Raw genomic sequence first — 57671 nt, 5'->3', positions numbered from 1 at the left:
ACAGCAATCCTAGAGGAAAACCGGGAAAAATCTCTAAAGAATGTTCTGAAGGCCTATCTGCCAGAACGCCTGGCGGAATTCTTTGCCCAGGATTTTCCGGAAAAGGTGAAGCAACTCTCTCCTAAAGAAATCGATGCCGTACTAGCGAAAGTAAAGGAACTCCCAATCCCTATAACTGGAAAGATGTCCTTGGCCAAATCTTTTGTAACCAAAGGTGGCGTCAGCCTCAAGGAAATCAATCCCAAGACCTTAGAAAGTAAGTTGGTCCCCGGTCTTCATTTTGCTGGGGAGGTCCTGGATATCAATGCCCATACAGGAGGCTTTAACATTACTTCTGCCCTCTGTACCGGTTGGGTGGCCGGAAGTCTCCACTATTGACAGCTTTTTCAAAAGATGTTAGGATTATTTTTAGAACAAATCCAGCAACAAACATAAGAGTCGTCTTCTTAGAGATGTCACTTTGCGTTTTTATGGCTATTTAGTTCGTACTAAATAGCCTTTTTCTTTTGTCTACGAAAGAGCCTTTGCTGGCCTTTGCTTTCTTCCTATATTTGAATTAGAAATGGAGAATCCATATGGAAAAATCTCAATGGGGTTCCAAAATTGGCTTTATCCTAGCCTCTGCAGGTTCTGCAATTGGTCTTGGGGCTGTTTGGAAGTTCCCTTATATGACCGCCGCTAATGGAGGCGGAAGTTTCCTTCTTGTTTTTTTGATAGCAACTCTACTTATCGGCTTCCCTCTCTTACTAGCTGAATTTACTCTAGGACGTGCAGCTGGTGTCTCTGCCATTAAGACCTTTGGAAAACTCAGTGGCCGTCGCCTTTATGATGGGATTGGTTGGATCGGTGCCTTTGCCCTGTTCATCCTCCTCTCCTTCTACAGTGTCATCGGTGGTTGGATCCTGATTTATTTGGGAGTCGCCTTGGGAGAGTTATTCCAACTTCTCTCAGTTAGTGACTATACCCAGCTCTTTGGAGAGATTATTTCAAATCCCTGGTTGGCTCTTGGGGCCCAGGCCATCTTCATCCTCCTCAATGTCTTGATTGTTTCCAAGGGGGTGGAACAAGGGATTGAAAAGGCCTCAAAATTCATGATGCCACTTCTCTTCATTATCTTCTTAGTCATGATTGGTCGTTCCTTGACCTTACCTGGCGCTTGGGAGGGAGTTAGCTATTTCCTCAAGCCAGACTTCTCCAAGATGACTAGCCAAGGTCTGCTCTACGCTTTGGGCCAATCATTTTTCGCCCTATCGCTAGGGGTGACAGCCATGTTGACCTATGCTTCCTATTTGGACAAGGACACTGACCTGGTCCAATCCGGGATTTCCGTCGTCTTCATGAATATCGCCGTTTCTATCATGGCGGGCTTGGCGATCTTCCCAGCCATGTCAGCCTTTCAAATCCCTTCTACTAGTGGACCGGGACTCCTCTTTGTAGTCCTGCCACAAGTCTTTGATAAGATGCCTTTTGGTACCCTCTTCTACCTGCTTTTCCTTCTTCTCTTTCTCTTTGCGACCATTACCTCATCCGTCGTCATGTTAGAGATTAATGTCGGAAATGTCACCAACCAAAACAATAAACAACGGGCTAAATGGAGCCAAATCATTGGTCTTCTGACCTTTGTCTTTGGGATCCCATCTGCCCTTTCCTATGGAGTACTCTCCAAGTGGACCCTCTTTGGAAAATCCTTCTTTGATTGCATGGACTTTTTGGTTTCCAACCTCCTCATGCCTTTTGGAGCTCTCTGCCTCTCCCTATTTACAGGCTATATCTTTGACAAAGTCCTAGCTCAAGAAGAACTCAAGGTGGGAGATGAAAAATCCAAACGCTTCCTTTTCAAGACCTGGATTTTCTTGCTTCGATTTGTGATCCCAATTGTCATCCTCATTGTCTTTATTACACAATTTCTCTAAAACAAAATCCACGAGTCCATAGGGATTCGTGGATTTTTCTTTATTTTGTAAGAGAAACACGGAAATCATTGTATTTGCTATAATCAAAGTCTTCATTAAGCCCTGTTACAAATACAATCGGTGTATAATGGCCCTCTTCCAAAATGAAACCGGCTTTTACCTTCATATTGGCTCCCCCAAGTCCAGCAATCCCTGGAAGAAGGGCATCAAAAGCGCCAGGTTCGTCTGTTTCCCAGTAATAGACATTACCAGAGGCTTGAACTGCCTTGGCTTTTGTCGTTGCAGTACGTACGGGATTCAAATCAGCTTGATAAAAGTTCGCTGTCGTAGTGACCGTTCCGTCCACAGCCACGGTCATTTGAACATCTTTGGCAATTTCAGTTGTTCCTGTCCAAGTCCCTACCAGCTCTTCTGGTACCATTTGAGACGAATCTGTGGCCTTGTTAGTGCTTACTGAACTAGATCCTGCATCGGTTTGACCTGAGTTTGTTGCATCTTGAGAAGCAGCTTGTGCCCCTTCTTGCGAATCCGTTTCAGTAGCTTTTGTCTCTTTCTTACCAGAAGCAGCCTTTGCTTTTTTCTGACTAGACTTCACCGTCGTTTGTGCTTCTTTGGTAGAAGATTTGTTCTCTTCTTTTTTTGAACCACAGGCTACGAGTAGGCTTGCAGAAGTCAATCCTAAAACTGCTAAACTTGTCCATTTTTTCATCATCATGATCCCTCACTTCATTTGATAAAAACTATTATATTACAATATTACGCAATGTCAAGTTTTTTGAAATATTTTTGTAATATTTGCAACAAACAGTAATCTATCTAAAAATTCAGGAGATTCAGGCAACAAGCAATCGTAAGATAGCAACCAAAACAATGCCAAATAGAACCGTTCCCATTAGGTTTTTGTAGCGAAAGGCTACCAGCATGGTCGGGACGGCTGCTAGCAGATCCAACCATCGAACCTGAGGGAGCTGGCCCACCTTCCCCTCAACTAGACTGGAAAGAATCAGGGCAAAAATGATGGCAATGGGAAGGTACTTTAGAAAACGCAGGACTGGATCTGGTAGGCCCCGGTATTTGACCAAAACAAAGGGCAGAATACGTGGAATCCAGGTGACCAATGCTGACATCAAAATAACCAAGAAAACCCAACTATTCACGCGCATCACACATCACCCCCACAAAACAACCTGTTAAAGTAGCTACTAAAACAGCCAAGGATTGGCTCAAAAAGAAGGTCAAGAGGAAAAAGCTAAAAGCTACAGCACCTAAAACAAGGAGCATGGTTGACATCTTTTCCGTCAAACGCATTCCTTGAAACTGACCAACAAAAATCCCAATAAACATGGCCACTAGTGCAAAGTCTAGGCCGAAGGCACTAGGATTAGGCAAAAGGGACCCCAACGCTGTCCCCAAAATAGTTGATGAGCCCCAGGCTAAATAACCGACCACGTTATTGCCATACATCCAGGGAACAGTGATCCGGTCATTTTTCAATTTTTCGCTTAAATAAACCCCATAACTTTCATCTGTCAACAAACTACCAATTCCAATATTATGGACCAGGCTAGCCCCCTTAAAATCAGGAGATGTATGCAGACTCATGAGCATATTGCGCAAATTGATGAAAAAGACGGTTAAGGCAATATTCAGAAGGGACGAATGAACGGCAATTAAAGAGATCATGGCAAACTGAGAAGCCCCTGCGTAAACTAAGAGACTCATCAAGCCCATTTCTAAAGGGGAGAGATAGGGAGACGCCACCACACCACAGGCTAAGCCAATACTGATATAACCCAAGGCCGTCGGAAGGGCATCCCTGACCCCCTGCTGAAAATTCTTTTCCACTCCTTCTTCCTTTCCTTTTTTGATGCTAACTATTATAACAAAAAAGAGACGGGAATCGAACTCCCGTCATTTATGTCTGTTCTTTAACTATTCTAGTTCTCTTCTATCGGAGCAAAAGCAAGGCTTGGCTTGGCATTTAAGTCTAAGTTAGCAAAGTTTCCCTTATTCCATTCACTGACACTGGCATAGGCAATCATCCCCGCATTGTCACCGCAGAGGCGCAGAGGCGGAATGATGACCTTAACATCCGTGATTTCAGAAGCCAAGCGTTCACGGAGGCCTTGGTTGGCCGCGACTCCTCCCGCCACCACCAGAGTCTTAACCGGGTATCTTTCCAGGGCTTTTTTGGTCTTGGCCATCAAGATATCCATCACCGCTGCTTGGAAGGAAGCCGATAGGTCTTCCTTGTACAGAATCTCGCCTTTTTGCTCGGCATTGTGGTGGAGATTGATAAAGGCTGATTTGAGCCCTGAGAATGAGAACTCCAGATTGTCATCCTTGATCATGGCACGTGGGAAATCGTAGGCATCCTGACCCTTATGTGCCAACTCGTCAATCTCACGACCTGCTGGATAGGTCAAGCCCATGACACGACCGATCTTATCATAGGCCTCACCCACCGCATCATCACGTGTTTCCCCAACGATCTTATAATCACCCGCCTCTGAGACATAGACCAACTCAGTATGTCCTCCGCTGACCAGCAAGGCTAAGAGCGGAAATTCTAAAGGCTCGACGCTTTGAGCGGCCATCAAGTGGCCAGCCATATGATTGACAGGAATCAAAGGAATCCCATGGGCCCATGCAAAAGCCTTGGCTGCAGCAAGGCCGACCAAAAGAGCTCCAACCAGACCGGGTCCATAGGTCACCGCAACCGCTGTGACTTCTTCTTCTGTAATGCCCGCTTCTTCTAGCGCTTCCTCAATACAGGCCGTAATGACTTCGACATGATGCCGACTGGCAACTTCTGGAACCACTCCCCCAAAGCGTTTATGGCTTTCAATTTGACTAGCAATGACATTGGACAATAGCTCTGTATCGTTCTTTAAGACGGCGACACTGGTCTCATCACAAGATGTTTCAAATGCCAAAATATATCTATCCTTCATCTGCTTCCCTTTTCATCATAATGGCGTCTTCGGAAGGGGCATGATAATACCCTTTCCGGCAACCAATTTCTTTAAATCCTTGTTTCTGATAGAGAGTCCGAGCCGGAGTGTTTCCTTCTCTCACCTCTAAAAAGACCTCTTTCTCCTGAGGAACAGTTTCTAGTAGCTGACGAGCAATCCCGCGCCCTTGCCACTCTTTTCGAACAGCAATTTGGACGACCTCTAGCTCATAGAGATTTTCTTGCATGGCCAAGAAGCCCACCAATGCTTCCCCACTGTAGGCCAAGGCATACCAATTTTGAGGTTGACCGAGATCCGCTAGGACTTGCTCCAAGGTCCAAGGACTTTGTCCATAGACATCGTCTAAGATTTCTACCAACTGAGGGGCTAAATCGAATCGCCCCGCCTCCTTCTCGATACGGATCATAGGCGTTTGATGTAGGACTGACCGGACTCTTGATGGTCCTTGAGCCAGTTTTCCTCAGCTTCTACCCGCTTGAGGTAGTTGGGCACAAAACCATGAACGGAGACAGCTTCTTTTGTAAGTCCTAGTCGACCGATCCGTACCGCATCCGGTAGGGTTTCTACCATCTGAGCACTCGGTAAGGCCTCTTGTATCTGCTCGCGAAAGGCTTCCACTTCCCCAAGGAAGGTCACCTTTTCAGCTCCCTTTACTCTTTCTAATACGGCTTCAAAAGAAAGGTGCCCCTCCGGGTAGACCAACTGATCCTCTTGGTAAAAGCCCGCATAGACATGGTTGCGCCGCGCATCCATGACTGGAATGGCCAGACCTTCTATCTCTTCTGGTACCAAGGCTAGTAAGCTCGACACCCCTACTAAGTCAATCTTTAGCGTTTGAGCTAGGGTTTTAGCCGTTGCTACCGCAATTCGTAAGCCAGTATAGGATCCAGGCCCTTCTGCTACTACGATACGGTCCAAATCCGTCGGTTTCCAATCAATGCTGGCCATCAAAAATTCAATGGTCGGCATCAAGGTAATGCTGTGGTTTTTCTTGATCGTCAGCGTTAACTCTGCTAATCGGTTTTCTTCCTCCAAAAGGGCAACGGATAGGGCCTTACTGGAGGTGTCAAATGCTAATACTTTCATGTTTTCTCCTCGTTGTCTGCTTCATATTATACTACAAATAGACGCCAAACGGTAGAGGAAGCACCCCCAGACTGTGAAATCACCTGCTCTCTATCCCTTCTAAAAAAGCGCTTCCTTCTGCTCTCAGAACCCGCTTGCATCTTTTCCTTAGAGCCTATTTATGGTATAATGGATAATAATTGTATCGAATCAGGACAAAAGAAAGCAAGAATAGGTGTCTCAGCTAGCTACTAGCTGTTTCTTTTCTGCTACAGTCCGAACAAGTGAAAGGAACCGAAACGAAATGATTTACAAAGTTTTCTACCAAGAAACAAAAGAACGCAACCCTCGTCGTGAAACGACTCATGCCCTCTATCTCGATATTGATGCGAAGAATGAGTTAGAAGGACGCATTGAAGCTCGTCGCCTTGTTGAAGAAAATACATCTTACAACATCGAATTTATCACTCTCTTGTCAGACCAACACCTAGAATATGAAAAAGAGTCTGGCGCATTTGAAATTACGGAGTTCTAATCCATGGCATATACCTTAAAACCTGAAGAAGTTGGTGTTTTCGCCATTGGAGGTCTCGGGGAAATCGGTAAAAATACCTATGGGATTGAATACCAAGACGAAATCATCATTGTGGATGCTGGGATCAAGTTCCCTGAAGATGATTTGTTAGGGATTGATTACGTGATTCCTGACTATTCCTATATCGTTGAAAATATCGACCGTGTCAAAGGGGTCTTGATTACTCACGGACACGAAGACCATATCGGAGGAATTCCCTTCCTCTTGAAACAAGCCAATGTGCCAATCTATGCTGGACCTTTGGCCCTAGCCCTAATTCGTGGAAAATTGGAAGAGCATGGTCTCCTTCGTGGTGCCAAACTCTATGAAATCAACCAAAATACAGAGTTGACCTTTAAGCATATTAAAGCGACCTTCTTCCGGACGACTCACTCTATTCCAGAACCTTTGGGGATTGTTCTTCATACGCCTCAAGGAAAAATCGTCTGCACGGGAGACTTTAAATTTGACTTTACACCTGTTGGTGAGCCGGCCGACCTTCACCGGATGGCTGCACTAGGAGAGGAAGGCGTCCTCTGTCTGCTTTCTGACTCAACCAACGCGGAAGTCCCAACCTTTACCAACTCTGAAAAAGTCGTTGGCCAATCCATTATGAAGATTATTGAAGGCATTCATGGACGCATCATCTTTGCTTCCTTTGCATCTAACATCTTCCGTCTCCAACAGGCTGCAGATGCCGCTGTCAAAACTGGCCGCAAGATTGTTGTCTTTGGACGCTCGATGGAAAAAGCCATTGTCAACGGAATTGAACTTGGCTATATCAAGGTACCGCCTGGCACCATTATTGAACCAAGTGAAATCAAAGACTACCCGGCAAATGAAATCCTCATTATGTGTACAGGTAGCCAAGGGGAGCCTATGGCGGCACTGTCTCGTATCGCTAACGGAACCCACCGCCAGGTGCAATTGCAACCGGGTGATACCGTTATCTTCTCATCTAGTCCAATTCCTGGGAATACAACTAGTGTGAATAAATTGATCAATATCATCTCGGAAGCAGGAGTCGATGTCATCCACGGTAAGATTAACAACATCCATACCTCTGGACACGGTGGCCAACAAGAACAAAAGCTCATGTTACGCTTGATCAAACCCAAATACTTCATGCCTGTCCACGGTGAGTACCGCATGCAGAAGATTCACGCTGGACTTGCGCGTGATTGTGGAGTAGAAAAAGATAACATCTTCATCATGAGCAACGGAGATGTTCTTGCCCTGACGGCTAACTCAGCTCGTATCGCAGGAAGCTTCAATGCTCAAGATATCTATGTCGACGGAAATCGCATCGGAGAAATCGGAGCGGCTGTCCTTCGTGACCGCAAAGATTTATCAGAAGATGGGGTTGTCCTAGCTGTTGCGACAGTTGACTTCAAGTCGAAAATGATTTTAGCTGGACCAGATATCCTCAGCCGTGGCTTCATCTATATGAGAGAGTCCGGTGACCTGATCCGTGAAAGTCAACGCATTCTCTTCAATGCTATTCGAATCGCTTTGAAGAACAAAGATGCCAATATTCAAACCGTACACGGTGCTATTGTCAACGCCCTTCGTCCTTTCCTTTACGAAAGCACGGAACGTGAACCTATCATCATCCCGATGATTTTGACACCAGATGAAGAAAATTAAGTAAAAAGAATGGATGAGACCTGTCGGTCCCATCCATTTTCTTTATATGAAAAATGAGCCAGGTCATCAAACCTAGCTCATTTTCGGATAAATTGGCTTAGTACAAGTCCAAGTAGTTATCAATTTCCCATTGTGAAACAAAGGTTGCGTAGCTTGCCCACTCGATGCGTTTGGCTTCCAAGAAGCTGGTATAGATATGTTCACCAAGAGCATCTTTAACAACTTCATCTTCAGTCAAGGCTTTCAAAGCATTGTGAAGGGTAGATGGGAGGTCAGTGATTCCAGCTTCTTTACGCTCTTCTGCAGTCATGATGTAGATGTTTTCTTCGATAGGAGCTGGTGCTTCGATTTTGTTTTCGATCCCGTGCAAACCAACTTCCAAAAGAACAGCCATAGCAATATAAGGGTTGGCCATTGGGTCTACTGAGCGCAACTCAAGGCGTGTTCCCATACCGCGTGAAGCTGGTACACGGACCAATGGTGAACGGTTGCGGCCAGCCCAAGCGATGTAAACAGGTGCTTCATAGCCTGGAACCAAACGTTTGTAGGAGTTAACGGTTGGGTTCATGATTGCTGTGTAGTTGTAGGCGTGCTTGATCAAACCGCCAAGGAAGTGATAAGCTGTTTCTGACAACTGCATTCCTTTTGGATCATTTGGATCAAAGAAGGCATTGTTTCCTTCCGCATCAAACAAGGACATATTGCAGTGCATACCAGAACCAGCGATCCCAAATTTCGGTTTAGCCATAAAGGTTGCATAGAGACCATGTTTACGGGCAATTGTTTTTACAACAAGTTTAAAGATTTGAATCTTATCACAAGCACGAAGAACTTCATCGTACTTAAAGTCAATTTCATGCTGACCTACGGCCACTTCGTGGTGACTGGCTTCTACTTCAAATCCCATTTGAGTCAAGACATTGACGATCTCACGGCGAGTGTTATCCGCAAGGTCTGTAGGCGCCAAGTCAAAATAGCCACCCTTGTCATTCACTTCAAGAGTTGGATCCCCATTTTCATCGAGCTTAAAGAGGAAGAACTCTGGCTCTGGTCCAAGGTTGAAAGATTTGAAGCCAACTTCTTCCATGTGACGAAGGGCACGTTTGAGGTTTCCACGTGGGTCTCCTGCAAAAGGTTCCCCTTCTGTTGTATAGACATCACAAATCAAGCCTGCGACACTACCGTTCTCATCTCCCCAAGGGAAAACCGTCCAAGAGTCCAAGTCTGGATAGAGATACATATCAGACTCATTAATCCGAACAAACCCCTCGATAGAAGATCCATCAAACATGGCCTTGTTTGAGAGAACCTTTTCCAACTGTTCATCTGTCGCTGGAATTTCAACATTTTTCATGGTCCCTAAGATATCTGAGAACATCAACCGAATAAAGGTTACATTTTTTTCTTTGACTTCGCGACGAATATCTTCAACAGTAATTGACATGTGTGTCTCCTTATGAGTATAGCATTAAGCAAAAAGAATGATCAGCGTAACTGACCATATGGCGATGAGGTCGTATGAAAGCGGCTTTGCTGGAGAATATCACGGTGAAGGGCCTTGCGGACATCCTTTTCACTGACAATCTTGGCAGCTTGACGTTGAGCTTCTTTCTCAGCAATCCGTTTTTTAATTCCTGCAATATTAAGGCCTTCAGACAAATAATCCTTAATCTCCAACAGGCGATCCATATCGTTGAGAGAAAACATCCGACGATTGCCCTCTGTACGAGCTGGAGTAATGAGTTGTTGATCTTCGTAGTAACGAATCTGACGAGCTGTTAAATCTGTCAATTTCATAACACTACCAATCGGAAAGACCGCTAATGTTCGTCTTAATTCCTTTTCTTTCATACAAGACCCCCTTTCTATTCTATTATAACGCAAAAAAAACCGATGTCAAGATTAAAATGTCATATAATCTCACATGGTTTTTTTTCTTTCATTTATAAAGTCCCGAATCCTATCCACATCTGAATTGACTAAAATCGCAACGAAGACTCCGATAAAGGTTTCAAAGATGCGGGCAAAAACATATAGGAACGTTTCTCCTGTCGGAATCGAGAGGGTGATGATGAGCATGGCTGAAACACCACCGATGATTCCAGCTTTGTTGTTCATAGCGACATTGGTCATAATGGTTAACATGGTCGCAATGGGCACAAAAATCAGGGTCACCCAAAAAGCATCGTGGAAGAGAATCTTGATCATAAAGAACAGCAGGGCATAAAAACCACCGATGCTGTTGCCCATCACGCGCGAAGCACCGAAGTGAACACTCTTATCAAAATCTTCTCTCAAACTAAAGACAGCTGTCAGCGCCCCAATCTGCAAGCCCCGCCAGCCAAAGATACCAAAAATCAATAGAACCAGAAAAACGGCTATCCCTGTTTTGAAGGTTCGCATTCCTAATCGAAATTTGGAACGGTCAAATTTATGTCGTTTAAAGTAATCCATTGTCCCCTATCTTTCTATCTCTTTTATTCTAACATATTTCTAGAAAGGTTCAAGCGGGGAAATGAAGATCGACTAGCTTCCTTCTACTCACATCCAATAGAAGAAGCACCTTTCGGTGCTTCTTCTATGGTTCATGAGAAACCGTCTTATTTTTCAGTTAATGCTGCAAGTCCTGGAAGAACTTTACCTTCAAGAAGTTCCATTGATGCTCCACCACCAGTAGAGATCCATGAGAACTTGTCTGCGCGACCAAGGTTGATAGCTGCAGCAGCTGAGTCACCACCACCGATGATTGATTTAACGCCTGGTTGTTTCACGATAGCGTCCATCACACCGATTGTACCAGCTTGGAAGTCAGGGTTTTCAAATACACCCATAGGTCCGTTCCATACAACTGTTTTCGCACCAGTCAAAGCTTCGTCAAATTTAGCGATAGATTTAGGACCGATATCTAAACCAAGGAATCCTGGGTCTACTGCTTCACCTTCAGTGTCTTTCACTTCAGTGTAGTCAGCAAATGCATTTGCTTCTTTTGAGTCAACTGGCAAGATCAATTTGCCGTTTGCTTTTTCAAGAAGAGATTTAGCAACATCCAATTTGTCTTCTTCTACAAGTGAGTTACCGATTTCGATACCTTGTGCTTTGTAGAATGTGTAAGTCATACCACCACCGATAAGAACTTTATCAGCTTTTTCAAGCAAGTTTTCGATAACACCAATCTTGTCTGAAACTTTTGAACCACCAAGGATAGCCACGAATGGACGTTCTGGAGCTTCAACAGCTTCTTGGATGTAGGCAATTTCGTTTTCAAGAAGGAATCCAGCAACTGCTTTTTCAACGTTTGCTGAGATACCAACGTTAGATGCGTGTGCACGGTGAGCTGTACCGAATGCATCGTTTACGAAGATACCATCTCCAAGTGATGCCCAGTATTTACCAAGTTCAGGATCGTTTTTAGATTCTTTCTTGCCGTCAACATCTTCGAAACGAGTGTTTTCAACCAAGAGAACTTGTCCATCTTCAAGAGCGTTAACAGCTGCTTCCAATTCAGCACCACGTGTAACACCTGGGATAAATTTCACTTCTTGACCCAATTTAGCAGCCAAGTCAGCCGCTACAGGAGCAAGTGATTTACCTTCTTTGTCTGCTTCTTCTTTCACACGTCCAAGGTGAGAGAAGAGGATTGCACGTCCACCTTGTTCAAGGATGTACTTGATTGTTGGAAGAGCAGCAGTGATACGGTTGTCGTTAGTGATCACGCCATCTTTTACAGGTACGTTGAAGTCAACACGAACGAGAACTTTTTTCCCTTTCAAGTCAACGTCTTTAACAGTCAATTTTGCCATTGGATATGACTCCTTCTATTTTTAATACATGATAATTATATCACAAAAGCTGTAAAAGAGGTAGAAAAATAGTGGATTTCTACCTCTTATTAGCAAGTCTGGAGTCCTGCTCCTCGATTAGAATCCGCATCATAAAACCTCCCTTGTTTTTTACAAAGGAGGTTTACGATTCATCATGACCTTTTCAGTCAGTATCAAAACGCTTAAAAAGTTACTCTTCTTTCTTCTTGCCAGCTAAGAGGAAGCCACCAAGCGCTGCTAGGAGAACAGCTTCTGCTGCAAACGTAGCCTCTAAACTTGCCGTTGTTGGCAATTCCTTGTCAGTATCTTTGTTAGCTTGATCTTGTTGAGAAGTTCCTTCTTTAGATGGTGTTAAATAGCGATTCAAAACTTGTTGAACTCGTTGATCCAGAAGGTCTGATCCGTTTTCCTTTTGATTCAATGGATCAGTTGGTTTCGTCGGATTCACTTGTTCTGGTGTCGGTTGATTGCCATCCGGTTGTTCTGGTTTTGTTGGATTCTCCGGCTGAATTGGTTGATCTGGTATCGCTGGTTGATCTGGTGTCGCTGGTTGATCCGGTTTAGTAGGCTCCTCTGGTTGAACAGGCTGATCAGGTTTAGCAGGTTCTTCTGGTTGGATCGGTTGATCTGGTCCTTCCGTTTTTGCTGACTTATAGACAATCGCATAGTGGGTAAAGTGAGGAGCTGTAAAGATAACGGTATCTCCTTCTCGCTCAAAGGCTAAGGATTGAGGTGCTTGACCTTCTGGGAAGAAGAGAACTTGCTCCACTTCTTTATCCTTATCCACAGGGATTTTCACAAGAGATGGATGCTGGGTATCGACATCCTGACCACTTGCATCGACTCCTTCGATATCAAAGATAGTCGCTCCTCGTCCCTTCAGCTCTTCTTTTTCTGCCTGATTGTCTTCAACTTTCGCGACTTTTAGTCCCTTAATAGCAGTAGGCTCCAAGTTAGAGAATTGAACTTCGACTCCAGTCACAGGGTCTACAAAGACCGCTGGCTTATCTTCTTTCAGGAGCGCAATCAAAGTTTCTAGACCTGTTTTTGCGGTTGCAAGCGCTTCAGGAGTGAGCTCTGAAGAGTCTAGGAGTTCTTTATTTTTCTCAACCAGTGCCTGTAAAGCGTCACCAGAAGGGTGGTTTGGCTTACTTGCTAATAGAGCGGTCGCTTCCTCTGTCAGAGCAGAAAGAGCTTCTTTCTCTTTGACTAGATTAGCTTGTCCATCCAAGGCTTTCAAGAGAGCGGTCAATTGGTTCAACTGCTCATTGACTTGATCTTGTGTACTGGTATCATGCTCTTTCAAGACTTTTTCAGAAGCAGCCATTCCAGCTAGCAAAGCTTCTTTGACTTCAGGACTGGCAAATGTAAAGTCTACTTTGGCTTTTGCAGCTTCAGCTTCAGCCAATTTTTGCTTGAGGTATTCATCGTTGAGAGCTGGTTTTGGATTGACGAGGACATCAAAGCTTGTGCTAGCTCCTTTGTAATGGATAGTGATGGTTTGACGGCCTTCCTTGCTCGCATCAAAGCCAGTTACTTCAACCCCTTCATCGGTCAAGGCGTGCGTTTCAGTTGTTTCATCATCAAAGACAACTGTAAAGCGTCCGCCTTCTTTTTCCAATGCTTCTCCGACGATATATTCTACTTTTGGTTTGTCGATCAATTCTAGACCAGCAACTGTTTTTTCACCTGCTTCCTCTGCACTGACCACAAAAACAGTGAGAGTCTTATCCAATTTCTGACCAAGGTAAGAAACTTCTAGGTGTTGTTCTCCAAGCTTGCTACTGTCAAATCCATGAATCTCTACACCTGAGTTGGTGAGGTTGACCAGTTGATCTGCTTGGCCATCTTTATAATGAACACGGAGTGTTGCTCCTTTCAAGGAAAGAGCATCCCCTTCCCGGTAAACCTTCTTGGTCAAACCTTCTTCAAATTGAAGTCCCGCAATTTCTTTATCATTTTTTGGAACTTCGATCGCTAGAACATTACTGATATCTTTGCCAGGTTCTTGCGCACGATAGTAGAGAAGAGATGGGGTTGATTCAAAAGCCAGTGGTTTAAAGATCAGATTTCCAGCTTGATTGGCTGTCATGGTCGCAATTGGGCTAGTCGCTTCTTTATCGGCATAAAGAGTCAGTGTGGTATTGGCCGGAACATCTTTGAAGCCGACTTGGACAAAATGATTGCCTAAGTTTTGCGCTGCAGCATGTTTCATCGGGATGTTGACCGTTTCCGTATCCAGACTTTCATACATCTTCCAGTTGTAAATCCGGATGGCTTGCCATGGAGTTCCGTTATCTGCTGTAATGACATGGAGACGCCATTCTTGAGCCTTGATTGGATGGTCGAGTGTAATGTCGGACACATGGGCTTTATTGCCACGAACTTCCTTAGCAAGCTTCCATTCACCCGCTTCATCCTTGTAGTAAAGGTCGAAGTCACGGGTATTCATCTTGCCATCGTCGACAGATTCTCCACCCGCACCGGCATGGTCCATGACCCATCGAACAATGGTCCGTGGTTGTGTCAAGCGAATATCGACGGTTCCACTCAATTGAGCAGAGGACCATTTATCTGACAGACTTGTAATGGTACCATTTAACATCCCCTCGATGCCTTCACTACCATCCGCGTCTGGGAAGCTCGAACCAATGACTTTGGCTCCGATGACCACGTTTGGTGCTAGGGCTTTTGGAAGACTGGTATCTGACACTGTCATACCCCAATCAAAGGCTACAGTTCCTGCATCTGAACGTTGGCCGTTCTTCCCAACTGCAACGACCTTGAGGTCCTGAGTCGTTCCTTCAGCACTTGCTGAACGGCTAACTTTTGGTAGATAGACGGTTGTCGCAGAAGACCCTGTTAAGAGACGCCAGTTATCGCCATCTTTTTCATAGACTTCATAATAATCTGCGTCCGCTACCCCTTTAAAATTGAGGACTACTTCTGCTTCTTGCGCATTTTGTAGGCGTTTGCCCTGCACAGTTACTTCAGAAGGAGCAGCTGGTTTTTCTTGGTTCGACGTAATCGACAATTGACCGAGGTTGAACTTGTAATCTTTGACATCTGTATCATGGTCAAAGAACATCTTAACAGCATAAATGGTCTTGCCAGCCAGGTCTCCCAAATCGAAGGTTTGAGTTGACCAATCTGCGCTTGGCGTCAATTCTTTCCATACATATTCGGAGTAGTCTTCTTTTGTAGCAACAGCTATCCAAGCAGCTGCACCGACCCCACCCTTGTGAGAGACGCTCAACTTGGTCGTTTCTGTCACGGGGATCTTGGTCGAATAGAGCATAACATTTTGACTGCTATTGGCTTTCAGATCGCCTTCAAAGGCTAGAGAGTTCCCTCCATTGTAGGCTTGATCAAAATCATAACGCCCTTTCAATGGCGTACTATCTTCACTATGTTCTACCCACCAACGCCATGTTGGAAGGTAGCCAGAGACGGATCGGTAATTCCACTCCCCTTCTTTAGAAATCTTGCCATCCACAAACCAATGTTTGCCGTGACCAGTATTGAAGGAAGTATTAAAATCAGCATTTGTGATTGGGGTTTTGTCCACAACCAAATTAGACATTCCATACCAAGATTGGTCTGCTGGTTTTCCTTTGGTTGGATCTCCTTGGAATCCAGTCCAGAATAAATCTTCATGGGTATGGTAACCTTCTCCCGTCTTTCCTAGACCTGTAATGGTATCAGGTGCATAGAGACCAAGAGATAGACGCAACTTGCCATGCTCATCTAAAATCGCATTCCAGTCTACATTGGTCTTATAAGAACCTCCTTTTTGAAGTTCCAGTCCTGCTAAAACATCATAAGGATTGCGGTTAATCCATTTGGCTGTACTAATCGAATAATCAACTTCTGATTTGCCCCAGTTAAAGTTGGCAAAGAAGGTATCAACTGGATTTTCGCCATTTTCAGGCTGCATGAAATTGTAGTTGTATTCACCCAGTGCATTTTCATGGTAGCGACCATATTCATAGGTCATGGCATCATACCAAGAGTACTTGATCGGATAGTTGACGCTCTTCGCATATTCCTTGGTATAAAGAAGGAAATCTCTTAATTTTGGCCCCAAAGGCTCTACTAAGTTCCCTGTTGTTTCTTGGTTGATAAAGTAGCCATCAAAACCATAGTACTTGGCTAGATCAACCAATTTCCGAGCAATCGGGAAGGTTTTTGAGCCTTCACTATCTTCTTTCAAGGTTTCTGCAAAGCGCTCTTGATCCTTAATGCTACTAGACCAGTTGTAGAAGAGAGTTCCGTAGATGGGAACCCCATTTCGGTGAGCCGCATCAATCACATCTGCTGAAGGGACAAGTCCTTCCCAAAAGACCATAGAATCCAAATATTGCCAGTAGTCAAAAGCATAGGCCTTAAACTCTTCCCCACCGACTGAAGCATGATCCTTAGCCTTTGAGTTCATGTTAGAAAGGGCTTGGATCTTTGCTTCTGGGTTGGCTTGCTCGTTGATTTGCTTCCCTTGAAAACGGCTAGCAAGGGGAACACTTGCTCGGTTCAAATCATCATCTACTCGTTTACCAGGTTCCCATTTCAACAAATCATCCCAAGTATCAAATTTGACCTCTTTTGGTCTTAATTGTTTTTCTTCATTGGTTGGTAAATCTTCCACTTTTTCTGCAGCTACTTTTGGTTGTTCCGTCGCTGAAACAGCTGGAGTATCTGTCGTCGTCGGACTAGCTTCTGGAGTTGCAGGACTAGCCTCTGTCGTAGCTGGAGTTGCCTCCTCAACTGGTTTTGCTGTTTCTCCAGTTGGCAAAGCAGCATCTGCAGTGTAGACTCCCGCTTCTCTGATCAAACGATTGACATCTTCCGTATTTGCTGTGGAAGCTTCTAAGGGTTGTTCTTTAGTCGCATGCGTCTCATCTGCTGAGACTGCCCCCGTTCCTAAAAATGCCAATCCAATCAATGCAGAACAAACTCCTACACTGAATTTTCGGATACTAAAACGTTGTTGTTTTTCAAATTGATGACCTTTCATCTTGACCTCCTCAAATGGATTTTTTCTTTTTCTTGAGCGATTTCCATTGGCTCCTTCCTCTACGACTTGTAATCGCTTTCATTTCTTTGTATTAGAAATCTCCAATCAAGAATAGGATACCGAATCCAGTTAACACTGTCAATCCATTTTGGCAAGTCCTATAATATGATGAGGAAGGTCTAAAAAAAGTACAAAAAAGAGGAGGTTACCCTCCTCTCATCATACAGATGAATTATTTAGCAATTTTTGCGAAGTATTCAAGAGTACGAACAAGTTGTGCAGTGTAAGACATTTCGTTGTCATACCATGAAACAACTTTAACCAATTGTTTACCGTCAACGTCAAGAACTTTAGTTTGAGTTGCGTCAAACAATGAACCGTAAGCCATACCTACGATATCTGAAGATACGATTGGATCTTCTGTGTAACCGTATGATTCGTTAGCTGCTGCTTTCATAGCTGCATTTACTTCATCAACAGTAACGTTCTTTTCAAGAACTGCAACCAATTCAGTAACTGATCCAGTTGGAGTTGGAACGCGTTGTGCAGATCCGTCCAATTTACCGTTCAATTCTGGGATTACAAGACCGATAGCTTTAGCAGCACCAGTTGAGTTAGGAACGATGTTAGCTGCACCAGCGCGAGCACGACGAAGGTCACCACCACGGTGTGGTCCGTCAAGGATCATTTGGTCACCAGTGTAAGCGTGGATAGTAGTCATCAATCCTTCTACAACACCGAAGTTATCTTGAAGAGCTTTAGCCATTGGAGCCAAGCAGTTTGTAGTACATGAAGCACCAGAGATAACTGTTTCAGTACCATCAAGAATGTCGTGGTTAGTGTTAAATACAACTGTTTTAACGTCATTTCCACCAGGAGCAGTGATAACAACTTTCTTAGCTCCACCTGGGTGCAAGTGTTTTTCAGCAGCTTCTTTCTTAGCAAAGAAACCAGTTGCTTCAAGAACGATTTCTACACCGTCGTTAGCCCAGTCGATTTGTTCTGGATCACGTTCAGCAGAAACTTTAACGAATTTACCGTTAACTTCGAATCCACCTTCTTTAACTTCCACAGTACCATCGAAACGACCTTGAGTTGTGTCATATTTCAACAAGTGTGCAAGCATAACTGGATCTGTAAGGTCGTTGATGCGAGTAACTTCAACACCTTCTACGTTTTGGATACGACGGAAAGCAAGACGACCGATACGACCGAAACCGTTAATACCAACTTTAACTACCATTCGTGATTTCCTCCTTATGAAAATCAAAAAATTTTTTATGTGAAAAGAGTAACTTGATAGGTTACAAATCATCTTTCAACAATATTATTATATACTTTCTTCCCCTAAAATGCAACTGATTTCATTAGGATTAGAAATATTACACAAACTTTCATATTCATTTTCACTATCTCTTATGAGGAAGAGGTCTAAAGCTCTTTTCGAATCAAAAAAGCTTTCCTCATAGGAGGAAAGCTTTTAGCTAGACGGTAAAATTATGCTTCACCTTTAGCTTTTTTAATGATTTCTTCTTGTACTGATCTCGGTACATCTTCGTAGTGGTCAAATACCATCATGAAAGTACCACGTCCTTGAGTTGCAGAACGAAGGACAGTAGCGTAACCGAACATTTCAGCAAGTGGTACATAAGCACGAACGATTTGGCTTGCACCGTGTGCTTCCATACCATCTACACGTCCACGACGAGCAGTTACGTGACCCATAACATCCCCAAGGTTTTCTTCAGGAACTGTGATAGTTACAAGCATCATTGGTTCAAGAATAGCTGGTTGTGCTGATTTAGCTGCTTCTTTAAGAGCAAGAGATGCAGCGATCTTGAAGGCAGTTTCAGATGAGTCGACATCATGGTATGATCCATCGTAAAGCTTCGCTTTTACGTCAACCATTGGGTAGCCAGCAAGTACACCGTTAGCCATAGATTCTTGAAGTCCTTTTTCTACTGCAGGGATGAATTCACGTGGAACCACACCACCGACGATCGCATTTTCGAACTCGAATCCTTTACCTTCTTCGTTTGGAGTAAATTCGATCCAAACATCACCAAACTGACCTTTACCACCAGATTGACGTTTGAAGAATCCACGTGCTTGTGTAGAAGCGCGGAATGTTTCACGGTAAGATACTTGAGGAGCACCAACGTTTGCTTCAACCTTGAATTCACGTTTCATACGGTCAACAAGGACATCCAAGTGCAACTCACCCATACCAGAGATAACTGTTTCACCAGTTTCAGGGTTTGTTTCAACGCGGAATGTTGGATCTTCTTCAGCCAATTTTTGAAGGGCAATACCCATCTTATCTTGGTCTGCTTTAGATTTTGGCTCAACCATCAATTGGATAACTGGTTCTGGAACTTCGATTGACTCAAGGATAACTTTTGCTTTCTCATCAGTCAATGAGTCACCAGTTGTTGTATCTTTCAAACCAACAGCAGCTGCGATATCTCCAGAGTAAACTGTTTCGATTTCCATACGAGTGTTGGCGTGCATTTGAAGGATACGTCCGATACGTTCACGTTTACCTTTAGATGTGTTCAATACGTAAGATCCAGAGTTCAAGACACCTGAGTACACACGGAAGAATGTCAAACGACCTACGAATGGGTCAGTCATGATCTTGAAGGCAAGCGCAGCAAATGGTGCTTCATCAGATGCTGGACGTTCTTCTTGTTCGTCTGTATCTGGGTTGATACCTTTAATCGCTGGGATATCAAGTGGGCTTGGAAGGTAGTCAAGGACTGCATCCAACATCAATTGAACCCCTTTGTTCTTGAAGGCAGAACCACACAATACTGGGAAGAATTCAACATTGATAGTTGCTTTACGGATAGCAGCTTTCAATTCTTCGTTAGTGATTTCTTCACCTTCAAGGTATTTCATCATCAAGTCTTCATCAGTTTCAGCAACTGCTTCAACCAATTTTTCACGGTATTCTTGAGCTTGGTCAAGGTATTCAGCTGGGATATCTTCTTCAAGAATGTCTGTACCAAGGTCGTTGGTGTAGATTTCAGCTTTCATCTTGATCAAGTCGATGATTCCACGGAAGTCATCTTCTGAACCGATTGGCAATTGAATTGGGTGTGCGTTTGCTTGAAGACGATCATGAAGCGTGCTTACTGAGTAAAGGAAGTCAGCACCGATTTTATCCATCTTGTTCGCAAATACGATACGAGGAACACGGTATTCAGTCGCTTGACGCCAAACTGTTTCTGTTTGAGGCTCAACACCTGATTGTGAGTCAAGAACCGTTACAGCACCGTCCAAAACGCGGAGTGAACGTTGTACTTCGATCGTGAAGTCCACGTGTCCTGGTGTGTCGATGATGTTAACACGAGTGTCTTTCCATTGAGCGGTTGTCGCAGCAGATGTGATGGTGATACCACGTTCTTGCTCTTGCTCCATCCAGTCCATTTGTGACGCACCTTCGTGAGTTTCACCGATTTTGTGAATCTTACCAGTGTAGTAAAGGATACGCTCAGTTGTAGTTGTTTTACCAGCATCGACGTGGGCCATGATACCGATATTACGAGTTTTTTCAAGTGAAAATTCGCGTGCCATGAGGTTTTGTTCTCCTATATTTTTTATTTCTATACTATTATAACATGATTTAACAAAAACGGATAGGCAGGACCTACCCGTTCTCATTGTTTATTCTGTTTGGTTTAGCTGATTTGAGCTCAATTGAACCCAGGCTAAAGTTAGTTAATTTGAGCCGGAACGGGATGCTGTATGAATAAGATAAACTTCCTTGTATTCATCGAATACTGCGTCAGTTTCCTATTTTCACTTTGCATCCTTTCCGTTCCTAGCATCATGATCTTACCAGCGGAAGTGTGCGAAGGCACGGTTAGCTTCAGCCATACGGTGAGTGTCTTCACGTTTCTTAACTGCTGCACCAGTGTTGTTTGCAGCATCCAAGATTTCTTTAGCAAGGCGGTCAACCATTGTGTGCTCACCACGTTGACGAGCGATGGTTACCAACCAACGAAGTCCAAGTGTTGTACGACGTTCTGGACGAACTTCAACTGGGACTTGGTAGTTAGATCCACCAACACGACGTGCACGTACTTCAAGTACAGGCATGATGTTTTCCATTGCTGTTTCAAATACTTCAAGCGCGTCATTTCCAGTAGCTTCTTTGATTTGCTCAAAAGCACCGTAAACGATTGAAGCTGCTGTACCACGTTTACCATCAAGCATAACGCGGTTGATAAGACGAGTAACTAGTTGTGAATTGTAAAGCGGATCTGGCAATACATCGCGCTTTGGAGCTCTATTTTTACGACTCATTTCTCTTTATCCCCTTTCCTTATGCTTTTGGACGTTTAGTACCGTATTTAGAACGGCCTTGTTTACGATCGTTAACACCTGCAGTATCAAGTGCACCACGGACGATATGGTAACGTACCCCTGGAAGGTCTTTTACACGTCCACCGCGAAGAAGCACCACGCTGTGCTCTTGCAAGTTGTGTCCGATACCTGGGATGTAGGCAGTAACTTCGATCAAGTTGCTCAAACGTACACGAGCGAATTTACGAAGGGCAGAGTTCGGTTTTTTAGGTGTCATTGTTCCAACACGAGTTGCAACACCACGTTTTTGTGGTGAAGAAACGTTTGTTTGAACTTTTTTATGACTGTTGTAACCAACGTTCAAAGCTGGTGATTTAGATTTTTCTACTTTTGATTTACGCGGTTTGCGAACCAATTGGTTAATTGTAGGCATCTACATTCTCCTGTATTTTTTTATTTTTGGTGATGATACACTTGGTGACAGCTACCATCTATGTGTACTTTTGCAACATTTGTCAGCACGTCCCTGTACACTCTTGAGAGACCAAAAGTAAAAAGTACCGTCTATTATTGTAACATAGCGGCACTTTCACTGTCAAGATTTTTTTCTCTTTTTTGCACGATTGCTTCTTCTTAAAATCGCGCTAGATTATTGTTCAGATTGTTGCGTTACAGCTGGTGTGTTAGCATTCGAAACCTGAGGAACCTCATTGGACTGATACTGAGGGACTTCTGCTGGAACGACTTGCTGAGGTTGACCTGTTTGGCTAGCTTGATTCGTATCAGTTGATTGAGTATTCTGGTTGGTTTGCATTCCGTAATAGTCTACAATGTACTGAATACGAGCTTGAAAGGCCTGTTTTTTGGTTTCGTCCTTCACTTTTTCTACGGCCCCTTTGGCAGCGGTTAAGGTTTCTTGAGTTGCAGTCGTTTCAAAATGAGCAACTGCTTTTTCAGCCGCTTCAGCGATTTTCGCTTCCTCTTCTTCTTTGGCTTTTTTAGGATCTTTCTTCTTAATAGGAAGAGAACCTGTTTTTTTGGTTTCTCGCTTCACTACTGTAACTTGGTCTGCAGAATTTTTACGAACCGTATAAAGCCCACCGACAAGAACTCCTGTCAAGATGAATATCGTTGCCAATCGAAGCCATAGGGGACTACGATCAAAACGGTCTAAAATTGTTTTCATTTTCCTTTCTCCCTCTCCAGCTTAGTCCTTATCAAAAATATTTCCGATTTCTACATCAATTTTATTTTCTGCTACATCAATATTGGTCACACGTAGAAGTGACTTGTGATCAAATAAATCTTTACTTCTAGCCGAAGCATTGTCCGCAAAAATAGCAACTCCTGCCAACTCTGAATCGAACTCAGCTAAGAGGCTAACCATCCCACTGATAGTTCCCCCTCCTTTAAGGAAGTCATCGACAATCAGAACACGGCTTCCAGCTTTCAAACTACGTTTAGATAGGAACATTTTCTCAATCCGATCGCCACTGGAACCAGATACGTAGTTGACACTGACCGTTGAGCCTTCTGTAATTTTCAAATCGCGTCGTACAATGACAAAAGGAACATTTAAGACATTCGCTACCGCGTTTGCTAATGGAACACCCTTAGTGGCCACCGTCATGACTGCATCGATTTTTTGATCTCGGAAGGCCTTGGCAATAATGCGTCCGATATTATTTAAGATTTTTGGATCACTTAGCAAATCCGAAAGGTAGATATACCCACCTGGTAAAATCCGGTTACTTTCTGACAATTGATTGCACAAATTTTGGACAATTTCTTTTGAATCTGCATCCGAAATCGATGGTGTAAAGATGACCCCTCCACCTGCACCAGTAAGAGTTTCAATGCTTCCAATTTCCATTTCTTCAAAGGCCCGTTTAATAATGACAATGTCCTCAGAAATAGATGATTTGGCAGATTCGTATTTTTCGGCAAATGTATTTAAACTCGTCAATTCGTAGGGATGATTAATCAAGTAATTCGAGATCACAACCATCCGCTCACTTCTTCTTAGCTTCATTTTCTCTCCACATAGTTTTTTTATTGTATTATACCATATTATACCAAAAAACGAACATTGTTAGTCTCACAACATTCGTTTTTGGTTTTTTTACTAACAAACTAAGAGCAGCTTATTTAAGGCCAGTTCATTAGGAATCTTTTAAATTTGGCTTATAGAAGGAGCGATTGTCCAAGGCAAAAATCTTATTGGTCATCTCACCAGGGCCTACTAAAGCTAAGGCAGAAGTCATCATCATCATTTCTGCATCTAGGTTATCAATCATATGGATGATCTCGGCTTCCATGATTTTTGGACGAACCGGGCTACCATATTCTAGTAGACCATGGTGACTCAAAATCACATGGCGCAACACAACCACATCTTCTTTTTGATCGTCAATCTTTAACTCTTGTAAGACCTTGGTAATTTCTTCATCGATCAGAGCGATGTGCCCGATGAGGTTTCCTCGAACGGTATACTCTGTATTTTCAGGCCCTGATAGCTCCAGTACCTTGGCAAGATCATGAAGCATGATACCGGCATAGAGGAGACTCTGGTTTAATTGAGGATACACCTGAGAGATGCTCTCAGCCAAACGAACCATAGTGGCTGTGTGATAAGCTAAGCCTGTCTCAAAAGCATGGTGGTTGGTTTTGGCCGCAGGATAAGAGTAGAACTCTTTGTCATACTTGCTGTATAGCGCCCGCACCACACGTTGCCAAACTGGATTTTCTATTTTGAAAATCATCCCCGATAGGTAGTCCTTCAAATCGACTGGGTTTACTGGAGGCTTTTCCTTAAAGTCTGCTGGATTTGATGGCTCCCCGCTTTGAGGCAACCGCAAGGTCAACTGATTGACCTGGGGCGTATTGTTGTAAATTTCCCGACGGCCGCTCATATGAACGACGCGACCAGCTTGGAACTGCTCTACATTATGTGGCTGAGCATCCCACAATTTTCCTTCAATCGTGCCTGTCTCATCTTGGAAGACAAAGGCAAGATAGTTCTTTCCAGCACGTGTCTGACGAAGATCTGCTGACTTAATGAGGTAGAAACCTTCAAACAATTCGTCTTTTTTCATTTGATTAATTTTGACCATCATCTTCTCCAACTTCTAAATTCAATAGGCTTTCTATATCTAGATTCTCTGACGTTTCAATGTTTCGGAGTGTACGCTCGATAGCATTTGTTCTTCGGTTTAAAAGGTCATCAATGTTGCCAGAGGCATGCTTCAACTGCCGTTGGGTCTTTTCTAAAACGCCTCCAAATTTTTGGAATTCCGTCTTGACGGATGCAAGGACCTTGCTAATATCATCCGCACTTCGTTGAATATTCAGGGTCTTAAATCCAACCGATAGGGAATTCAACAAAGCTGAAAGCGTACTTGGCCCCGCGACGACAATCTGCTCCTCTCTTCGGAGACGATCAAAGAAGGCTGGGTCGCGGACCACTTCTGAATAGAGCCCTTCCGTCGGTAAAAAGAGAATCCCAAAATTAGTAGTGGCAGGCGGATAGAGGTATTTTTGATGAATGTCCTTAGCAAATTGTTTGATACTAGCCAATAGGAGTTTGCGACACCGTTCAATCTCCTCTTTCTCCCCACTTTCATAGGCTTCTTCCAGTCGGTAATAACCGTCCAGAGGAAACTTAGAGTCGATTGGCAGATAGACGTATTCCCCTCTGACCTGACCAGGCATCTTGATGGCATACTCGACGCGTTCGCTGGAATGGGGAACTGTTACAAACTCTCTTTCATATTGGGCGGGAGTTAGGATATCTTCGATGATCTGGCCGAGTTGGAGTTCTCCCATAATCCCACGGGTTTTCGTGTTAGAAAGAACCTTATTGAGACTTCCCACATCTCTAGCGACCGTCTGCATTTCCCCAAGACCTTTATTGACCGACTCCAATTGTTTGGAGACCGTCTCAAAAGAGGTTTGAAGACGACTATGCAAGGTTTTTTCCAACTTTTCTTCGACCGTTTGACGCATCTGCTCCAAGCGCAAATCATTGGAAGCTTGAATCTGTTGCATCCGCTCGTCCGTTTTGTCTCGGTTTTTAGTAAAATTCTCAGCAAGTTCTGCTCGTAAAGCAGTCGTTTGCTGATGCATTTCTGTCCGTAATTCCATAAGACGGTCACTAATCGCCATCTCTATCTGCTGGCCAGTGATTTGCTGAGCTTGTCGCTCTCTCTCAAATCGGTAATCCAGCTGATCCGAAAGATGATCTTCTTGGTCCTCCAGTAAGTCACGGACCTGTTTGTTATCAGCTGTCCGTTGCTGGTAGAGCAAGAAGAGCAAGACAAGATTTCCCACTCCTAATACAAAAAGGATTATTTCCATCTTATTTCCCATCCTTGCTATAAATGATAAGGGCGTAGCCTCGATCAACGGTTAAGGTAATCGGCTGATTGATAAACTCGTTGGAACCATAAATAGCCTTTTTAAAATAATTGGTCTGATTTAAGGGATACTTGGCTCCTTCAATCTGGATGGAAGCTCCCTCAACTGGCATAAAAGCTACATAGGTATAGCCTACTATAGGCAGAATGGTATGGCGACCTGCTGGACGGTAGCAGAGATAATTTTGTTGGTCCATCAAGTAAAGTTGCGACATAAAGGGTGCAATCTCTGGATCGCTGGGCAAAAAAACGCTGGCCAAGTGGTGATCCAGGCGACCACCAAAGGCTCCAAAAATCTGAATTTCCGCTTGAGGCCAACCTTCTAACACTTCCTTAATCGCCAATTCTAGATCCGTATCATTTTTTTCTGCTACCGAAGTCCGTATTTCGTGAGCCGCAGATTGAATACTCTGGAATTCTTCTGGCTCGACAGAGTCAAAATCTCCAACTGCTAAAGATAGTTCCAATCCTTGCTTTAATAGGTAAAGGCAGCCTGCATCTACCCCGACATAAACATCCAAGTCTAGCGGAATGGTTTCCACTCGGCCTCCAGCTACAATCGCAACCTTAGTCTTGGATGGCTGCTCGAAGGGTTTGAACTCGTTCATTCACATCTCCATTAAACACATAAGAACCTGCTACAAAGACATTTGCCCCTGCTTCTTTCGCAGCGTGAATCGTCTTATCATCAATTCCCCCATCGACTTCAATATCGAAATCCAAGCCTTTTTCTTCACGCAATTGAACCAATTGACGAATCTTATCCATGGTTTCTGGCAGGAAGGCTTGCCCACCAAATCCTGGGTTGACAGTCATGACAAGTACTTGGTCTACCAAGTTCAAGATGTGTTGGATACTTTCAACAGGGGTTCCTGGATTGATGACCACACTTGGTTTCACCCCTGCCAAACGAATTTTTTGAAGGGCGCCATGGATGTGTGGCGTCGCTTCGACGTGAATGCTAATGATATCTGCTCCGGCACGCGCAAACTCTTCGATATGTTGCTCAGGATTGGTAACCATCAAGTGGCAGTCAAACACTAGCTTGCTGTGAGGACGCATACTAGCAACTACACCAGCACCAAAGCTGATATTAGGCACAAAGTGGCCGTCCATCACATCGATGTGGGCGTACTCCGCACCAGATGCTTCCAATTTCTTCAATTCACTTTCAAAATTTGCATAATCTGCACTCAAAATAGAAGGGGCTAATTTGTTTGTTTTCATATTCTTCAGGTCTCCTTATTTGGGTAATTTTTTCGATACTTTTTTATAGGTTTCTCGCCTATTTTCGATCTCGCTCAAGAACTGTAAGTAATTCTCATAGCGGAAGGAAGCTATGATCCCTTCCTCGACAGCAGGCTTGACGGCACAGGATGGTTCATGTGTGTGGGTACAAGTACGGAATTTGCAATCCTGGCTCACCTTGGCAATGTCTGGAAAAGCATGATTGAGATCTTCCGCATTATCGACTTCATAATCTAGAGAGGAGAAGCCAGGGGTATCCGCAATTTTGCCCCCATTGAGATCATAAAAACTGACAGCTCGCGTCGTATGGCGGCCGCGTCCAAGACTATCGGAGATTTCTCCTGTCTCTAGTTCCAACTCCGGAGCCAAGGTATTCAAGAGGGTGGATTTCCCCACTCCTGTTTGGCCCATAAAGACCGTCACCTGATCCTTCAAGAGAGGCAAGAGCTCTTCCTTGTCCGTGACAAAGTCATAGCCCATTTTGCGATAGACTTCCTGGAAAGGAAGCATCTGAGCTGGATCTTCTAGTAAGTCCATTTTTGAAATATAGACAATCGGATGAATCACTTTTTGTTCCAAGAGGACTAAAAAGCGGTCCAATAAATTAACATTAAAATCTGGCTCTTTGGCAGACATGATGACAACAGCCTGATCTATATTCACAATGGGTGGACGGACTAAGCTATTCTTTCTTGGGAATATTTTTAAAATATAGCCTTCCGAATTTTCTTCGGCTGAAAACTCTACCTTATCTCCAACATAGGGAGTTTGTCCCTTTTTTCGGAAATTTCCTCGGGCGCGTGTTTGGTAAATTTCTCCCTCGCACTCCACATAATAAAAACCGGCCAAGGCTTTAACAATCGTTCCTTGCAACTAGCACTCCTTTAAAGTTAATACTACTATTATATCAAAAAATATACGATAGCGCTTGCGGACCTTAAATTCTATATATATTAGAATTTTATATTACCTTAAGACTCAGTACAGAATCAGTACAGAATCACTATATAAATTCTGTTACTATTTTTTCTTGGCTTTTCTTTTAAAAAGAGTATAATAGAACTATGCGGAGGTGGTGGAACGGCAGACACGCATGCTTCAGGCGCATGTGCCTCTTCGGGCGTGAGGGTTCAAATCCCTTTCTCCGCATCTTGGAAAGGTGGCTCAGCTCGGTACGGCACCGGACTCGAAATCCAGCAAATGGATTTTCTTCATGCGCGGGTTCAAATCCCGTCCTTTCCTTACGATGCAAACAAGCCATAGGTCATGACCTATGGCTTATTACTTATAAAACTTCTTTGAGACTTTCCTTAGGTGAGTACGGACGTTAGCGAACTTCTCCGAAGTTCCATAACTAATTTTTGAGCCTTAAGTCTCAAAAATTCCGAGAGCCTAAACTACCTTTTATTTAGGCTCTTTTCTCACAGCGGAAAGTCTCGTTTTATAACCGATATCATTCGAAAACACATAAAAAACACCGTACTTCATAGCGTATTTATAATTAAGAAAGAAGATTACGAACCCATGTCTTTTCTATTATTTGATCCCGGCTTCTAGAAGACCGTCTGCCAAGCGGGCGAAGTCTTCTAGGCTAAGGGCTTCTCCTCGTACAGAAGGTTGCAGGCCTGCAACTTGGATTCCTGCTTCCAGTATGGCTTTGATTTCTTCGGTCTTGCCAAAGCGACTGGTCAAGTTGTTCCAAAGCGTCTTGCGACGGTGGACAAAGCTAGCCTTGCTGACAGAGAATAAGAAATCTTCATCCTTGACTGCCACTGCTGGTTCTGGGCGACGCACCATCTTGAGGATGGCAGAATCGACGTTTGGCGCTGGCACAAAGACGGTACGAGGCACGATAAAGGCTACCTTAGCGGTCATATAGTATTGGACTGCAATGGACAAAGACCCGTAAGCCTTGGTATTAGGTTCGGCTGAAATACGGTCTGCCACCTCTTTTTGCGTCATAACCACAAATTCTTGGAAAGGAATCTTGGATTCGATCAAGTGCATGAGGATGGGAGTTGTGATGTAGTAAGGAAGGTTGGCCACCACCTTGATCGGAAGGTCTGGGTTTTTAAACTCTGCGATGTACTGGTTGAGGTCTACCTTGAGGATGTCTTGGTTGACAACCGTGACATTGTCAAAATCCCGTAAGGTATCCGCCAAAATAGGAACCAAGCGGTCATCGATCTCAAAGGCCATGACTTCTGCCGCATTTTCCGCCAAGAACTCAGTCAAAGCTCCAATTCCAGGACCGATTTCGATGACATTGACCTGCTTATCAATCTCTGCCGTATCCACAATTTTTTGAAGGATGTTGGTATCGGTCAAGAAGTTCTGACCGAAGGATTTTTTAAAGGTAAAACCGTGACGCTCCAGCACTGCCTTGGTCACGCTATAATCTGCAATTCTCATTTTTTCTCTTTTCTAATCATTTTAGAGTGAGACATACTCTCTCTTTTTTCTCCGTAGGCTAGTCTAACAGTCTTCCACAAAGGCATTCTGCTCCGCTTGATAAACATAAGCTTCCCCGTTCTTATCTAAGACGGTTTCCAACAAGGGCTCTATTTCCAAGGCCTCTTCAAGACTGATAATGGTAATCTTAGATGGATCGTCCAAATCTTCCTGAGACTCAAAGCCTGTAAAGAATTGCCAACCACTATCTTGTGGATTGTGAGGTACATCGTGAATCGCCCAATTAATCTCACGTCGTAGGAAGCAATCCTTGGTAATCATGGCCCCTTTTTGCGTATCAAGATTCAGCGGAGGAACCATCAGGCTTGCGATATGTTCCTGCGCAAAATCCAGCTCATCTCCAAGCTGGATGGAGGTAATATAAGCGGGTTGATTGGTTAAACGTCCTTTAAATTTTCCATCACGAATCTCAGTCAGTTCAACCCACATACGCTCTGCTCGACACCCATTCTCCAAGACTGTATCCAACACAAAGATGAGTCGAACCTGATCTCCAAGCTTCAATTGGTTGATTTCATCTTGACTTGGAATCAAAAAATGCCGTGGATTCTTTTGATGTTCTGCGTGAACATTCTCCAAAGAAAAGCCTATCACTTTTTTCTTATCTGTAAACAGGTCGAACAATCCCATCTTCCACCTCTATCTCTTTTTTAATAACTGGCCATCGTTTCTTCGACTTGCGCTAAACAAATTCCAAACAACTCCAAGCGTTTGAGCAGTTGTTTGCCATTGCAGTAGCCGATGCGCAAGGCTTCTCCTAGATATTCCCGTCGTTTGCGACTTTCACTGCCCATCAGCAGACCGAGTCGCATCAGATCTGATTTGGTAATATCAAAGAAATGCTCATCTTTATAGGAGCCCACCAGTCCAGCAAGGGCTTTTTCCAAGTCTTCAAAGCTGGCATGCTCGACTCCCAAGGAACGGCCCTTGGTTTTTGATTTGGGTACTGCTTCGCCACGATTTAAAAAGGCATGCTTGGCCTGCGGAATTTCTTGCATGATGATCTTACGAATGCGCTCCCCATTGTAATCCGGATCCGTAAAAACTATGACTCCACGCAACTCCTGCAAGGTGGCAATTCGTTCTAGGTCATCTTGATTAATGGCGGATCCACGTGTCTCATAGGTATCCACCTCATAATAGCGTTTCAGATTGGCCGTATCATCCTTGCCTTCAACAACAATCACTTCTGGTATTTTTCTTTTCTCAGTCAAGGCCAAATACCTTTCTCGCATTGTCATAGGTGGCTTGAGCTATTTCTTCTGTTGTCAAGCCACGTAGTGTTGCAATATGATCCACTACATAGCGGGTGTAGGCTGTTTTATTTTCCCGGCCCCGCTTAGGAACTGGTGCCAGATAAGGGGCATCTGTCTCAACCAAGATCTTATCGAGCGGAAGGCCAGCTGCCGCTTCTTGGACATCTGTTGCTTTCTTAAACGTGACCACTCCAGAAAAAGAGATCATCATTCCCAGATCCATGAAGCGCTTAGCTTCCTCTAAGCTTCCTGAGAAAGAATGCATGATCCCACCGCGCGGACCCACTCCTTCACTCTTGATAATGGCATAAGTGTCTTCGAGAGCATCACGCGTATGCACTACAAAAGGCAAGTCCAAGTCCTTGGACAGTTGGATCTGACGACGAAAAACCTTTTCTTGAACGTCTTTTGGTGCCGTCATCCAGTGGTAATCGAGACCGATTTCTCCTAAGGCGACGACTTTAGGATGTTTCAACTGTTCCAGTAGGTAAGCCTCTACCTCAGGACTATAGTCGCCCGCCTCAGTGGGATGCCACCCAAGTGTGAGATAAACTTCTGGGTACTGGTCGGCCAAGGCTATTGCTCGTTCGATGGTTGGTTTGTCAAAGCCAACAACATTGTGGGCAAAGACTCCCAGCTCTTTAGCTAGTTCTAATTCCTCTTTTTCTCTCCCTGCAAACTCTTCAACGTTGAGGTGAGTATGGGTATCAAAAATTTGCATATGGATCCTTTTCTACGATTTTTCTCACTCTATTATAACAGAAAGCCTAGCTGAATACACTTTTGGCAAAACAAAAACCAGTAGTCTCGAGTTTCTACTGGTTTTTAGTTTTTTATCTGAATTACGCAGCCAAAACTTTGCGTCCTTTACGACGACGAGCTGCCAATACGCGACGACCGTTTTTGGTTGCCATACGGTGACGGAAACCATGTTTGCGCGCACGACGAAGTTTACTTGGTTGATAAGTACGTTTCACGATGAATACCTCCTCATAGATTTTGTATTCGTTTAGCCGGCTATAATGTGATCAGTTACTAAACATACTTTACTATTCTATCTGATTCACGTCTGTTTGTCAATAGCTATGAAAAATTTGTTGGGGCAGGTTCAATGATACCGCTTTTATTGGGCATCTCCTTCTATCCTTTGACGAGTCGCTTCATAGTAGGGAAGCAAGCTAGCCATTCCTTTTTTTAATTCCTCAAGAATGGCATCTTGACTCGTCGCTTGCGATAGATTGACATCGACTTTTACCAAGACCTTTCGGACCTGGCCAGTTTCCACACCTTTGAGAAGTCTCTGGCGATTGGCTTCTGTCCCTTGGAATCGTTGACTGACACCTTCTATTTGGGCGAAGTAATAGACTGGCGAAAAAACCGGAAGAGTTAAAACGCGGTTCTGCTTTTGTAGACTCTCCTCATCCTTCTTGCGTTCGATAAAACTTACTTCCAGGGACACACCAAAGTCCTTCGCATCACCATAAAGTCGCAAGGCAAACATCGGATCCTGGATCTCTCCCTCTCCTTGGAGATAAGCCCAAAAATGAGGGCGAAGAATTTGAGCTTGATTCATCCACTGACTGGTCCGATCTTGTTTTAAATGCGGAAAGAGCTTCTGAAAATCGCTGACCAAGTGGGTGAATTCCTGCCGAGCTTCTTGCCCTAACTCGCGATACTCTACCATTCGCTCTGCATCCTCACCAGCTTTAGCAGGGGCTAGGTACTTGATTCCCTGACAATTCAAAAAGTCTCTTATCTTACTATACATGCTAGTTTTCCTTTCTCAGACAGAAAAGGAGAGAGCAAGCTTACACCCCTCTCTCCCTTTAGCATCTTCCTTTTTAGACGGCAGATTAACCTTCAATATCAACGACAACGTAACGATTTGGTTCTTCTCCTTCAGAATAGCTGGTGACTCCATCCATTTTCGATACGATGCGGTGGATGATCTTGCGTTCGCTATTAGACATTGGATCTGTATGTTGCGCTCGACCTTCTTCTAGGGCACGACTTGCCAATTTTTGCGCATAGCTTTGAAGGACTTCTGCACGGTGTTCAACATAATCATTAACGTTGATCGCAATGTAGAAATTCTTAGAATACTGATTGTAAAGGTAGTTCTGTGCCAACAATTGAAGGGCCTTGAGAACTTTCCCGTGGTAGCCAATGACACGACCTGGCTCATTGGTATCAATTTGCATATTGATGGTGCGACGGTTGTAGCTGCTTGAGATGCTAGCTTCGACATCCATTTCATCAATAACGGTTTGAACATAGGCAGTGACATCAGAGACAACCTTTTCAATGTCATAGCTTTCTTCTACTTCAATGCCTAAGCCAGCAAAATCAGACGTTTGGCGGGTCTCGGCTTCGTTAAGACTTGAATCGAGAATCTCTCCATGACCCTGTTCTTCAAGAATGGTTTCAGGAGCCTTCTCATGTTTGAGAATCTCAGCCTTCACTTCTTCCGAAACTTCTTGGCCTTCTTCTTCAACTTTTTTAATCGCTGCTACCACGCGCCCCAAATCAACAGTCTCTTCACTGACACTCTTGACAGGTTCGTTTTGAGCATTAATTTCCTCAGGAACTCCCTTAACAGCTTGTTGATTGGCTTTTGTCACTGTAGTTTCTGCAATTGGTTCGATGTCTACCACGGCTGGCTTCTTACCAAAGAGACCGAGGAAACCTTTCTTTTCACGAGAAACGACAGTAATATGTGCTTTCATGCGCGGAATATCTAATTCTTTCAAACCATTTTGAATGGCTTCTTCAACATTGACTCCTTTATATTGGACCATCTGTCAAACTCCTTCTTAGTTTTTCTTTTTCTGTGCTTTGTTAAATGCACGTCGTTTTTGTTTTTCTAGATCTTTGATTGCCTGTTGCTCTGCTTCACGCGCCGCAATAATCTTAAATGGATTGTTCAATAGGTAAGTTTGCCCAACTTGGTAAGCATTGGAAACTACCCAGTAGAGAGCCACCCCGCTGGCTGAGTACATAGCGAAGAAGAAAATCATCACGGGCATTGCATACATCATGGCTGTCATTCCACCATTTTTTTCTGGCATAGCTTTGTTGCTCAACCAGGTACTAAAGAAGGTGAAGACGGCTGCCAAAACTGGCAAAATAAAGGTTGGGTCTGTTGCGCTCAAATCCAACCAAAGAAAATGACCGACTTTTAGGAATTCTACCCGACTCAATGCTTGGAACAAAGCCATCAAGACTGGCATTTGAACAAGCAATGGCAAGAAGGCAGAGGAAGTCTTGACACCTTTTTCTTTGTAGAGGGCCCGCATTTCTTCTGACATGCGAGTGCGGCTTTCCAAATCCTTCCCAGGATACTTGGCCTGGATTTCTTTTACAAGTGGCTGAATCTCCTGCATTTTGCGCGAGGAGGTCATTTGGTATTGGAAAACTGGCAAGAGAATGGTCCGAATCAAGAGAGTGAAGAGGATAATCCCGACTCCGATGTTTCCTCCGATAGAAAGGAAACGAATTACTTCTGCAAAGAAGTAAACGAATTTTTCCCAAACTCCTGATGATTGGGAAGTCACTTCAGACGTTCCACAGGCTGTTAATAATAGGAGGGCCCCTCCGAGTAAGCTAGCTACTTTTAGTTTCTTTTTCACGTAATTACCTTTCCTGACGATAGACTTGCGCTAATTTTAATACATGGACTAGATTTTTTTCGACCTGATCAAAATCCAGTTCTTCAACTCCCTTTCGAGCAATCACAACAAAATCATCTGCTACAAGATGATCCTGGTGCATCATTAAAACATGACGAATCAAGCGCTTGATTCGGTTGCGTGTCACAGCATTTCCTAGTTTTTTACTCACGGATAAGCCGACACGGAAATGGGGCTGCTCTTGTGGCAAACGGTAGATGACAAATTTTCTATTTGCACAATTCTTGCCGCTTTTAAAAATGGCATTGAAATCTTTTTCTCGCTTGACACGATAGCTTTTTCTCAAACTCCCACTCCCTCTTTTAAATTTATTCTATTATACCATAATTTCAAAAAAAACCAACGACCTTCTGGCTCTTGGTTTAAAGCCTCCTCCAGTGCCGTCAAAACGGCTAGGAGAAGAGATGCTGGAGGGTTGATAAGATGATGGGTAAGCTATAAATGAAGTTCAAGCCGATATGAGCAAGGATAGGATAATACAATGAGCCCGTCTTTTCATTCAATAATCCAAAAATAAGGGCGGGGATGGTATAGATCAAAAAACTCAAAAAAGTAAAAGGATGCTGGAGGAATTGAAGTCCACTATAGATAAGGGCTGGGGCCCATACACTCGCGTAGAAGGGCCATTTTTTAAAATAGGCTTGGACAAGCGCTCCACGAAAGATCAGTTCCACGGTCATCGGTCGAATGATGACCACTAATACAAAGAGGATGAGAGATCCTAAGGCTTCCAAGGTCACCGGAAAAGAGTGATAAATAGCTAGACGTCCTTTGGTGAACCCACTAAGAAAGTAGTCTAGCCAGTAGATGGCACAACTGGAGAATATAGTAGCGTAGATAGCGGGAAGGAATTGTTTCTTCTTCGCCCACTGAAAAACCATACGTGGACTGTATTTCTTTACCAATGAAAAAACAAGCACCAAATAACCTGCCTCTAAAAAGAGAAGGGTCCAAAAATAGCTAAGAGCTTGGCCGACTTGGTTGCTGACTAGTTGGGCCAACTCGCGAAATTGTGGCCGAACTAAGATATAGAAGACCAGTAGTAAAAGTGGATAAAAGAGCTTGGCTTTTGTCTTTAAAAATTTCATACATTCCTTTCGAGGGAGACAAAAAATGATTTATTGCATCTTACCATAATCATTCCTAGGATTCAATTAGAAAGTGAACCCAAAAAGGTCGAGACAACCGTCTCTGACCTCTAATTTCTATTGGAATGCTCGTTCTCCCCTTTTATGTAAATCACAAAGCCTACAAGCACGGACACAAGAATGGCTAGACACAGAATGGTTTCTAACCAGACAAGGGGCCTTAACAGAGAACTGTGCAATAGGCCTTGGGCCATTTTCAGGGAAGTAGCTGTGATGACCGTCGGGAAGGTTAAGGCTGAAAAGGCTGGTTGAAAGCCCTCTTTTATCATTCTAGGTAGACGCGTTAAAACGAAGAAATAAAAAGCTTGAGAGAGTCCAACCATGGTGTATAACAGCCAAACAGGTAGACTGGCTCCACCCACACGAACCAGGGCCGCTAACAGAAGAGAAAAGGGGGCACAATAGATGCCTTCTTGCCCTAATAAGTGGCTCGGTAAAGGGGCGGTCTTCAACCCCTGGTAGATCAAGGGGTAAAGAATCAAGGTTAAGACAAAGCCAAATCCGAAAGTCAGATAGGCCAGCCCAACCACTCCTACCACTGGGTAGGTCAAGGCAGCAACAGCAATCCCCACATAAAGAACGGTCCAACTAGGGGTGGCATTGGCTCTTGGTTTTGCCAATATATGGGTCTTGGTAAAGTAGAAGATCAAGCCACAATCTAAGAGGAAAGCAGCCCACCAAACTGCCTGGGCGAGTCCTCCAAATGTCGGAAAGAGTCGTAAGAGATAAGTCGATAAAACCATCCCAGCCATGGGGAAGGTCGCCATCCCAGATAGAAGGGCCGGTTCTTGTAGTTCAATCTTGGTTTCTGACCAGTAGATCAGATGGTGACATAAAAAGAAAACCCATAGGATCAAACCCGTCAAACTGAAGAAATGAGCCAGAACTGGGAAGGTATCAGACAGAAGGTTTCCAGCCCCTGCTAAACCTAACAGGCAGCCTGAAAATGCTAAAGGAATCTTTTTCATCTTGATCTCCAATCATTTTATCGCTTTCAGTATACCATAAAATACCAGGAGGGATCATCAAAAAAAAGTAGACACTAAAACTACTTCTTTTTTAAAATGCTTTAATTACTCTAGTATATAAGGAATTATGGAGTTTTTTTGCTGTAAATAAGCCCCATAAATCTCTAAAGACCATTAACACATAGAACTCCCCTATTCAAATGTAAAACTGAAAGCTACCAATAACCTCATCAAAGGCATCAAGCAAAATACTGTTGCTTTCCAGAACATTGACCACTTTAAAACTAGAATTTTCATCGTTTTGAACATCAAAAAGGAGAGAACCAATTCGATCCTCTCCAAGGTGTAACGTTTCCTCACCCATTATAGCTGACAAAATACCCAGAGTCCTTCTCCAATCTCCCTCTGAGATTTTAGAGTAGCAATCTTGACACTTACTTCTTTATAATGCAATCTATAAGCCTCTGTCAACATTCTTAAATAAGAATAAATGTATTCCTATTTTGCAATTTCTTCCAACATTTTTTCAATGTGTTGGATAGATTTCTCGCGACCAAGCAAGTAGATGGTTTCTGGCAATTCTGGTCCGTGCATCTCTCCTGAAACGGCGATACGGATTGGCATGAAGAGGTTCTTCCCTTTGATACCTGTTTCTTTTTGAACTGCTTTGATTTGCGGGAAGATATTTTCTGCCACAAACTCGTCATCTGACATGGCTTCGAGCTTGGCTTTGAATGCTTCAAGTACCGTTGGTACTGTTTCACCAGCCATGACTTCTTTCTCAGCTTCGGTCAATTCTGGGAAGTCCGAGAAGAAGAGGTCTGTCAATGGAACGATTTCATCCACTGACTTCATTTGTGGTTTATAGAGTTCCACCAATTTCTCAGCCTTGTCTGTCAAACGTCCTGCTGCTTCGAGGAATGGTTTTGCCATTTCAAAAATGGTCGCAAGATCTGCATTCTTGATATACTCATTGCTCATCCAGTCCATTTTCTTTTGGTCGAAGGCTGCTGGAGACTTGCTGAGGCGGTTTTCATCAAAGAGCTTGATGAGTTCTTCGCGAGAGAAGATTTCGTCTTCCCCACCAGGGTTCCAACCAAGAAGGGCGATAAAGTTAAAGACTGCTTCTGGAAGGTACCCTTTCTTACGATAGTCTTCGATGAACTGAAGGGTATTGGTATCGCGTTTAGACAACTTCTTACCAGTTTCAGAGTTGATGATCAAGGTCATGTGACCGAACTCTGGAGCTTCCCATCCAAGCGCTTCATAAACCATGAGCTGTTTTGGTGTATTGGCAATGTGGTCATCTCCACGGATGACGTGAGAGATTTGCATGTCATGGTCATCGATCACAACGGCAAAGTTATAAGTTGGATAGCCATCTTTCTTTTGGATGACCCAGTCACCACCGATATTGCCACCTTCAAACTCGATATCGCCTTTGACCATATCATGCCATTTGTAGATACCTGACTCATTCACTGCCAAGCGAACCGTAGGAATAATTCCCGCTGCTTCACGTTCTGCGATATAAGCTGCTTTTTTTTCTTCGCTCATGCCAAGGTATTCATTGATATAGCGAGGTGTTTCACCCGCCGCTTCTTGGCGTTCACGTTCCGCTACCAACTCTTCTTCTGTCACATAAGACTTGTAGGCTTTTCCTTCAGCCAAGAGTTGGTCAATATATTTTTGATAGAGTTCCAAACGTTCAGACTGGCGGTAGTTCTCATGCGTCTCTGGACTTTCATCCCAGTCCATACCCAACCAACGAAGGTTTTCCAGCTGGGAACGTTCGCCGTCTTCGACGTGGCGCTTACGGTCCGTATCTTCGATACGGATGATAAAGGTTCCACCATGGTGGCGCGCATACAAGTAGTTAAACAATGCTGTACGAGCATTTCCGATGTGTAGTAGTCCGGTTGGACTTGGTGCATAACGCACACGAATATCTTTAGTCACGTATGTTTCTCCTAATTGTTCATTGATTCTGGGCTTCTCTTCTAACTGGCCCAGGCACTTTTCACTCTATTATAGCATATCTCTGCATGAGTAGCTTCCTAATCGAGTCGTTCTTCTAGTTCAAAATCAATTGGCAGGGTTGCTAAGAAATGCTCCAACTCCCGCTCCCAATAAAACCATTCATGTTTTCCTGGTCCATGGCTGTAGGTGATATCAAAACCGAGGTCCTTCAGATGATCAACAGCTGTATTGTTGGCCTCATACAGAGCATCCTGCTCGCCACACCACGCCCATAAGACCGTCTTTTTATCTGAGTACTTCTCCGCAATGCTCTCCAAGGAGTAAGGACTCGTCGTCCAATCTTCTAGCTCTCCAAAGACCCCTTGCCAGTAAGCTGCACTTCCAAGATCGGTGTCTGCCAGTTGACGCCCCTCAAAGCTAAGAGCACCAGAAAAGCTAGCAGCATGCGAGAAGCGATTGGTTTGAAGGGCCAGTTTGAAAGATCCATAGCCCCCCATCGATAGACCAGCGATAAAGGTTTTCTCCCGCTTCTTGGTCATATTGGGGAAGAAGCGTGCCAAGGTCTTAGGCAATTCCTCTGCGATGGCTGTGTAGTAAGGATAACCATACTGGGTATCCGTATACCAACCATTATTGGTATTAGGCAAGACAACAATCAGATTGGTCGACCGTAGGATCCGTTCCACATTGGTCCGTTTCAACCAAGAGTACTGATTGCCATTCATCCCATGAAGGAGATAGAGGACCGGGATATCTTGATCATCCGGATTTTTTACCCGAGATCCATCTGGGTAGAGGACGTTGATCCCCCACTCCATTGCGAGCGCTTCTGAATAGTATTCAATCTGCATTACTGCCATCTATCTTTCCTCACTATTTCTTCTTTTCCTTGACAAGAAAAAGCCGACGATCGACTTTTCCTCTTATCTTAATCCTAGCGTACTTCCATGACGACTGGCAAGATAGCTGGTCGACGTTTGGTCTGGTCAAAGAGGTACTTGGCCAAACTATCACGAACAGCACCCTTGAGCTCGCCCCAATCGAAGCTGTCCTGGGCTAAGTATTCTTCCACACTTTGGTTGACAATCTCAGCACTTTCTCGCAAGATATCGCGGCTCTTCTTCACATAGATAAAGCCACGAGTGTGAACTTTTGCCTTCGAGATAATGCGTTTTTCACGACGGTTAACCGTAATAGCTACAATAAAGATACCATCTTCTGAAAGGACTTTCCGGTCACGGAGGACGACATTTCCAACATCCCCAATGGCATTCCCATCGATGAGGACATCTCCAGCAGAGACGCTACCTGCAGGAACGAAGTCACCATTGTCATATTCCATGATGGTGCCTTTTTTCGGAATGAAGATATTTTCAGGCAAAATCCCCACTTCCATCGCAAGCCGTGCATGGGCATCCAATTCGCGGTATTCCCCTTGGATTGGGAAGAGATAGTTGGGACGAAGAAGGTTGATCATCAATTGAAGATCACGCGCATTTCCGTGTCCTGATACACGCAAGCTTTGAGTAATCGCTTTAACGACCCCGCCTGCTTGATAGACCATGTTTTCTACACGTGCCATAACCGCTTCTTTAGCGATAGACGGAGTTGTTACGATATAGACCAAGTCGCCATCCTTGATTTCAACATAGCGGTGACGGCCAATGGACATTTTACGGAGGCCATTGATCGGTTCACCCATCCGCCCCGTTTCAAGAATAATCAATTCATGATCCTCAAAACGAGACATTTCTTTTGGCTTGATTAATATTTTTTCGTTGGCCAAAGAAAGTTTATTTAAACGAATCCCTGTCCGGACAATATTTTCTACGTCAAATCCAGTCAAGACAACCCGGCGTCCTGTCTCTGCAGCTGCGTCAAAGACTTGCTGGATCCGTGATAGGTTACTTGCAACAGCGGCTACAATGATACGGCCATCCCAGTCAGCAATCGTATCTAGGATTTCATCCCCAACCTCTTGCTCACTAGCCACTTGAATCTTACTATCGGCATTGGCAGAGTCACTCAAGAGAGCGAGGACGCCTTCTTGTCCAATCTCTGCCAAACGAGCAAAGTCAGTCGCATAAAACTCACTCGCTGTCTGGTCAAACTTGAAGTCTCCTGTATAGACGATACTTCCTTCAGAAGTCTTGATGACAATTCCTAAACTTTCTGGAATAGAGTGGGTTGTCTGGAAGAAGGAAACAACGGTTCCTCCAAAATCAATCTCTGAGTTGGCATCGATTACATGGAAATCATTGAACTTCTTGACACTGTCATTGCTCTTGACAAAGAGTTTGGCCAACTCGATGGTCAACTCTGACCCAAATACGGGAACTTTAGCCTCCGCTAAAAGATAGGGAAGGGCTCCAATGGCATCCGCATGCCCGTGCGTTAAAAAGACTCCTGCGATACGATCGCTATTCTCAAAGAGGTAGTCCATGTTGGGAATAACGACATCGACCCCTAGTTGCTCATTTTCTGGATACTTGAGACCAGCATCCAAAACAAAAATAGAGCCATTTACTTCAGCTATGTAGAGGTTTTTCCCGTTTTCACGGACTCCACCTAAAGTAATCAACTTAATGTTACTCATGTTTTCTCCTTTATGTGATGGTTCATACTTACGGTCCTTGGCTCACCAAGTCGAATTACAGTTTTGCAATTTTCTTGCATATCTAGAACATTATACTATTTTTTCACGATTTTTTCAAAAGTCAGACCAAACAAAAGCCCTCCATCATCTGATGGAGGAACCCTTATCAAAACCCAAGACGACAGCATAGAATGTCAGCTTGCTAAAGAGACGCTAGTCCGTATGATAGTCATTTTTCTTATTCTCAATCACCCGTATCGCCGCCTTGATCACATGAAATTCATTTAACAGTTCTTCTAGGTGGTGGTAATTCCGATCGCTGAGAGCCCCTTTCTTGAGGGTTTGGGACAAGCTATAAAACCGATCAACATGCTCTTCAATATTGGCCAGTAACTCTTTCGCCTCTTTCAAACGGTAGCGATTCAGAAGCTTGCTTTGGCTATGTTTATAGGCGAGCACATTCTCACGATGAATATCTTGACAGACTTCCTTCTGCTCTTCATCCACCGTCAAATTGACCGCTTGGAAGCAAGTAATAAATTCTCGCTTCTTCAGATCACACACAAAGACGACACCGTCCTCTGCTACATAGGCTTCCGTATCGGGCCGTTGATCAAAACTGCTATCAAAATGATGAAGCGAGGGCACATGTTGATTGACCCAGCGTTTCAACTGCTCTTTATCGACCCCAAATCGTTCCATTGCTCTTTCTTTAAAGTGATCTCGACAGCTATATTCATGTGCGTATGGCAATCCCACTGACCTCACCTCAACTTTCTAGCATGACAGACAAAAAGACCTCCAGTCTTACGGGACTAGAGGTCTGGTCTGCTTCACTGACAAGAGGCGATTAACCATTTAGGCTAACGAAAACAACAGTTATGATTTTCATTTCTTTTCATGGTACGTTTTCACATACCAGTGGTTTTCTTTGCAATTTCTCTTTCAGTTTTGTTACAAAGCACTCAGTTGAGCATACCGAAGTTCGAAAACCATCTAAAGCTTCCACTACTATTTCCACGTATTTCAATGTCATTTAGTAAGTTAAGCAGACTTACTTGACAGCTCAACCGATTTAACATTTCCGGCGTTAAGGCTCTTTTCATAAAGAGCACGAACAAGTGTCAGCGAAGACAGACCTAAAACGAAGTAACCTAATGTATGAATCTATAAGGCATTGGTATCAACCCCTTCTCCCTTATCTTCACCTATAGTATACTCCTTTAATATTGGTATTGCAAGCGATTACACGCTGAAACTAGTTTCTAAATTTACTCAAAGAAACGGTAGTAATCAGACAGGTCCATCTTAGCCTTTTCCTCTTGGTTCAAGTCCTGGATAATCTTTCCATCCTTCATGACAATCAAGCGATTCCCGTACTTGAGCGCATCTTCCATATGGTGGGTAATCATCAAGGCAGTCAGTCGATCCGTTTTGACAAATCGATCCGTCAGCTCCATCAAGGCCTGACTCGTCTTGGGATCGAGAGCAGCTGTATGCTCATCCAAGAGCAAGAGTTCAGGACGCTTCAGGGTAGCCATCAACAGGCTCAGAGCTTGACGTTGTCCACCAGATAAGAATTCTACCGCCGTATCGACATGCTTCTCTAAACCATTGCCAATCTGGCTCAAAACCTCTTTAAACTCGTCTTTGTACTGGGCAAGGCGACGAGGAACCAAGCCCCGCTTTTCTCCTCGAAATTTTGCAATCAGGAGATTCTCGGCCACTGTCATACGAGGAGCCGTCCCCATCTTTGGATCTTGGAAGACCCGGGATAGGTATTTGGCCCGTTTTTCCGGACCATAGTGCGTCACGTCCTCTCCCTTGATCAAGACTTGACCACTGGTCAGAGGCAGAGTTCCAGCCAGGGTGTTGAAAAGGGTTGACTTACCAGCACCATTGCCCCCAAGAATGGTGATAAAGTCATGCTCATGAATCTCCAAAGAGACATTATCCAAAATGACTTTTTCTTCATTCAAGCCATTGTTCACCACGATGGTGGCATTTTTTAATTCTACAATTGCGGTCATTTGCTGAGTTTGACTCCTTTCAGCAGTTTCTCTTTAAAGGTTGGAATCATGAGACAGATCGCCAAGATGATAGCGCTAAAGATGCGAATGTAGCTGGTATTGACACCGATGGCAATCACAGCCCAAATTAAGAATTGATAAATGATTGATCCAATAACGATACTGAGCAAACGTTCTGCTAAGGTTAGTTTTGAGAAAAGGACCTCTCCGATAATCAAGCTAGCCAAACCAACAACGATGACCCCGATCCCTCGAGAAGCATCTGCATAGCCTTCTTGCTGGGCCATCAAGGCACCTGACAAGGCGATAATCCCATTAGAAACTACTAGCCCCATCAACTCCATCCGGCTGGTATGGATCCCAAAGCTTTTAGCCATCTCAGGATTGTCCCCCGTCGCAATATAGGCTTGCCCCAATTTAGTATCTAAAAAGAAGAGCATGGCAGCAATCACCAGAGTTACAAAGATGATCCCGATGATAATCTCGTTTACGCCACTGGCGATAGGAATCATATCTTGGATTTTTGAGTAGCCAAGCAAACCCAGGTTGGCCCGTTGCATCACAAAGAGAATGACTGAGTTACAGGAAGTCATCACCAAAATCCCCGATAACAGAGTCGGAATCTTTCCTTTGGTATAAAGAAGACCTGTAGCCAATCCAGCCAAGCACCCCGCACCAATGGCCGCCAGGGTGGCTAATAAAGGGTGAACCCCTTTGGTAATCAGAGTTACCGCAACGGCTCCTCCTAATGGAAAGGAACCCTCTGTGGTCATATCTGGGAAATCCAAGATACGGAAGGTCATAAAGATCCCTAGCCCCAAAATAGCCCAGATCAAGCCTTGTGAAATAATCGAAATAAGCATATCTTTGTCCTAACTATTGTAAATATCCTCTATTGTATCATATTGCGAGACGTGATTTCAATGCTTTCAAGAAATAACAAAAAGGCCCCACTCCTTAAAGCGAGGCCTCCTTGTGGAAAACTAAAGCATTTACGAACCTAGTGTGATTCGTTGGTTTTTACCACTTGTTTAGTCTTCGTTTTTCTTGCGTCTTGCAAGACCAGCAAGTCCTACCAAACCAAGAGCAGCACCTAACAATGCAGCAGAAACTGATTGTTCTTCACCTGTAGCAGGAAGTTGTGGTGTTACTGGTGGTGTTGGTGGTGTTACCGGCGGTGTTGGCGGTGTTACCGGTGGTGTTGGTGGTGTCACCGGTGGTGTTGGTGGTGTTACTGGTGGTTTCGGTGGAATTACCTTGTTGTTGAACTCAGTATCTTCCGGTAATTGAGAAGTTGTCGTTAAGACTTTGCCTTCTTTAGTAACTGTTACTGTTACTGTAGCTACCATCTTATCGTATTCAACTCCTGCTTCAGTACCTTTAACCTCTTCCACTGTGTAAGTGTGAGTTCCTTCTTCTCCACGTTTGAACTCTAATGCAGAGAACTTGATGTTTCCTGATGCATCGTTCTTAACTGTTTCAATAACTTTTCCATCTTTATCTTTAAGTACGAAGCTAAATTCACCTTCTTTTAGCTCACGTCCTTCAAGTTTCTTAGTGAAATTAAATTCAACTTTAGTTGGGATGTTAACGACACGTTTTTCTGTTGGTTTTTCTGGTTTTTCAACAGATTTCTTAGTTGGATCGTATTGGTGAACAGTTTGTGAAGCAGTGTTTTCGATATCTACACCATCTTTAGCTGTTGCTTTAATAGTTGCAGGGATCTCAAACTTGTAGTAACGTCCGAATGCAAATTTAGCAGTGTCGATTACTGGAGTGTTTTCTGCATCTCCAAGTGACTTAGTCAAGTCTGTCTTAGAAGTTGCAGTGATCACACCATTTTCAACCTTGATATCAAATTTAGCTGTCACATCTTCTCCTGTTACAGAGTCGTATGCTTTAATTTCTACTACGTTGACGTCTAAGTTTTCGCTGTCATATTTATCTGTTACACCTACAGATTGAATATTGTGAGCTTCAGTGAACTTAGTTGTATCCAACCATACTTGGTAGTATACTTTATCACCCTTCTTAAGTGTCTTCGTATTGATATTTTGAGCTTCATTATTATCAGCTTGATCAACATAAGGATTTGCATTCGTATCAGCAACCTTATCTGCCAATTCTTTATCATCATCCAGAAGTTTGTTGCCAGTGATATCGAATTTCTCTTCATTAAGAATGTATTTCTCTGGGTTAAATTCTGGAGTTTCTGGTGGAGTTACCTTGTTGTTGAACTCTTTATCTGCTGGTTCTGTTACGTCAGTAATGAGAGCTTTAGCTGTTCCGTCATGTTTAACTTCCACAGTTACTGTTGCCTTCATCGTATCGTATGCTACAGTTCCATCAGTACCCTTCACTTCTTCAACTGTGTAAGTATGAGTTCCTTCTTGGCCCTTCTTGAATTCAAGAGCTGAGAACTTAACGTTACCAGATGCATCATTGCTTACAGTTTCAACAACTTCACCTGCTGCATTCTTAAGAACGAAGCTGAATTCGTTAGCTTTAAGTTCACGACCTTCCAACTTCTTAGTAAAGTTAAATTCAATTGAAACCGGTACGTTGTTGACACGTTTTTCAGTTGGTTTACTTGGTTTTTCAACTGTCTTAGAAGTTGGGTTGTAGTAGTTGACTACTTGAGCCGCAGTGTTTTCGATGTCTACTCCACCTGCAACATCTGCTTTAACAGTCGCTGGGATATCAAACTTGTAGTAACGTCCAAATTCGAATTTAGTTGTATCGATGATTTGAGTGTTGTCCGCATCGCCAAGTGACTTCGTGAAGCCAGCTTTAAGAGTTGCAGTGATCACACCATTTTCAACCTTGATGTCGAACTTGTCTGTTACATCTGCTCCACTTACTGAATCGTAAGCCTTGATAGCTGAAGCATCTACATCAACTTTCGTTTCATCAAAGTCATCAGTGATTCCTACAGTTTGAACGTTGTCTTTGTTAGCTACGTCAAATTTAGTTGTATCCAACCATACTTGATAGTAAAGTTTTTGACCACGTTTAACAGTCTTGGTGTTGATGTTTTGAGCTTCATTGTTGTTAGCTTGATCTACATATGGATTTGTATTTGTTTCTCCATATTTATCAGTCAACTCAGCATCATCATCAAGAAGCTTGTTATCAGTGATTGAGAATTTCTCTTCATTCAAGACATATTTCTCTGGTTGGAAATTAGGTTCTTCTGGAGGAGTGACACGGTTGTTAAATTCTTTATCCGCAATTTCGCCTACAGTTGCGATCAGAACTTTAGCTGTTCCATCGTGTTTCACTGTAACTGTTACATTCGCTTTCATTGTGTCGTATGTAACGGTTGCGTCTGTGCCTTTAACTTCTTCTACTGTGTAGTTGTGAACGCCTTCTTGACCTTTCTTGAATTCAAGAGCTGAGAACTTAACGTTACCAGCTGCATCGTTCGTCACAGTTTCAAGAGTATTACCTTCTGAATCTTTAAGAACGAAGCTGAATTCGTTAGCTTGAAGTTCACGTCCTTCCAACTTCTTAGTAAAGTTGAACTCAATTGAAACCGGTACGTTGTTGACACGTTTTTCAGTTGGTTTGCTTGGTTTTTCAACTTTCTTAGTGGTTGGGTTGTAGTAGTTGACTACTTGAGCCGCAGTGTTTTCGATATCTACACCAGCTGCAACTGATTGTTTAACTGTTGTTGGAATGTCAAACTTGTAGTAACGTCCAAATGCGAATTTAGTTGTGTCTATAACTTGAGTGTTGTCCGCATCGCCAAGTGACTTCGTGAAGCCAGCTTTAAGAGTTGCAGTAATGACTCCGTTATTAACTGTAATATCAAATTTAGCTGTTACATCATCACCTGTTACTGAATCGTAGGCTTTGATCTTAGTAGCATCAAGTTCCAATTTCGCTTCATCATAGTCATCAGAGATTCCTACTGATTGGATATTGTCCTTGTTGTTTGCGTCAAATTTAGTTGTATCAAGCCATACTTGGTAAACCAATTTAGCACCAGGTTTCACAGTCTTCGTATTCAAGTTTTCTGCTTCGTTGTTTGATGCATCGTCCGCATATGGATTGGTATTTGTATCTGCGTACTTGTCTGCCAATTCTTTGTCATCATCAACGAGCTTGTCACCAGTGATATCGTATTTCTCTTCAGAAACAACATATTTCTCTGGCTGGAACTTAGGCTCTTCTGGAGGAGTTACACGGTTGTTAAATTCTTTATCCGCAATGTCGCCAACTTTCGCGATCAGAACTTTAGCTGTTCCGTCGTTTGATACAGTGACTGTTACATTCGCTTTCATTGTGTCGTATGTAACGGTTGTGTCGCTTCCTTTAACTTCTTCTACTGTGTAGTTATGAACACCTTCGTCACCCTTCTTGAATTCAAGAGCTTTGAACTTAACGTTACCAGAAGCATCATTGCTTACAGTTTCAAGAGTCTTACCTTCTGAGTCTTTAAGCACAAAGCTGAATTCGTTAGCTTGAAGTTCACGACCTTCTAAACGTTTAGTGAAGTTGAATTCCACTTCAACTGGAACGTTGTTGACACGTTTTTCAGTTGGTTTGCTTGGTTTTTCAACCTTCTTAGTCGTTGGGTTGTAGTAGTTAACAACTTGAGCCGCAGTATTTTCGATATCTACTCCGCCAGGAACATCAGCTTTCACTGTTGTTGGAATGTCGAACTTGTAGTAACGTCCAAATGCGAACTTAGTTGTATCGATGATTTGAGTGTTTTCTGCATCACCCAATGACTTCGTGAAGCCAGCTTTAAGAGTTGCAGTGATTACTCCACCTTGAACTGTGATGTCGAATTTAGCTGTTACATCATCGCCTGTAACTGAATCGTAGGCTTTGATCTTAGTAGCATCAAGATCCAATTTCGCTTCATCGTAGTCATCTGAGATTCCTACTGATTGGATATTGTCCTTGTTAGCTGCGTCGAATTGTGTTGTATCCAACCATACTTGGTAAACCAACTTGTCGCCACGTTTAACAGTCTTAGTGTTCAAGTTTTCTTTTTCATTATTTGATGCATCATCCGCGTATGGATTGGTATTTGTATCTGCGTACTTGTCTGCCAACTCTTTATCATCATCAACGAGTTTGTCGCCTGTGATATCGAATTTCTCTTCTTTAACAACGTATTTCTCTGGTTGGAACTTAGGTTCTTCCGGAGGCGTTACCACATTGTTGAACTCTTTGTCTTCAGCGTCTGTTACGTTTGTAACTAATGATTTAGCTGTTCCATCATGAGATACCACAACTTTAACTGTAGCTACCATTGTATCGTATGTAACAGTTGCGTCTGTTCCAACAACTTCTTCAACAGTATAGTTGTAAGTTCCTTCATCACCCTTCTTAAATGTAAGAGCTGAGAATTTAACTTTTCCGTCAGCATCATTCTTCACAGTTTGAAGTTCTTTACCTGTCGAATCTTTAAGCACGAAGCTGAATTCTTGATCTTTCAACTCACGTCCTTCCAACTTCTTCGTAAAGTTGAATTCTACTGAAAGTGGTACGTTGTTGACACGTTTCTCAGTTGGTTTGCTTGGTTTTTCAACTTTCTTGCTTACTGGATTGTAGTAGTTGACTACTTGAGCCGCAGTGTTTTCGATGTCTACTCCACCTGCAACGTCTGCTTTAACAGTTGCTGGGATATCAAATTTGTAGTAACGTTCAAATGCAAATTTAGTTGTGTCAATGATTTGAGTATTTTCTGCATCACCCAATGACTTCGTAAAGCCAGCTTTAAGGGTTGCAGTTATCACACCATTTTCAACCTTGATGTCGAATTTGTTTGTTACATCGTCACCAGTTACTGAGTCGTAAGCTTTGATCTTAGTAGAATCTACATCAACCTTCGTTTCATCGAAGTCATCAGTGATTCCTACTGATTGAACGTTTTCTTTGTTAGTTGATGAGAATTTAGTTGTATCCAACCATACTTGGTAGTAGATCTTATCTCCGCGGTTAACAGTCTTGGTATTGATGTTTTCTGCTTCGTTGTTTGAAGTTCCATCTACATATGGATTTGTATTTGTTTCACCATATTTATCAGTCAACTCAGCATCATCATCAAGAAGTTTGTTTTCAGTGATTGAGTATTTCTCTTCATTCAACACATACTTCTCTGGTTGGAACTTAGGTTCTGTTGGAGGAGTTACTGTATTGTTGAACTCTTTGTCAGCTGGTTCAGTTACGTTAGCAACCAATGCTTTCGCTGTTCCATCGTGTGATACTGTTACAGTGACTTCCGCTTTCATAGTATCGTATGTTACAGTTGTGTCTGTTCCTGCTACCTCTTCAACAGTATATTTGTGAGCTCCTTCTTCACCTTTTTTGAATTTCAATGCTGAGAACTTAACGTTTCCTGCCGCATCGTTCTTAACAGTTTCAACTACTTTGCCAGCTGAATCTTTAAGTACGAAGCTGAATTCGTTAACTTTAAGCTCACGACCTTCCAAACGTTTCGTGAAGTTAAATTCTACAGTGATAGGTACACTGTTCACACGTTTTTGAGTTGGTTTTTCTGGAGTTTCAACAGATTTGCTTACTGGGTTGTAAACATGAACGATTTGGTTGGCTTTGTTTTCGATGTCTACTCCACCTGCAACGTCTGCTTTAACTGTTGCTGGAATATCAAATTTGTAGTAACGTCCAAATGCAAATTTAGTAGTATCAATAACTTGAGTATTTTCTGCATCACCTAAAGATTTGTTCATAGAAGCTTTAGATGTAGCTGTAATGACTCCGTTAGCTACTGTAATATCAAATTTAGATGTTACATCTTCACCAGTTACACTGTCATAAGCCTTGATGTCAGTAGCGTTAACAGTCAATTTATTTGCTTCGTATGTATCAGAGATACCTACAGATTGGATGTTGTTCTTGTCAGTGAAATTCTTAGTGTCCAACCATACTTGGTAAACTAATTTATCACCGCGTTCAACAGTTTTCGTATTGATGTTTTCTGCTTCATTGTTGTTTGTATCATCAACATATGGGTTAGCATTTGTTTCTGTATACTCATCTGTCAACTCATGATCATCGTCAACGAGTTTTGAACCAGTAATATCAAATTTTTCTTTGTTAAGGACGAATTTTTCTGGTTGGAATACAGGCGTTTCTGGAGGAGTGATCTTGTTGTTGAACTCTTTATCCTCAGTTCCATCAGTAGCGTTACCATTAGCATCTACCCCACCAGTAGAAACTACGTTAGTTACTGTTGTTAATGTGTGACCATTTTTAGCAACTTCTACAGTAATAGTAGCTTTCATAGTATCGTATACCATACCAGCTTCTTTAGCTGCAGGAACAACTTCTTCTACTGTATACGTGTGAGTACCAACTTTAGAGTTGTCGAATGATAATTCTGTAAATGTTACAGTTCCATCAGCTTTGTTAGTTACTGTTTCAACTTCTTCACCATCTGAATTTTTAAGAACGAATTTGAATTCTCCGTCTTTCAGTTCACGTCCAGCTAATTTCTTAGTGAAGTCGAATTTAGTTTTAACTGGTGCTACAACATAGTTGTTGAAGATTTTATCATCAGCACTTGATTTGAATCCACCTTCAGCACTGTATTTAACTGCAGCTTGTAAATCACCTTGAGCATTCTCCGTAACAGTAACAGTCATCGTAACTGTCATTGCATCGTAATCAACATTTCCATCAGAACCTGGTGTTTCAGTGATGGTGTAGGTATAGATACCTGTTTTGTTAAATGTTAATTTGCTGAATGTAGCTTTACCGTCTGCTTTATTCGTTACAGTTTCTTCATAAGCTTGGATTGATTTATTTGGTTGAACTTCTTTTAGTTTGAATGTAAACTCACCATTTGCTAATACACGTCCTTCCAATTGTTTTTCAACTTCTGGAGTGACTTCAACTGGCTCTTGTTTGACATAGTAGTAGACCGGTTGTTTATGTGGCGTCAAAGTGTTAAGCAAGTCAACGTTTGTACCGATACCACCAACTCCACGTTCTAATTGTGCGTTAGCTGAACCGTGTCCAATCCCGTCTCCTAAGAATGGTACGAATACTGATTTATATGGCGTATATCCTGCAGCTTTTTGGAAATCGAATGTAACTTCTTTACCGTTAGGATAGTTTGTTTTGGCTCCAGTTTTTGGATCAGTTACTGTATGTGCAATAGTGTTAAGAGGTGATTTCTTAACAACTAATTCTTGAGTGTTATGTTCACCTGGTTTAATAGGTTTAGTTTCTGCAAGCAACATATAGCCATCAGTACTTAGTGAACCATCAGAACGCTTACTTTGTTGTTTTGGATCTAGTAAGTAAACACGAATAACTACTGAACCATCTTCTCCAACAACTTCTTTAATCCGTTTAATACCATAACGGTCTGCATCCATAAATTTCGTCCCAACAGTATAAGGACGACTGACATAACCAGATTTATCGTTTGCATCAGCTGTTTGATACAATTTATATCCATCAAATTGGCGCTCCCCAGATGCTGTGAAACTTTGTCCTTCCATAGCTTTAGTAGCATATCTAGCTAAATCTACTTCATTACCATTTTCTTTGTAATCTTGAACAGTTTTATCTGTTTTATTTGCATTGAATGTAGGATTGTTTTTATCAACTACTTTATAGTAAGTTGTTTTATTAATTGCCTCTGGTATTTTAGCATTTGAATCAGTAATTGTACGACCGTTATAAGCTGGTTCAACAACGTTTAGAATATCTGTTGTTGTACGAGCGTTATAAACCGCAGTATGAAGTGCTTGCTCTGCAGGTGTCAATTGGTGTCCAGCAGCCACTAAATCTGTTATACTCTTTCCAACTTCATACCCATTTTGAATGAATGGTTGAATTGTTTTACCTTTTTCTTGAGCAAGTCCAGCTTTATAATCTACTTGGAAGGTTAATTCACTATTAGACGCAGCTGTGGTAGTAGTGAATTTTTGAACGCCACTTGATGAAGTAACCGTTCTTGTTTCTACTACATTCCCAGTCGTTTTATCGATTAATTCAACAGTTGTATCTGTAGATTCATCAAATCTCTTATAAGCACGAGCATAGTATTTTGTACCATAACGTTCATTGAATCTAGTTAAATCCCAGATAGCGTATGTGTACCAGTCTCCTTCTTTAGCTGAATATCCAGCTGGTACAGGTTGTGAACTAACAGTTGCACCGTTAGCATCTTTGATTTCTGGAGTTGCTTTTTCCCCATCTTTTAAGTAAGTACTTACCGCTACAGGGTTAGAGTTGTGGTCTCCAGATACAGCTTCATTCGTAGTCGCACGACGGTTACGAACTTTAGGTTTATTTGACTCATCTGTAGCTGGTTTTGCTTCAGTTGTTGCTGATTTAGTGGCTTCTTCTACTGCTGGTTTAGCTTCTTCAGATTTTTCTTCTGTTTTTGCTTCCTCCTTAGCAGCCTCTGGTTTAGCAACTTCTTCAGTAGATGGTTTTACTTCCTCAGTTTTTTCTGCAGTTGCTACTGGAGTTTCAGTTACTGCTGATGTAGCTTCAGCTGCCTTTTCTTCAGCAACTGGAGCGCTTACTTTAGAGGGCTCTGTTCCTTCAGCGTTGGTACTTGCTGGAGCCACTTCTTTCGCTGGCTGAGATTCCTCAGATTGGGGACTTGATACTGCGACCACTTCACTTGGTTTAGAAGCAGACACAGCTTCATCCGCAGCTACTGACGGCGCTCCGACAGCAAAAAGTGCTGTCCCTAGTAATACAGAACAAACACCAATGCTATATTTTCTTAAAGAAAAGCGCTGGCGCCTATTAAACAATTCCTTCATTTGTTGTATCTCCTTTTTCATATTATTTTTTTCTTTGATACACATTGAATAGTAACAAAGAAGTAGCGTTTCGTCAACAAATTATACATTTTTGGCTATTTTGACTATTTATTTTACATAATCTTAGTCATATTGCAATAGTTTTCACAAAATTGTCACTTTATTTCCCACTTGGTACGATTTTTTACTATCTTCGAATGTGGTGGATCTCCTTTTATTGATGATGGAGCTTTCGGCTATCAAGTTAAGGCATTTAGCCCTTTTCAGTATGCTTCTACATCACTTATTTTCCTTTCCATTTTGACAAGTGCATTCCACTCAAAAGAAAAAAAGTTGAGAATACATCTCAACTTTTTTAAAGGATATTAGAGCTACATACTTAGACCGTCTCTTTCGAACGTTTCATGATAATCACTAAGGATGCAATTGAAACGATTGATAATAAGCTACCAAGGATAAATCCTTTTTTCTTAAAGACGAACTCAATCTTATGCTTCCCTTTTGTGATTGGGAAGGATAAGAAGGCATTCCAAGATTTTTCAGTTTGGACAAATTTCCCATCTACTTTGACCTTCCATCCGTCGCTATATGGGATTGAAGTCATCATAAATTTACTATCATCCGTAATATTTACATTACCGACAATATGGGTATTTGAAAACTTGGTTACTTCTAAACCTTGTTTCTTACGATTATCTAATACTTTTTGAATTTGATCAAGATCTGCACGATAGACCCCTGCATGACTCATATCAATTTTATCAGTTCTAAATCGAAACTCAATCACAGTTTCTTGATTTTCAGTATTATCAGTTAGTTGCCAAAGTTGTCTTTGAGTAAATGTTTTATTATTAGGCAACCATTTCCCTTTCACTAAAACTGAGTAATCTTGTTTTGGAATCAACCCCGCTGGTGTGAAGAAGTAATAAGTATAGTTTGAACGTGGCACTAGCTTATATCGAATGATGGCCTCTTTAGAAGAATCTGCTCTTTTATAGATTGCCTCACCAGTATTCTTATCCACTTTTTCTTCAATGACATTCTCCGTTTCAATGGCACTAAAAGCTAACGGTTTAAAGTAGTCATAATAATCACTCGTTTTCTTTTGATGCCCTTCCATTGAGTTCAAAATAATATTTTGGTTTGCGATAGCATTATTCACTCCAAATTTTATATTTTTAACCAGAGCATTTGTTCCATATCCAAGAGGGAAGGAATTTGGATTCTTATAGACAAGGAATCGCTTATCTTCATATACTTTTTCTGTATAATAGCGCTCTAGATCAAAACGATTTGTAAAACGATGGAAGTACATCTTTTCTGGATTTGCTTCTATTTCTTTTGGATCAAAATCTTTCACCGTCATATAATAACGAACCCCATACAAGGCATCTGTTAGAGGTGTCCCATTTGTATATTCAGTAGCAGCATTGACACCTAGGTCTCCCATTAAAGCAAAGTGATCTAGGGTGCTTCTTTCTAAACTCGAACTAAAGGTACTTAAGCCAGGATAAGATACTAGAGAAGGTACCGTCCGTGAATATGCAAAAGTCGTTGCAATCCGATAAAATTCTTCGTCTGCATTTTCTTGAATATTATCTGTCACGCGTTTCACAGAAACAGCTGCATCTGAAAATTTATTGACGTCGTCATAGCCCAGAGTAACCTGAGAAAGGTAGGCATTATATCCAAATTCAAAGATACTCAAAGCCGACACGATGACTACTGAAATACGTGACAATTTAGAATTTAATAGGAGCAATAAAAGCAGATAGATTATTGCTGTTAGACTTAATTGTGAGAATAGATAGCCTTGTTTCAACAAGAATCCTGCGATCACTAAGAAAAGAGTAGTAATTCCGATTCGAATGATTTTCTCTCTTTGATTGCTCTTTGATTTTTCCCAGTAGGTATAGAAACCAAAGCAAGCAACAGCCACAAGGCCTAGTAGGTGAAGAATTGAGTATCTTGAGAAATAAGATGTTACTGCTTTTGGTTGAATTTTCGAAATAAAGGTATAGCTATTTGAATGGATGTAGATAACAGCTAGAAGCAAACCAAGTGTAATGACTAGATTAGTTAGCTTAGAGATAACTACTTTCTCTTTCATTACTTGGTAAGCCAATACCAACATGAAGAATGAGAATAACCAAGAAAAACGGAAGAAGAAACCAGCAGGGTTTTGCCCCATATGCCAAATCTTACTTACAAACTCATTGACGAATGATGTCAAGAATACAAGGGTAACAATTCCAGCAGCCCATTTCTTAACTTTTGAAACATTCTTAGAGAGAAAGTAGAGAACAAAGCCAAGAAAACCAAACGCTCCAATATAGATATTTGGTAAGTTTGGTCCTGCAGACCAACCAGAGGTCGTATCAAAGCCACCAATCACCATCTTAGCAAAAATATCCAATGGATTAATCTGGAAGGCTAAAGAGAAGGTCATCCCTCCACCAACTTGAGCTTTACTCTCTACCAAATTGAAGAATACAGGAAGGATTAGGATTGCGGCTGTCCCGATCCCAATAATAGAATAAATGACAGCCTGCAACAAAGGTTCAATGAAGTTTTTGATCTTCGCTTTAAGATCCCCTTCAATCATCAATCTAGGAGATACATAGAAACAAGCATACAGAGCAACAAAGATCGAAATCATGTACCCCATATAAAATTGAAGTAAGACGGTCAGACCCAATGCAAAAGAATAACGGTAAGGGGCTCCACCATCTAATAATTCTTCCAAATAAACAATGACAATCGGCAGCATGATCATAGCGTCATAAAAAATGACGTTCATTTGATAAGAAACCAACATCCCTGAAAGGGCATATGCTGTCGAAAATAGCGGTACTAGCCATTTTCTTTTCTCTAATCCTTTATAGCGCTTGATAAGAAGAAAGGCGAAGGCCATTCCTATTGCGCCATAACGGAGCCAAATTGTCAAAAACACTGCAAAACCAAAATGCTTAAGTGGGGTCAAAATATAAATGATATTGAAGGGACTCATTAAATAATATCCGAGGACCCCAATCATATCTCCACCAAGGGACTTAGTAAACGAATAACTCAAACTTGAAAGATCCCCAGTGAGTACAGCATTTTTTAATAAACCAAAGAAACTGATGTATTGTTGACCAAAGTCAACTGCCATCAAACTTTTGGTTCCAAAAGGATATGATCCCATAAAGGCCCAAACAACAAGCATAATTGTCATCGGGAGTAAAGCGCTAAAAGCATATAGAAACCTCTTGGGATTCTTTTTCCAAAGCTCTTGCAAGCGCATGAACCAAACTAACATTTTTATCTCCTATACATCTTAACCTATCTTATTCTCATTGGCTTCTTTAATATTAGTATCTTCAATGATAAAATGAGGACGACGCTTCACTTCGTAATAAATTTTTCCAATGTATTCCCCAAGAATACCGATAAATATTAATTGAACACCACTAAATAGAATGATCGCAGCTATGGTTGTAAAATAGCCACTCACATAATTCCCTTGTGCAAACATGTACTTCATCATTTCAAAAGCAAGATACAGAATAGCAAGTCCCAAACAGATAAATCCAAACTGAATACAAACACGAAGGGGACGATCATTAAATGAGATAATCCCTTGAATGGCATAGTTCATTGATTTTTTAAAACCAAACTTACTCTTACCAGCTTTACGGATTTCGTTTTTATAAGGAATTACCTTCTCTTTAAAACCAATCCATTCATACAAGCCTTTATTGAAACGGTTGTATTCTGGCATAGACACAAACGCGTCAATTGCTTTACGACTAAGGAGTCTCAACTCGGATTTTCCATCCGTTAGTTTAACATCCATCGACCGATTGGACAAGAAATAGAACATACGAGCAAAGGTACTGCCGATAAAGGACTCCCCTTCTCGAGTTCGTTGCCCACTGACGATATCATAACCTTCATTATAGGCTTCTAAAAAGAGGGGGATCAGATATGGTGGATGTTGTAAATCTCCATCCATTACCATCACAGCATCACCACTTGCATATTTGAAGCCTGCTAAAATACCACTCTCACGACCAAAATTACGACTAAATCGAATATATTTTACATGAGGATTCTCTTCTGCAATGGCTGTAATGAGTTCAAATGTTTTATCACTACTTCCATCATCGACATAGAGAATCTCATAGTCGGTAAGTTCCTTCCCAAGCATCTGCTCCAATTGATCAGATATAGCAGCATGCGTTTGAGACAGGACCAACTCCTCATTCAATAATGTAATGAGTATCGATAATTTCATCTCTATTCTCCATCTACTCTATTTCCAAAAAAGAGAGAGCTTTCGCTCTCTCCTTTATACGGAAACTCTTTTTCTATTATTTAGACATTTTACGTTTCATTACAATCGCACCTGATAGGACAAGTACTCCTGAGAATACTAGGCCAGTTGCTACGACTTCACCAGTACTTGGGAGAAGGGCTTTACGTCCACCACCGTTACCATCTCCATTTCCGCCAGGGTTTCCTGGGGCTGGAGTTGTTTTCTCTGGAGTTGTTTTCTCTGGAGTTGTTTTCTCTGGAGTTGTTGACTCTGGAGTTGTTGTCTCTGGAGTTGTTGACTCTGGAGTTGTTGACTCTGGAGTTGTTGACTCTGGAGTTGTTGACTCTGGAGTTGTTGACTCTGGAGTTGTTGACTCTGGAGTTGTTGACTCTGGAGTTGTTGACTCTGGAGTTGTTGACTCTGGAGTTGTTGACTCTGGAGTTGTTGACTCTGGAGTTGTTGACTCTGGAGTTGTTGACTCTGGA

The 57671-nt window shown here is 42.6% G+C and carries 47 protein-coding genes, 1 tRNA gene and 1 pseudogene (1 of these 49 running past the window's edge); 6 read left to right on the top strand and 43 right to left on the bottom strand.

Annotated features, from left to right (window positions below; genetic code table 11):
- On the top strand, window positions 1–378 hold the end of the coding sequence (locus H8S88_RS00245) for an NAD(P)/FAD-dependent oxidoreductase (RefSeq protein WP_048690830.1). The gene continues 795 nt to the left of window position 1, outside the view; 378 of the gene's 1173 nt are visible here — the last part of the coding sequence; its start codon lies off the left edge, out of view; its stop codon occupies window positions 376–378.
- A gap of 197 nt (window positions 379–575) precedes the next feature.
- The gene (locus H8S88_RS00240) at window positions 576–1913 is read left to right on the top strand and encodes a sodium-dependent transporter (protein WP_125334972.1); all 1338 of its coding nucleotides are present in this window, start codon (window positions 576–578) and stop codon (window positions 1911–1913) included.
- Between the two features lie 40 nt (window positions 1914–1953).
- Here the strand turns inward: H8S88_RS00240 and H8S88_RS00235 are convergent, their stop codons facing one another.
- From H8S88_RS00235 to tsaB, 6 genes are all read right to left on the bottom strand, one after another.
- Window positions 1954–2628: a hypothetical protein gene (locus H8S88_RS00235; RefSeq protein WP_125334974.1), complete on the bottom strand. Its 675-nt coding sequence runs from the start codon at window positions 2626–2628 to the stop codon at window positions 1954–1956.
- A 118-nt stretch (window positions 2629–2746) separates the two neighbouring features.
- Window positions 2747–3076 (bottom strand): AzlD domain-containing protein, encoded by a 330-nt coding sequence (locus tag H8S88_RS00230; RefSeq protein ID WP_125334976.1) that lies wholly within the window; start codon window positions 3074–3076, stop codon window positions 2747–2749.
- Entirely contained in the window at window positions 3063–3758 is a 696-nt protein-coding gene (locus tag H8S88_RS00225) for an AzlC family ABC transporter permease (protein WP_125334978.1), read from the bottom strand. The genes H8S88_RS00230 and H8S88_RS00225 overlap by 14 nt, the downstream gene beginning before the upstream one ends.
- 92 nt (window positions 3759–3850) lie before the next feature.
- Window positions 3851–4867 carry a tRNA (adenosine(37)-N6)-threonylcarbamoyltransferase complex transferase subunit TsaD gene (gene tsaD / locus H8S88_RS00220; RefSeq protein ID WP_125334980.1) on the bottom strand — a complete coding sequence of 339 codons (1017 nt, stop codon included), beginning with the start codon at window positions 4865–4867 and terminating at the stop codon, window positions 3851–3853.
- The gene (rimI, locus tag H8S88_RS00215; RefSeq protein ID WP_125334981.1) at window positions 4857–5294 is read right to left on the bottom strand and encodes a ribosomal protein S18-alanine N-acetyltransferase; all 438 of its coding nucleotides are present in this window, start codon (window positions 5292–5294) and stop codon (window positions 4857–4859) included. Before rimI ends, tsaD begins: the two co-directional genes overlap by 11 nt.
- Window positions 5291–5974: a tRNA (adenosine(37)-N6)-threonylcarbamoyltransferase complex dimerization subunit type 1 TsaB gene (gene tsaB, locus H8S88_RS00210; RefSeq protein WP_023027296.1), complete on the bottom strand. Its 684-nt coding sequence runs from the start codon at window positions 5972–5974 to the stop codon at window positions 5291–5293. Before tsaB ends, rimI begins: the two co-directional genes overlap by 4 nt.
- 283 nt (window positions 5975–6257) lie before the next feature.
- On the opposite strand from tsaB, the gene H8S88_RS00205 reads away from it, so the two are divergent.
- Entirely contained in the window at window positions 6258–6488 is a 231-nt protein-coding gene (locus H8S88_RS00205; protein ID WP_006595537.1) for a DNA-dependent RNA polymerase subunit epsilon, read from the top strand.
- Between the two features lie 3 nt (window positions 6489–6491).
- Window positions 6492–8174: a ribonuclease J1 gene (gene rnjA / locus H8S88_RS00200; RefSeq protein ID WP_006595536.1), complete on the top strand. Its 1683-nt coding sequence runs from the start codon at window positions 6492–6494 to the stop codon at window positions 8172–8174.
- Window positions 8175–8271: 97 nt separating this feature from the next.
- Here the strand turns inward: rnjA and glnA are convergent, their stop codons facing one another.
- The 16 genes from glnA to rsgA form a co-directional block, all read right to left on the bottom strand.
- Window positions 8272–9618, bottom strand: a complete 1347-nt coding sequence (gene glnA, locus H8S88_RS00195; RefSeq protein WP_006595535.1) for a type I glutamate--ammonia ligase — start codon at window positions 9616–9618, stop codon at window positions 8272–8274.
- A gap of 41 nt (window positions 9619–9659) precedes the next feature.
- Window positions 9660–10025 carry a MerR family transcriptional regulator gene (locus H8S88_RS00190; protein WP_061564425.1) on the bottom strand — a complete coding sequence of 122 codons (366 nt, stop codon included), beginning with the start codon at window positions 10023–10025 and terminating at the stop codon, window positions 9660–9662.
- 69 nt (window positions 10026–10094) lie between these two features.
- A complete protein-coding gene (locus H8S88_RS00185) occupies window positions 10095–10628 on the bottom strand; it encodes an FUSC family protein (protein ID WP_048789972.1) in 534 nt (177 codons plus the stop codon).
- Between the two features lie 146 nt (window positions 10629–10774).
- Window positions 10775–11974 carry a phosphoglycerate kinase gene (locus H8S88_RS00180; RefSeq protein WP_125334983.1) on the bottom strand — a complete coding sequence of 400 codons (1200 nt, stop codon included), beginning with the start codon at window positions 11972–11974 and terminating at the stop codon, window positions 10775–10777.
- A 211-nt stretch (window positions 11975–12185) separates the two neighbouring features.
- Window positions 12186–17006: an endo-beta-N-acetylglucosaminidase gene (locus H8S88_RS00175; RefSeq protein ID WP_236127804.1), complete on the bottom strand. Its 4821-nt coding sequence runs from the start codon at window positions 17004–17006 to the stop codon at window positions 12186–12188.
- 232 nt (window positions 17007–17238) lie between these two features.
- The gene (gene gap, locus H8S88_RS00170) at window positions 17239–18249 is read right to left on the bottom strand and encodes a type I glyceraldehyde-3-phosphate dehydrogenase (protein WP_006595530.1); all 1011 of its coding nucleotides are present in this window, start codon (window positions 18247–18249) and stop codon (window positions 17239–17241) included.
- Between the two features lie 254 nt (window positions 18250–18503).
- On the bottom strand, window positions 18504–20585 hold the full coding sequence (gene fusA, locus H8S88_RS00165) for an elongation factor G (RefSeq protein WP_048789970.1): 2082 nt from the start codon (window positions 20583–20585) through the stop codon (window positions 18504–18506).
- Window positions 20586–20846: 261 nt separating this feature from the next.
- A complete protein-coding gene (gene rpsG, locus H8S88_RS00160) occupies window positions 20847–21317 on the bottom strand; it encodes a 30S ribosomal protein S7 (protein WP_003003105.1) in 471 nt (156 codons plus the stop codon).
- Window positions 21318–21336: 19 nt separating this feature from the next.
- Window positions 21337–21750: a 30S ribosomal protein S12 gene (gene rpsL, locus H8S88_RS00155; protein WP_001142332.1), complete on the bottom strand. Its 414-nt coding sequence runs from the start codon at window positions 21748–21750 to the stop codon at window positions 21337–21339.
- Window positions 21751–21966: 216 nt separating this feature from the next.
- Complete coding sequence (locus H8S88_RS00150; protein ID WP_048789969.1) at window positions 21967–22503, bottom strand: hypothetical protein; 537 nt, start codon at window positions 22501–22503, stop codon at window positions 21967–21969.
- Window positions 22504–22524: 21 nt separating this feature from the next.
- Complete coding sequence (gene purR / locus H8S88_RS00145; RefSeq protein WP_048690858.1) at window positions 22525–23349, bottom strand: pur operon repressor; 825 nt, start codon at window positions 23347–23349, stop codon at window positions 22525–22527.
- Window positions 23350–23479: 130 nt separating this feature from the next.
- Window positions 23480–24430, bottom strand: coding sequence for a 3'-5' exoribonuclease YhaM family protein (locus H8S88_RS00140; RefSeq protein ID WP_048690860.1), 951 nt, complete (start codon window positions 24428–24430; stop codon window positions 23480–23482).
- The gene (locus H8S88_RS00135; RefSeq protein WP_048789968.1) at window positions 24417–25673 is read right to left on the bottom strand and encodes a DNA recombination protein RmuC; all 1257 of its coding nucleotides are present in this window, start codon (window positions 25671–25673) and stop codon (window positions 24417–24419) included. The genes H8S88_RS00140 and H8S88_RS00135 overlap by 14 nt, the downstream gene beginning before the upstream one ends.
- 1 nt (window position 25674) lies before the next feature.
- Window positions 25675–26340, bottom strand: a complete 666-nt coding sequence (locus H8S88_RS00130) for a thiamine diphosphokinase (protein ID WP_125334987.1) — start codon at window positions 26338–26340, stop codon at window positions 25675–25677.
- Window positions 26300–26959, bottom strand: coding sequence for a ribulose-phosphate 3-epimerase (rpe, locus tag H8S88_RS00125; RefSeq protein ID WP_023024510.1), 660 nt, complete (start codon window positions 26957–26959; stop codon window positions 26300–26302). Before rpe ends, H8S88_RS00130 begins: the two co-directional genes overlap by 41 nt.
- Before the next feature lie 15 nt (window positions 26960–26974).
- Window positions 26975–27853 (bottom strand): ribosome small subunit-dependent GTPase A, encoded by an 879-nt coding sequence (gene rsgA, locus H8S88_RS00120; protein ID WP_125334989.1) that lies wholly within the window; start codon window positions 27851–27853, stop codon window positions 26975–26977.
- 193 nt (window positions 27854–28046) lie between these two features.
- On the opposite strand from rsgA, the gene H8S88_RS00115 reads away from it, so the two are divergent.
- Window positions 28047–28129, top strand: a tRNA-Leu gene (locus tag H8S88_RS00115).
- Window positions 28130–28516: 387 nt separating this feature from the next.
- Here H8S88_RS00115 and rsmA read toward each other — a convergent pair.
- The 11 genes from rsmA to H8S88_RS00060 form a co-directional block, all read right to left on the bottom strand.
- A complete protein-coding gene (gene rsmA / locus H8S88_RS00110; protein WP_236127803.1) occupies window positions 28517–29392 on the bottom strand; it encodes a 16S rRNA (adenine(1518)-N(6)/adenine(1519)-N(6))-dimethyltransferase RsmA in 876 nt (291 codons plus the stop codon).
- 63 nt (window positions 29393–29455) lie between these two features.
- Window positions 29456–30082 carry an immunity protein Imm33 domain-containing protein gene (locus tag H8S88_RS00105; protein ID WP_236127802.1) on the bottom strand — a complete coding sequence of 209 codons (627 nt, stop codon included), beginning with the start codon at window positions 30080–30082 and terminating at the stop codon, window positions 29456–29458.
- A 20-nt stretch (window positions 30083–30102) separates the two neighbouring features.
- Complete coding sequence (gene rnmV / locus H8S88_RS00100) at window positions 30103–30687, bottom strand: ribonuclease M5 (RefSeq protein WP_236127926.1); 585 nt, start codon at window positions 30685–30687, stop codon at window positions 30103–30105.
- Window positions 30659–31429, bottom strand: coding sequence for a TatD family hydrolase (locus H8S88_RS00095; RefSeq protein WP_236127801.1), 771 nt, complete (start codon window positions 31427–31429; stop codon window positions 30659–30661). The genes rnmV and H8S88_RS00095 overlap by 29 nt, the downstream gene beginning before the upstream one ends.
- A 121-nt stretch (window positions 31430–31550) precedes the next feature.
- Window positions 31551–31685 (bottom strand): 50S ribosomal protein L34, encoded by a 135-nt coding sequence (rpmH, locus tag H8S88_RS00090; RefSeq protein ID WP_003003086.1) that lies wholly within the window; start codon window positions 31683–31685, stop codon window positions 31551–31553.
- Between the two features lie 146 nt (window positions 31686–31831).
- On the bottom strand, window positions 31832–32476 hold the full coding sequence (locus tag H8S88_RS00085; protein WP_125334999.1) for a ribonuclease P: 645 nt from the start codon (window positions 32474–32476) through the stop codon (window positions 31832–31834).
- Between the two features lie 85 nt (window positions 32477–32561).
- Complete coding sequence (gene jag / locus H8S88_RS00080) at window positions 32562–33506, bottom strand: RNA-binding cell elongation regulator Jag/EloR (protein ID WP_125335001.1); 945 nt, start codon at window positions 33504–33506, stop codon at window positions 32562–32564.
- Window positions 33507–33521: 15 nt separating this feature from the next.
- Complete coding sequence (locus H8S88_RS00075; protein ID WP_125335003.1) at window positions 33522–34337, bottom strand: YidC/Oxa1 family membrane protein insertase; 816 nt, start codon at window positions 34335–34337, stop codon at window positions 33522–33524.
- Window positions 34338–34341: 4 nt separating this feature from the next.
- On the bottom strand, window positions 34342–34683 hold the full coding sequence (gene rnpA, locus H8S88_RS00070; protein WP_236127800.1) for a ribonuclease P protein component: 342 nt from the start codon (window positions 34681–34683) through the stop codon (window positions 34342–34344).
- Between the two features lie 106 nt (window positions 34684–34789).
- Window positions 34790–35485, bottom strand: coding sequence for a CPBP family intramembrane glutamic endopeptidase (locus H8S88_RS00065; protein ID WP_236127799.1), 696 nt, complete (start codon window positions 35483–35485; stop codon window positions 34790–34792).
- Between the two features lie 110 nt (window positions 35486–35595).
- A complete protein-coding gene (locus H8S88_RS00060; RefSeq protein ID WP_236127798.1) occupies window positions 35596–36513 on the bottom strand; it encodes a TDT family transporter in 918 nt (305 codons plus the stop codon).
- Window positions 36514–36694: 181 nt separating this feature from the next.
- Between H8S88_RS00060 and H8S88_RS00055 the strand changes: the two are divergent.
- Window positions 36695–36862: pseudogene (locus H8S88_RS00055) on the top strand (ISL3 family transposase); the annotation flags it as partial.
- A gap of 149 nt (window positions 36863–37011) precedes the next feature.
- Here H8S88_RS00055 and gltX read toward each other — a convergent pair.
- From gltX to H8S88_RS00005, 10 genes are all read right to left on the bottom strand, one after another.
- Window positions 37012–38472: a glutamate--tRNA ligase gene (gene gltX, locus H8S88_RS00050; protein ID WP_048690888.1), complete on the bottom strand. Its 1461-nt coding sequence runs from the start codon at window positions 38470–38472 to the stop codon at window positions 37012–37014.
- 98 nt (window positions 38473–38570) lie between these two features.
- Complete coding sequence (locus H8S88_RS00045; RefSeq protein ID WP_125335011.1) at window positions 38571–39353, bottom strand: alpha/beta hydrolase; 783 nt, start codon at window positions 39351–39353, stop codon at window positions 38571–38573.
- 74 nt (window positions 39354–39427) lie between these two features.
- The gene (locus H8S88_RS00040) at window positions 39428–41089 is read right to left on the bottom strand and encodes a ribonuclease J (RefSeq protein WP_048690891.1); all 1662 of its coding nucleotides are present in this window, start codon (window positions 41087–41089) and stop codon (window positions 39428–39430) included.
- A gap of 213 nt (window positions 41090–41302) precedes the next feature.
- A complete protein-coding gene (locus H8S88_RS00035; RefSeq protein ID WP_048690893.1) occupies window positions 41303–41791 on the bottom strand; it encodes a hypothetical protein in 489 nt (162 codons plus the stop codon).
- 569 nt (window positions 41792–42360) lie between these two features.
- On the bottom strand, window positions 42361–43119 hold the full coding sequence (locus H8S88_RS00030; RefSeq protein ID WP_048690895.1) for an ABC transporter ATP-binding protein: 759 nt from the start codon (window positions 43117–43119) through the stop codon (window positions 42361–42363).
- Window positions 43116–43982 carry an ABC transporter permease gene (locus H8S88_RS00025; protein WP_006595484.1) on the bottom strand — a complete coding sequence of 289 codons (867 nt, stop codon included), beginning with the start codon at window positions 43980–43982 and terminating at the stop codon, window positions 43116–43118. The genes H8S88_RS00030 and H8S88_RS00025 overlap by 4 nt, the downstream gene beginning before the upstream one ends.
- A 168-nt stretch (window positions 43983–44150) precedes the next feature.
- Window positions 44151–52886 (bottom strand): SspB-related isopeptide-forming adhesin, encoded by an 8736-nt coding sequence (locus H8S88_RS00020; protein WP_236127797.1) that lies wholly within the window; start codon window positions 52884–52886, stop codon window positions 44151–44153.
- Window positions 52887–53265: 379 nt separating this feature from the next.
- Window positions 53266–56187: a glycosyltransferase PgfM1 gene (gene pgfM1, locus H8S88_RS00015; RefSeq protein ID WP_048789951.1), complete on the bottom strand. Its 2922-nt coding sequence runs from the start codon at window positions 56185–56187 to the stop codon at window positions 53266–53268.
- Window positions 56188–56205: 18 nt separating this feature from the next.
- Window positions 56206–57165: a glycosyltransferase PgfS gene (gene pgfS, locus H8S88_RS00010; protein ID WP_048789950.1), complete on the bottom strand. Its 960-nt coding sequence runs from the start codon at window positions 57163–57165 to the stop codon at window positions 56206–56208.
- A 76-nt stretch (window positions 57166–57241) separates the two neighbouring features.
- Window positions 57242–57671 (bottom strand): LPXTG cell wall anchor domain-containing protein (locus H8S88_RS00005; RefSeq protein WP_236127796.1); only part of this gene is annotated, 430 nt, incomplete at its 5' end.

The sequence above is a fragment of the Streptococcus sp. GS001 genome, assembly GCF_021595565.1.
Taxonomy (GTDB): Bacteria; Bacillota; Bacilli; order Lactobacillales; family Streptococcaceae; genus Streptococcus; species Streptococcus xiaochunlingii.
Note: the sequence above shows the minus strand (reverse complement) of the source record. Positions and strands in the feature narration are given on the sequence as shown.

Coding starts and splice junctions, on each gene's coding strand:
- H8S88_RS00240 (WP_125334972.1), top strand. CDS start 576: ATGGAAAAATCTCAATGGGGTTCCAAAATTGGCTTTATCCTAGCCTCT.
- H8S88_RS00235 (WP_125334974.1), bottom strand. CDS start 2,628: ATGATGATGAAAAAATGGACAAGTTTAGCAGTTTTAGGATTGACTTCT.
- H8S88_RS00230 (WP_125334976.1), bottom strand. CDS start 3,076: ATGCGCGTGAATAGTTGGGTTTTCTTGGTTATTTTGATGTCAGCATTG.
- tsaD (WP_125334980.1), bottom strand. CDS start 4,867: ATGAAGGATAGATATATTTTGGCATTTGAAACATCTTGTGATGAGACC.
- rimI (WP_125334981.1), bottom strand. CDS start 5,294: ATGATCCGTATCGAGAAGGAGGCGGGGCGATTCGATTTAGCCCCTCAG.
- tsaB (WP_023027296.1), bottom strand. CDS start 5,974: ATGAAAGTATTAGCATTTGACACCTCCAGTAAGGCCCTATCCGTTGCC.
- H8S88_RS00205 (WP_006595537.1), top strand. CDS start 6,258: ATGATTTACAAAGTTTTCTACCAAGAAACAAAAGAACGCAACCCTCGT.
- rnjA (WP_006595536.1), top strand. CDS start 6,492: ATGGCATATACCTTAAAACCTGAAGAAGTTGGTGTTTTCGCCATTGGA.
- glnA (WP_006595535.1), bottom strand. CDS start 9,618: ATGTCAATTACTGTTGAAGATATTCGTCGCGAAGTCAAAGAAAAAAAT.
- H8S88_RS00190 (WP_061564425.1), bottom strand. CDS start 10,025: ATGAAAGAAAAGGAATTAAGACGAACATTAGCGGTCTTTCCGATTGGT.
- H8S88_RS00185 (WP_048789972.1), bottom strand. CDS start 10,628: ATGGATTACTTTAAACGACATAAATTTGACCGTTCCAAATTTCGATTA.
- H8S88_RS00180 (WP_125334983.1), bottom strand. CDS start 11,974: ATGGCAAAATTGACTGTTAAAGACGTTGACTTGAAAGGGAAAAAAGTT.
- H8S88_RS00175 (WP_236127804.1), bottom strand. CDS start 17,006: ATGAAAGGTCATCAATTTGAAAAACAACAACGTTTTAGTATCCGAAAA.
- gap (WP_006595530.1), bottom strand. CDS start 18,249: ATGGTAGTTAAAGTTGGTATTAACGGTTTCGGTCGTATCGGTCGTCTT.
- fusA (WP_048789970.1), bottom strand. CDS start 20,585: ATGGCACGCGAATTTTCACTTGAAAAAACTCGTAATATCGGTATCATG.
- rpsG (WP_003003105.1), bottom strand. CDS start 21,317: ATGAGTCGTAAAAATAGAGCTCCAAAGCGCGATGTATTGCCAGATCCG.
- rpsL (WP_001142332.1), bottom strand. CDS start 21,750: ATGCCTACAATTAACCAATTGGTTCGCAAACCGCGTAAATCAAAAGTA.
- H8S88_RS00150 (WP_048789969.1), bottom strand. CDS start 22,503: ATGAAAACAATTTTAGACCGTTTTGATCGTAGTCCCCTATGGCTTCGA.
- purR (WP_048690858.1), bottom strand. CDS start 23,349: ATGAAGCTAAGAAGAAGTGAGCGGATGGTTGTGATCTCGAATTACTTG.
- H8S88_RS00140 (WP_048690860.1), bottom strand. CDS start 24,430: ATGGTCAAAATTAATCAAATGAAAAAAGACGAATTGTTTGAAGGTTTC.
- H8S88_RS00135 (WP_048789968.1), bottom strand. CDS start 25,673: ATGGAAATAATCCTTTTTGTATTAGGAGTGGGAAATCTTGTCTTGCTC.
- H8S88_RS00130 (WP_125334987.1), bottom strand. CDS start 26,340: ATGAACGAGTTCAAACCCTTCGAGCAGCCATCCAAGACTAAGGTTGCG.
- rpe (WP_023024510.1), bottom strand. CDS start 26,959: ATGAAAACAAACAAATTAGCCCCTTCTATTTTGAGTGCAGATTATGCA.
- rsmA (WP_236127803.1), bottom strand. CDS start 29,392: ATGAGAATTGCAGATTATAGCGTGACCAAGGCAGTGCTGGAGCGTCAC.
- H8S88_RS00105 (WP_236127802.1), bottom strand. CDS start 30,082: ATGGGATTGTTCGACCTGTTTACAGATAAGAAAAAAGTGATAGGCTTT.
- rnmV (WP_236127926.1), bottom strand. CDS start 30,687: ATGCGAGAAAGGTATTTGGCCTTGACTGAGAAAAGAAAAATACCAGAA.
- H8S88_RS00095 (WP_236127801.1), bottom strand. CDS start 31,429: ATGCAAATTTTTGATACCCATACTCACCTCAACGTTGAAGAGTTTGCA.
- H8S88_RS00085 (WP_125334999.1), bottom strand. CDS start 32,476: ATGTATAGTAAGATAAGAGACTTTTTGAATTGTCAGGGAATCAAGTAC.
- jag (WP_125335001.1), bottom strand. CDS start 33,506: ATGGTCCAATATAAAGGAGTCAATGTTGAAGAAGCCATTCAAAATGGT.
- H8S88_RS00065 (WP_236127799.1), bottom strand. CDS start 35,485: ATGAAATTTTTAAAGACAAAAGCCAAGCTCTTTTATCCACTTTTACTA.
- H8S88_RS00060 (WP_236127798.1), bottom strand. CDS start 36,513: ATGAAAAAGATTCCTTTAGCATTTTCAGGCTGCCTGTTAGGTTTAGCA.
- H8S88_RS00045 (WP_125335011.1), bottom strand. CDS start 39,353: ATGGCAGTAATGCAGATTGAATACTATTCAGAAGCGCTCGCAATGGAG.
- H8S88_RS00040 (WP_048690891.1), bottom strand. CDS start 41,089: ATGAGTAACATTAAGTTGATTACTTTAGGTGGAGTCCGTGAAAACGGG.
- H8S88_RS00035 (WP_048690893.1), bottom strand. CDS start 41,791: ATGGAACGATTTGGGGTCGATAAAGAGCAGTTGAAACGCTGGGTCAAT.
- H8S88_RS00030 (WP_048690895.1), bottom strand. CDS start 43,119: ATGACCGCAATTGTAGAATTAAAAAATGCCACCATCGTGGTGAACAAT.
- H8S88_RS00025 (WP_006595484.1), bottom strand. CDS start 43,982: ATGCTTATTTCGATTATTTCACAAGGCTTGATCTGGGCTATTTTGGGG.
- H8S88_RS00020 (WP_236127797.1), bottom strand. CDS start 52,886: ATGAAGGAATTGTTTAATAGGCGCCAGCGCTTTTCTTTAAGAAAATAT.
- pgfM1 (WP_048789951.1), bottom strand. CDS start 56,187: ATGTTAGTTTGGTTCATGCGCTTGCAAGAGCTTTGGAAAAAGAATCCC.
- pgfS (WP_048789950.1), bottom strand. CDS start 57,165: ATGAAATTATCGATACTCATTACATTATTGAATGAGGAGTTGGTCCTG.